This window comes from Streptomyces odontomachicola, from assembly GCF_039605595.1.
Lineage (GTDB): Bacteria > Actinomycetota > Actinomycetes > Streptomycetales > Streptomycetaceae > Streptomyces.
Window position 1 is genome coordinate 113,357 of record NZ_JBCFOK010000009.1, and the last position, 57,671, is coordinate 171,027.

Genomic DNA, 57,671 nt, shown 5'->3' on the forward strand with positions numbered 1-57,671 from the left:
GCGATGCTGATCTTCGCGGTACTCATCCCGGTGTTCGCCTACGCCAACGTCGGCCTCGCCAAGGACGACAAGATCCCCGCCGGCATGCTCGGCTACGGCCTCGGCCTCGGCCTGCTCGCGGGCGTCGCGCACCTCGTGGTGCGCCGCTGGGCCCCGTACGCGGATCCGCTGATGCTGCCCATCGCGACCCTGCTGAACGGCATGGGCCTGGTCTTCATCTGGCGGCTCGACCTGGAGCCGTCCATCACCACCCCGCAGACCGGCGACGCCGCTGCACCGACCCAGCTGATGTGGTCCGGGCTCGCGGTGGCGCTGTTCGTGGCGGTGCTGGTCTTCCTCAAGGACCACCGCGTGCTCCAGCGGTACACGTACATCTCGATGTTCGTGGCCCTGGTGCTGCTGGTCGCCCCCGTCTTCTTCCCGGCCAAGAACGGCGCCCGGATCTGGATCACCATCCCCGGCGTCGGCTCGCTGCAGCCCGGTGAGTTCGCGAAGATCATCCTCGCGGTCTTCTTCGCCGGATATCTCATGGTGAAGCGGGACGCGCTGGCGCTCGCCAGCCGCCGCTTCATGGGCATGTACCTCCCGCGCGGGCGCGACCTCGGGCCGATCCTCGCGATCTGGGCGCTCAGCCTGATGATCCTCGTCTTCGAGACCGACCTGGGCACCTCGCTGCTCTTCTTCGGCCTCTTCGTGGTGATGCTCTACGTCGCCACCGAGCGCACCAGCTGGATCGTCTTCGGCCTCACGCTCTCGGTCGCGGGAGCCGTCGCCGTCGCCACCTTCGAGCCGCACGTGCAGCAGCGCATCGACGCGTGGCTCGACCCGATGGCCACGTACATGAAGAGCAAGCAGGGCATGGTCGGCTACTCCGAGCAGGCCATGCAGGCGCTCTGGGCCTTCGGCTCGGGCGGCACCATGGGCTCGGGCCTCGGCCAGGGGTACTCCCGGCTGATCGGCTTCGCCGCGAAGAGCGACTACATCTTCGGCACCATCGGCGAGGAGCTCGGCCTGGCCGGCTCGATGGCGATCCTGCTGGTGTACGGACTGCTCGTCGAGCGCGGCATCCGTACCTCGCTGGCCGCCCGCGACCCCTTCGGCAAGCTCCTCGCCGTGGGTCTCGCCTCGGCGCTGGGCCTGCAGGTCTTCCTGGTCGCCGGCGGCGTGATGGGGCTCATCCCGCTCACCGGCATGACCCTCCCGTTCATGGCACAGGGCGGTTCGTCCGTGGTCGCCAACTGGGCGCTGGTCGCGATCCTGTTGAAGATCAGCGACACCGCGCGGCGTCCCGCACCGGCACCCGCGACCAATCCCGATGTCGAGATGACGCAGGTGGTCAGACCGTGACCACGCTGCCCGTGCTCGTTTCCACACGAGGTGCTGACCGATGAACAAGCCGCTCCGACGGATCGCCATCTTCTGCGGGCTGCTTGTGCTGGCCCTGCTCGTCCGCGACAACTGGATCCAGTTCGTGCGCGCCGACGAGCTCAAGACCGACGAGAACAACCGCAGGGTCGCCATCACCCGGTACTCGCAGCCGCGCGGCAACATCATCGTGGACGGCAAGGCGATCACCGGGTCCAAGGAGACCGAGAGCAGCGACTTCAAGTACAAGCGCACCTACAAGGACGGCCCGATGTGGGCGCCGGTCACCGGCTACGCGTCCCAGGCCTTCGGTGCGACCCAGCTCGAAGCCCTGAACGACGGCATCCTCACCGGCGACGACGACCGGCTGTTCTTCAACCGCACCATCGACATGCTGACCGGCAAGCCGCAGAAGGGCGGCAACGTCGTCACCACCCTCAACGCCAAGGCGCAGAAGGCGGCGTACGAGGGCCTGGGCGACAAGAAGGGCGCGGTCGCCGCGATCAACCCGAAGACCGGGGCCATCCTGGCGCTGGCCAACTCCCCCTCGTACGACCCCTCGGACTTCGCGGGGAACGGCGAGGAGGACACCAAGGGCTGGAGCAAGTACCAGAAGAAGCAGGACCCCGAGGACCCGATGCTCAACCGGGCCCTGCGGCAGACCTACCCGCCCGGCTCCACCTTCAAGATCGTGACCGCGGCCGCGGGGCTGGAGAGCGGCAAGTACGACCTGGACTCCAAGACCGATTCGCCGGACCCGTTCAAGCTGCCCGACTCCACCCAGCCGCTCGGCAACGAGGGCAACCACCCCTGTCAGAACGCCTCGATCCGGGTGGCCATGCAGTGGTCGTGCAACACCGTGTTCGCGAAGATGAGCGACGAGCTCGGCGCCTCCGAGATGCAGAAGATGGCCGAGAAGTTCGGCTACGGCAACAAGAAGCTGGACACCCCGGTCCGCGCCGCGGAGAGCGTCTACCCCAAGGACAACCGCCCGCAGAACGCGATGGCCGGCATCGGCCAGGCCAGCAACAGGGCCACCCCGCTCCAGATCGCGATGCTCCCCGCCGCGGTGGCCAACGACGGCAAGCTGATGAAGCCGTACATGGTCGACAAGCTGGTCGCGCCGAACCTCAACGTCATCGAGCAGACCAAGCCGCAGACGCTCAGCGAGCCGGTCTCGTCCGAGAACGCCCAGAAGCTGCAAGAGGCCATGGAGACCGTGGTCAAGCAGGGCACAGGAACCACGGCCCAGATTCCCGGCGTCACCGTCGGGGGCAAGACGGGTACCGCGCAGCACGGTGAGAACAACAGCGAGAACCCCTACGCGTGGTTCGTGTCGTACGCCAAGGGCGAGGACGGCTCCTCTCCCGTAGCCGTCGCCGTCGTCATCGAGAGCTCGGACACGGCCCGCGGCGAGATCGCGGGCAGCAAGCTGGCCGCGCCGATCGCGAAGGACGTGATGGAGGCCGTTCTCGACCGACAGCAGTGACGGTGCTCGGCGCGGCGGCCGCTCTCCCGCCCATGGCGGGGTGACACCGGTCACCGCTGAGCCGCGTGAGCGGACGGGTACCGTATGCCGAGCAGCACACCGCCGTGCCGTACACCGGATACGGACCGGACGAACGGAGAGGCTGGAGACTATGGAAGAGCCGCGTCGCCTCGGCGGCCGGTACGAGCTGGGCTCTGTGCTCGGCCGCGGTGGCATGGCGGAGGTCTACCTCGCCCATGACACCCGCCTGGGGCGGACCGTCGCGGTCAAGACGCTCCGCGTCGACCTGGCCCGCGACCCCTCGTTCCAGGCCCGCTTCCGCCGTGAGGCCCAGTCGGCCGCCTCGCTGAACCACCCGGCGATCGTCGCGGTGTACGACACCGGCGAGGACATGGTCCAGGACGCCCAGTCCGGTGGCGCCGGGGTGTCCATCCCGTACATCGTCATGGAGTACGTGGACGGCTCGACCCTCCGTGAGCTGCTGCACTCCGGCCGCAAGCTGCTGCCCGAGCGCGCGATGGAGATGTCGGTCGGCATCCTCCAGGCGCTGGAGTACAGCCACCGGAACGGCATCGTGCACCGGGACATCAAGCCCGCGAACGTGATGCTGACCCACCAGGGCCAGGTCAAGGTCATGGACTTCGGCATCGCCCGCGCCATGGGCGACTCCGGCATGACGATGACGCAGACGGCCGCGGTGATCGGCACGGCCCAGTACCTCTCTCCCGAGCAGGCCAAGGGCGAGCAGGTCGACTCGCGTTCCGACCTGTACTCGACCGGCTGCCTGATCTACGAACTCCTCACCAACAGGCCCCCGTTCGTCGGCGACTCGCCCGTGGCGGTGGCCTACCAGCACGTGCGCGAGGAGCCCCAGCCGCCGAGCGCCTTCGATCCCGAGATCACGCCCGAGATGGACGCGATCGTGATGAAGGCGCTGACCAAGGACCCGGACTACCGGTACCAGACCGCCGATGAGATGCGCGCCGACATCGACGCGTGCCTCGACGGCCGGCACGTGGCCGCGACCGCCGCGCTCGGCGCCGTGGGCTACGGCGGCGACCAGCCCACCACCGCGCTGCGCGCGCAGGAGGGCCAGACGTCGATGCTGCCGCCGGTCGACGGCGACGACGGCTCGTACGACGACGGGCGCGGCCGCCGCAGGCCGCCGAAGAAGAGCAACACCTCGACGATCCTGCTGGTCATCGCCGCGATCCTGGTGCTGGTCGGCGCGATCTTCATGGGCAAGGCGCTGTTCGGCAACGGCAAGTCGGACAGCGTCGAAGTGCCCCCGCTGGCCGGGCAGTCCTACTCCGCCGCCAAGTCGCTCGGCGAGAACGGCGGCTTCAAGGTCTCCAAGGGCGGCAGCAAGTACTGCGACCAGCCCAAGAACACGGTCTGCGAGACCGACCCGGCCAAGGGCTCCAAGATCCAGCGGGATCAGACGGTCACGCTGACCATGTCCAAGGGCGACGCGCCGGTGGCCGTCGACGACGTGACCGGGCAGCAGTTCGCGTCGGCCCGGCAGACGCTGGAGGCCAAGGGCTTCACGGTGCAGCGCAAGACCACCGAGTCCGACGCCGAACCGGGCACGGTGATGCACCAAGACCCGGTTGGCGGCAGCAAGGTCAAGAAGAGTGCGACGATCACCCTCACCGTGGCCACCGAGGCGAGGATCAACGTCCCGGACGTGTCCGGCAAGAGCTTCGACGACGCCAAGTCCGAGCTGGAGGACGCCGGCTTCTCGGTCGCCAGGAAGGACGTCGACGCCCCGGACAAGGCCGCCGACGAGGTCATCACCCAGAACCCGAAGGCCAACACCCGGCACACGAAGGACACCCAGATCACCCTCACCGTCGCCAAGGCGCCGGACGAGGAGGCCGCCTCGGTGCCCGACGTCACCAACCAGAAGCTCGAGGACGCCAAGAGCGCGCTGGAGGACGCGGGCTTCTCGGTGGGCGACATCACCGGGCCCGACGACGACAAGGCCCGCGTGGTGAGCACCACGCCGCCGGCCAACACCCAGGGCAAGAAGGGCGACGAGGTGGGCATCACCACCCGGCCCGCGGGCCCGGGCGAGGACGAGGGCAACGACGACGGCGGAGGATTCTTCGGCGGCGCCTTCGGCAACTGAGCCGGCGGCCCCGGGCCACGGGAGCCCCCGCACACCGCAAAGGGCGGTTCGGAGTGAGATGCCTCACCCGAACCGCCCTTGGTGTTCCGGCAGTTGCCCCGGCCGCTGCTCCTGGCCGTCGCTCCGGCGGCCGTGCGGCCCCCGCGCCGCCTCAGCTCTGGTGCGCCTCGTAGTGCCGCACCGCGTCCGAGGTGCGGCCGGCCCCGTACACCCGCAGGAACTCGGCGAGTTCGGGGTGCGTGCCGGCGAGCGAGGAGGAGGCGTCCAGGATGTCCGCGGCGTCCGAGACCGAGCGCAGCAGCGCCTGGATCTCCCGCACGACCCGCTTCACCGGGGTCTGCGAGGCGCCGGAACCCGCCGCCTGCTGCGAGTTGTTCAGCACACTGCCGCCCGCGGTGCGCCGTACCTCGTCCATCCGCTGCGTCGCGTCGGCCGCGCTGATCTCGCCGCGCGCGACCTCGCCGGACAGCTCCTGGAGCGCCTGGACCCGCTGGACGACGGCGGGGTTGCCGATCTTTGCACGCTGGCCGCTCATGAGCTGCGACAGCATGGGGGCCGACAGTCCCAGCACGCTCGCGAGCCGGGCCTGGTTGAGTCCCAGATCGTCGATCAGCCTGCGGAAAAGAGTGCCCAGCGGCTCCCCGTACCACTGGCTCTGGAGCTCTCTCGCCTTCGCCGTGGCTTCCTGCTGCGCTGCGTCCATCACGTCTCCCCTGGACTCCCCTTGTCACTTCGCTGACGCGAACTTGCCGTGCATCCTACGGAGCGGCATACGGGCAGGGCGATACCCGGTCGGAATTCCCCGCACGGACCCGGTACTCTTGTGCACAGCGGGGCCTTAGCTCAGTTGGTAGAGCGCTGTCTTTGCATGGCAGATGTCAGGGGTTCGACTCCCCTAGGCTCCACACACGAAAAGCGGCTCCCCCTCGGGGGAGCCGCTTTTCGTTCTCCAAGCGCCATACGCGGTACGGCAATCAGCGCTCCTTGCGCTGGTCGGCCTCCGCCTGCTTGGCCTCGACCTCGGGGTCGAGCACGGAGCGCTCGCCCGCGCCCTCCTGGGCCGAGCCGTCCACCGACGTCAGCGGCGCGCGGTCCACCTCGGTCGCGGCCGGCGGCTCCACGAGCCAGTCCGGGTTGGCCTGCTTGTCCCACCAGCGCCAGGCCGCGTACGCGCCGCCGGCCAGCAGGCCCAGCAGGCCGAGTCGCTTGGCCACACGGCCCGTTCGGGCACGCCGGGCGCGCCGCTTGGAGAGCTTCTCGATCTCCTGCGGGCTGACCTGGCCGCGCAGCGCCGCCAGCGCCGCCGTGCCACGCTGGGTCGCCTCCTCCTTCGCCGGACCCGCGGCCGCGCGGGCGTCGGCCACCGCGTGCTCGATGCGCGGCGCCGCGTAGTCCCGTCCGCGCTCCGCCGCCTCGCGGCCCCGCTCCGCAGCCTTGCGCGCGCGCTTCGCCGCCTTCTTCGCGCGGCGGTCCCACTCCGGCGGCACCTGCTTGCGCGCCTGCGCGATGCGCGGCACCACGTGCTGGTCGTACCCCTCGCGGGCCGAGCTGCGGGCCTGCGAGACCTTCGGCCCGAGCCGGGCGCCCGCCTCCTGCGCGTAGTGCGTGGCGGTGTCCCTGGCGGTCTCCGCGTAGGGCGCCACCACCTCCGCCGCGTGCCGCACGCTCTCCTTGGCACTCCCGGACGCGGCGCGCACGCTGTCGATGCGGGTCACGGGTTTCCTCCTCTTGGTGGCGTGTTCAGTCGTGGTTCGGAGGCTCGCCTCCGAGAAGTCTCTGTGTCGCTTTCCACCAGATTTGCAGATCATGCCTGGTTGCCCCCTTCTCCAGCATGCCGAGCACGGGCATCCGGGGCATCGGGCGCGCCGTCCCTCCCCAGCGTCCGTGGGAGGATCGGGGGAGTCAACGCAGACGGACGGAAGGTAGATCGTGGCTGAGCAGCTTTACGCCACCCTGAAGACCAATCACGGCGACATCGAGCTCCGGCTGTTCCCGGACCACGCGCCGACGACGGTCAAGAACTTCGTCGAGCTCGCCGAGGGCACCCGCGAGTGGGTCAACCCGTCGACGGGCCAGAAGTCCACGGACAGGCTCTACGACGGCACGGTCTTCCACCGGGTGATCAGCGGCTTCATGATCCAGGGCGGCGACCCGCTGGGCAACGGCACCGGCGGCCCCGGCTACGAGTTCAAGGACGAGATCCACCCCGAGCTCGCCTTCACCAAGCCGTACCTGCTGGCCATGGCCAACGCGGGCCCCGGCACCAACGGTTCGCAGTTCTTCATCACCCTGGGCGCGACCTCCTGGCTGACCGGCAAGCACACCATCTTCGGCGAGGTCACCGACGAGAACAGCAAGAAGGTCGTGGACAGGATCGGCGCGACCGAGACCAACCCGCGCACCGACCGTCCCGTGCAGGACGTCGTCATCGAGTCGGTCGCCATCGAGCGCCGCTGACCCCCGCACCGGGGGACGGGAACCGAACCGCCCCGCCCATCCGTACGTCACGTAGGGATGAGCGGGGCGGACCTCGCAGCACGCACGGCGGGTCGGCGGCACGCGGACCTCGCAGGACAGCGGATCCGCGGAGCACGGCCCGCGGCACCACGGAGGGGACGCAGCCATGGAGGAGGAGCAGCAGAGCAGGCCGCAGGAGCCGCAGCGGCCCGCGATGACCTGCTACCGGCATCCTGAGCGGGAGACCGGCATCGCCTGCACGCGCTGCGACCGCCCGATCTGCACCGACTGCATGACCACGGCGTCCGTCGGATTCCACTGCCCCGACTGCGTCAGGGGCGGCCCCGGCGCCGGACACCAGGGGCAGCCCGCGCCCGACAACAGGCCGCGCTCCCTCGCGGGCGGGCTGCTCTCCTCCGACCCGCGGCTGATCACCAAGATCCTGCTCGGGCTCAACCTGGCCGTGTTCGTCGGCGTGCTCGCGCTCGGCGACCCCTTCGTCGCCGACCTGCTGATGTTCGGCTACGGCGTGCAGGACGGCCAGTGGTGGCGACTGCTCACCTCGGCCTTCCTGCACCAGCAGTTCCTGCACATCGCGATGAACATGCTGGGCCTGTGGTTCCTCGGCCCGCCCCTGGAGAGCGCGCTCGGCCGGCTGCGCTTCAGCCTGCTGTACGTACTCTCCGCGCTCGGCGGCAGCGCGCTGACCTACCTCGTCGCCTCGCCCTTCCAGGGTTCGCTGGGCGCCTCGGGCGCGATCTTCGGCCTGTTCGGCGCGACGGCCGTGCTGATGCGCCGCCTGCAGTACGACATGCGCCCGATCCTGATCCTGCTGGCGCTCAACCTGGTCTTCACCTTCACCTGGTCCGGCATCGCCTGGGAGGCCCACATCGGCGGCCTGGTCACCGGCGCCGCGATCGCGTACGGGATGGTGCACGCACCACGGGAGCGGCGGTCGCTGGTGCAGTTCGGCACGTGCGCCGTGATGCTGCTGGTGATCGTGGTGGTGTGCGCGGTGCGGACCGTCCAGCTCACGGGCTGAGCGGCGCGGGCTGAGCCGGCGCGGACGAGCGGCGCGGGCTGAGCCGGCACCGGCTGAGCGCACCGTCCGCGGCGCCCCGGAAGCCGCGCGCAGCCCCCGTACAGCGGAGTTGTCCACAGAGCACGGAGCGTGCTGTGCATGAGCGCGGGAACGTGTGTCCGAGCGGACTCGGACACACGTTTTGCCTGCAAGATCAGGGGAAGCCGGGCGCGGGGCCGTCGGCCCGGCTATCGGACCGGCGTCAACCTCCGCGAAGTTATCCACAGATCTTGTGAAGTTTTCCAGCCCTGTGGATCAGGCTGTGGATAACTCGGTATCGCGATGCCGCGTACCGGGCTACTTCCACTGTGTGGAGACCACGAACCCCGCGGCGATGAAGCCGAAGCCGACCACGATGTTCCAGTTGCCGAAGGCCCCGACCGGCAGCGTCCCGTGCGTCACGTAGAACACCACGATCCAGGCCAGTCCGAGCCCGAACAGCGTCAGCATGAGCGGCGCCACCCAGCGGCGCCCGCTCCCTCCGAGGTCGATCTCGGTCTTCTTCTCAGGCGGGGGCGTGAAGTCTTCCTTCTTGCGGATGCGTGACTTCGGCACGAGGGACTCTCCTGTCGATGCGCTTCGTGACCGCCCTGGCAGCCCTCCCCGAACCGTGCGGCGGCCAGGGAGGAGTGACGATGTGGTGGTCCGTTAGCGTAGTGCTTCGCCGTCGCGGAGGGAGACAAGGGTACGGTGACGAGATCGCTCATCCGTCCGGCGCGGCTCGCCTCGCTCGGGGTGTTCGCACTGGCGGGCCTGATCTTCTGGATCAGCTTCAACACCGCGCAGGGCACCAACATCCGCTCGGACGACTCCATGCTGCGGCTGTCCGACCTCATCCAGGAGCGCAGCCGCAAGAACGCCGAACTCGACTCCTCGGCCGCCGCCGTGCGCGCCCAGGTCGACACCCTCGCGCAGCGCGACAGCGGCGGAAGCCACCAGGACGAGCGGCGACTGACCGGCCTGGAGAAGGCCTCGGGCACCAAGCCGGTCTCCGGATCCGGCGTCTCCGTCACCCTCGACGACGCCCCGCCTGACGCCACCCCCAAGATCCCCGGCGTGCCCGACCCGCAGCCCAACGATCTGGTGATCCACCAGCAGGACCTGCAGGCCGTGGTCAACGCGCTGTGGCAGGGCGGCGCCAGGGGCATCAAGATCATGGACCAGCGGCTCATCTCCACCAGCGCGGTGCGCTGCGTCGGCAACACGCTGATCCTCCAGGGCCGGGTCTACTCGCCCCCGTACAAGATCACCGCGGTCGGCGACCAGGAGAAGCTCCAGCGGGCGCTGGACAATTCGAGCGCGATCCAGAACTACATGCAGTACGTGGACGCGTACGGCCTCGGCTGGAAAGTCGACGAGTCGCAGGCGGTGACTCTTCCCGGTTACTCCGGCACAGTGGATCTCCACTACGCGAAGCCCCTGGAGTGAGCGGCGGTGAGTGACGGCGGTGTCGGCACGTGCAGTGGTCAGGACCCTCAGCGAACTGTGCATCACCGCCGGACTGCTCACCGTCCTCTTCGTGGTGTACGTCCTGTACTGGACGGGCGTCCAGGCGCAGGACGCCGGGCAGGGTGAGATAGCCCACCTCCAGGACCGCTGGGCCGCCGGCGGCCAGGCCGCGGGCGGAGGCGGCGGCGGTACGGATGCGGGAACGGACTCCGGCACCGGCGCGGGCACCGACGGCGCGGGCTCCGGCGCGTCCAACTCCCCTTATCCCCAGGGCAAGTCGTTCGCCGTCATGTACATCCCCCGGCTCGGCGGCGACTGGGCCAAGCCCGTGCTGGAGAACACCCGCAAGCCCACGCTGGCCAAGGGGCTCGGCCACTACACCGGCACGGCCAGGCTCGGCGACAAGGGCAACTTCGCGGTCGCGGGGCACCGCCGCACCCACGGCGACCCCTTCAAGGACTTCCCCCGGCTGCGCCCCGGCGACGCGGTGGTGGTGCGGGACGGCGACACCTGGTTCACCTACCGCATCAACAACCGCCCCTACCGCACCCTCCCCAGCGACACCGGCGTGCTCGACAAGGTGCCGCGGCCCGTGGACCCGGGCGCGGCCCCGTTCGGCGGGCCCGGGCGCTATCTGACCCTCACGACCTGTGATCCGGAATGGGGGAGCAGCCACCGGCTCATCGCCTGGGCGCATCTGGACTCCACACGCCCGGTGTCGCAGGGTGAGCCCGAGGCGCTGAACGGCGACTGACCGGGCAACTGACCGGCTGCGGCCACGCGCTCCGGCGCCGACCCGTACTCTGGGGAACGCCCGCGCGGAGGGCGCGGCGGACGCGGCAGCCGGCGACGGCGGCGGACACGACGGACGGCGGACGGCGGACGGCGAAGGAAGCCGGCGGCAGAAGGGACGGCATCGCGGGATGTACGGCTGGATCTGGCGGCACCTGCCGGGCAGCACGCCCGTGCGGGCGCTGATCGCCCTGGTGCTGGTGCTCGGCATCGTCTTCCTGCTCTTCCAGTACGTCTTCCCCTGGGCCGAGCCGCTGCTGCCCTTCAACGACGTGACGGTCAACGAGGGTGCCGCGGGGGCCGGTTCATGAGCACGCGCATCCTGGTCGTCGACAACTACGACAGCTTCGTCTTCAACCTCGTCCAGTACCTCTACCAGCTCGGCGCCGAGTGCGAGGTCGTGCGCAACGACGAGACCGAGCTGCGGCACGCCGATGAGGGCTTCGACGGCGTGCTGCTCTCGCCGGGCCCCGGCGCGCCCGCGCAGGCCGGTGTGTGCGTGGACATGGTGCGGCACTGCGCCGACTCCGGTGTGCCGGTCTTCGGCGTGTGCCTCGGCATGCAGTCGATGGCCTCCGCTTACGGAGGTGTCGTGGACCGCGCCCCCGAGCTGCTGCACGGCAAGACCTCGCTGGTGGAGCACGACGGCACGGGCGTCTTCAGCGCGCTGCCCTCGCCCTTCACCGCCACGCGGTACCACTCCCTCGGTGTGCCCCGGGAGGGCGTGCCGGACGCGCTGCGGGTGACGGCCTGGACCGAGACCGGCGTGGTGATGGGGCTGCGGCACCGTGAACTCCCGGTCGAGGGCGTCCAGTTCCACCCCGAGTCGGTGCTCACCGAGTGGGGGCATCTGATGCTCGCCAACTGGCTCGCGGAATGCGGCGACCCGGACGCCGTGCGGCGGTCCGAAGGGCTGGCCGCCGTGGTGCACCATGCTTCCGGCCAGGGGACGGCCGGCACGTGACATCGGTGCGCCCGGAGCACGAGGAAGGTGCTCACGGGAGCCCGTACGGGGCCTCGGGGGACGCCCTGGGGGACGACCCGTACGGGCCGGGCGCGCACGGCGGGGCCCCGGGCGCCGAGGCCGAGTTCGCCGAGGCCCGGTTCCGCGCCGCGGTGGACGCACTCGCCGATCCGCTCAACGACCCGCTGCCGGGCGAGCGCGCGAGCCAGGGGCCACAGGCCGACCGGGCTCAGCAGCAACCACAGGCGCGGCCACAGCGGCCACAGCAGCCGCCGCAGCCCCAGCCACAACAGCACCAGCCGCGCCCGCAGCAGCCGACTGGGCCCCGTCAGGCGCGGGACGTCTCCCCGTGGTTCCGCACCCGCGAGAACCCCACGCCCGCGGCGGCGTCCGCGCCGGCGCCTGAGCCGCCGGTCACGCAGGCCCCCGCGCCCGCGCCGCCACCCGCACCGACACCCGCGCCCGCCCCTCCCCCCACGGAGCCCCGTACACAACCCCGTACGGACTCCCCCACGGCGTCCTGGCCCGCGGTCGCCGAGCCCATATCCGGGGGCGGTCCCGCCGTGCGGTGGGGCAGCGGCGCCCCGGAGACGGCCTCGGGGGAGGCCGCGGCCGACGACCGGCGCACGGTCGGTCTCCGCAGACCCGGCGGCCCCGGCGAGGGCGGCCCGGACGCCGACGGCGCCCGCTCCCGTACGGGGAGCCCCGGAGACGCCCCGGAGAGCGTGGGCCGCGCCGCGCGCCGCCGGGCGGCCAAGGCCCGTACGGGATGGCGCGGTTGGGCCGCCAAGCTCCAGGCGACCGCCGCGGGCAGCGGAAGCGGCAGCCGCCGCGCGGGCCCGCCCGCCACCGCCGCGCCGCCCGTCGCCGGCACCCGTCTGGAGGCGCGCCGCGCGGAGCGCGCCCGCAGGGAGGGGCCCGGCATCATCGCCAGCCGCTTCATCGGGGAAACCTTCATCACCCTCGGCGTGCTGATGCTGCTCTTCGTCGCGTACCAGCTCTGGTGGACGAACGTGCTGGCAGGACAGCAGGCGGGCGGCGCGGCCAGCGATCTCCACGACCAGTGGAAGGACAAGAAGCCGGCGCAGGTCGACCCCGAGCGCCGCGCCGGCCAGTTCGCGCCCGGCGAGGGCTTCGCGATCATCCACATCCCGAAGCTGGGCATCGACACCCCCATCGCGCAGGGCGTCTCCAAGGAGCAGGTGCTCGACCACGGCCTGGTCGGCCACTACGACCAGCAGCCGCTGAAGACCGCGATGCCCTGGGACAAGCAGGGCAACTTCGCGCTGGCCGGCCACCGCAACACGCACGGCGAACCGTTCCGGTACATCAACCGCCTGGTCGCGGGCGACGAGATCGTGGTCGAGACGGCGAGCAAGTTCTACACGTACCGGATGACCAACCGGCTGGCCTCCACCTCTCCCTCCAACACCAGCGTCATCGACCCCGTACCGCGGCAGTCCGGCTTCCGGAAGCCGGGCCGCTACATCACGCTGACCACCTGCACTCCGGAATTCACTTCCAAGTACCGTCTGATCGTCTGGGGCAATATGGTCGACGAGCGTCCGCGCAGCCAGGGCAAGCCGGACGCGCTCGTCGGAGGGAAGACGAGCTGAGACGGGCACGGGGCGTCCCCGCAGGCAGGACGCGGCCCGCGCGAGCATGACGAGTACGGCGGTACGGCGAGAAGCGGGCGGTTGAGACGCGGTGGCAGAGACCGGGCACGACGAGGAGACCACCGAGGACACCCGCGAGGACGCCACCGAAGCCCCCGAGGCCTCCGCGGCGCCCGCGCAGCGCGCCGGCCGCGTACGGGGCCGGGTGGCCACCGCCGTCGGCGTGCTCGGCGAACTCCTCATCACCGCGGGCGTGATCCTCGCCCTCTTCGTCGTCTACTCGCTGTGGTGGACCAACGTCCTCGCCGACCGCAACGCGCAGCGCGAGAGCGACCGCGTACGAGAGAACTGGTCGGCGAACAAGGACGAGGGCCCCGGCGCCCTGGACACCCAGGACGGCATCGGCTTCCTGCACGTGCCCTCGATGTCCAAGGGCGAGGTGCTGGTGAAGAAGGGCACCGGGCTCAAGGAGCTCAACGAGGGCGCGGCGGGCTACTACACCAAGCCGGTCAAGTCGGCGCTGCCGCAGGACCGTTCGGGCAACTTCTCGCTGGCGGCGCACCGCGACGGGCACGGGGCCAAGTTCCACAACATCGACAAGATCGAGAAGGGCGATCCGGTCGTCTTCGAGTCGAAGAAGAAGTGGTACGTCTACAAGGTCTACGCGACCCTCCAGCAGACCTCGAAGTACAACGTGAACGTCCTCGACCCGGTGCCCAAGGAGTCGGGCAAGAAGAAGCCGGGCCGCTACATCACGCTCACGACGTGCACGCCCGTCTACACCTCCACGTACCGCTATGTGGTGTGGGGCGAACTGGAGCGCACGGAGAAGGTCGACGCGGACCGCACGCCCCCCAAGGAGCTCCGCTAGCCCACGGGCCCCTGGAGACCCTGAGAGACCCTGAGAGAGGCGCTCAAGCCCCTGAGAGGGGCCCTGAGAGGCCCCGGAGGGGCACACACGCGACGAGGCCCCGGCGCCGTATCGGCGTCGGGGCCTCGTCGGATGTGTGTCGGGTGCTCACACGCCAGAGGAACCTGCGGGCACGGAGTCGGTCGCCTCCGTCCACAGATCCTGCTCGGCGCGATCCGCCTGGATCTGGCGGTACACGAGGAGCCCGCCGACGGCGGCCAGTGCGACCAGGAGGAGCTTCTTCACCGCGCTACCTCGTCCTTCTGAGAGACGTTGGGACCTTCTGGCGCCCGATAATACCCAACCGCCCTGTAACGCAAAGAAGTCGGCCCGACCGGTTTTCGATCTCCGGTCGGGCCGACTTTCGCTGTGCGGCTACCTGGACTTGAACCAGGGGCCTCATCCTTATCAGGGATGCGCTCTAACCATCTGAGCTATAGCCGCCCGCGCTGCACAAGAAGATTAGCGCACCTCAGCCCGTACGCCAAAATCCGTTCCCGGCAGCGGGGAAGAGCCCTCGCGGGCTCCCCTCCCAGGGCTCACTCGTCCTCGGCGAGGGTGAGCTCGACGCCGCCGACGAAGCCGGCGGACAGGTTGTAGATGAAGGCGCCGAGGGTGGCCAGCGCCGTCGCCAGCACCACGTCGATCACGGCGATGACGGTGGTGAACAGCAGCACTCGCGGCAGCGAGAGGAACGACTCCAGATCGAAGCCGCCGCCCTCGGCCGAGCCCGTCGCGTCGCTGATGGTGCCGCCCAGCGCGGTGAAGACGCCCATCGCGTCCATCACCATCCACAGCACGGACACCGCGACGATCGTGCACACACCGAGCGCGAGGGACAGCAGGAAGCTGACCTTCATGACCGACCACGGGTCGGCCTTGGCCACCCGCAGCCGGGCCTTGCGGACCCGCGGGACCGTACGGGCGCCGGTACGGGGCTTGCGCACCCCGCCGGGCGGCTCCGACGGCGGGGCCGGATACGCCTGCGGCGGGTGGTGCGGAGCCTGCCCCTGCTGCCCCGACTCCGCCTGCTGCGGCTGGGGTTGGGGCTGCGGCTGGGGCTGGGGCCGCGAGGACGACCGCGGCTCCGGCTGAGCCTGAGCCTGGGTCTGCGTCTGGCCCTGGACCTGGGTGTCGGCCTGGGTCTGTGCCTGTGCGGACTTCCGCCCCTGCCGGGACTGCTTGCCCTTCTTCGGCTGCCGCTCCTGCTTCTCCTGCTGCTGCGGCGGCTGGTTCTGCGGTTGCGGCTGAGGCTGGGGCTGCGGCTGGGGTTGTGCCCCCGGCCGCTGCCCCTCCGTCTCCTGACGTGAAGCGGACGGCTGCCCGCCCTTCGCTTCCGCCTGCGGGCGCGGCTGCGCACCACTCACGCCGTATCTCCTCGTCGTTCTGGACGGCCAGTCAGTGCTGGGTCAGTCCTGCTCGGTCGACGTGGCGGGAGGCTGCTCCTGCTCGGAGTCCGGCTCGGGGTCCGCCCCCTCGCCTGCCCCGGCCTCCACAGCCGCCTCCACTTCCTCGGCCTCCCGGCCGGCCTCGGCGTTCCGTGCGATGCCGACGACCGCGTCCTTCTTGCCCAGGTTGATCAGCTGAACGCCCATCGTGTCACGGCCCGTCTCCCTGACCTCGCTGACCCGCGTACGGATGACCCCGCCGCCGAGCGTGATGGCGAGGATCTCGTCGCTCTCCTCGACCACCAGCGCGCCGACGAGCGAGCCGCGGTCCTCCACGATCTTGGCGGCCTTGATGCCGAGGCCGCCGCGACCCTGGACGCGGTAGTCGTCCACGTTGGTCCGCTTGGCATAGCCGCCGTCGGTGGCGGTGAAGACGAACGTACCGGCCCGCACCACATTCATCGAGAGAAGCTCGTCTCCTTCGCGGAAACTCATCCCCTTGACCCCGGAGGTGGCACGTCCCATCGGGCGCAGCACGTCGTCGGTCGCGGTGAACCTGATCGACTGCGCCTTCCTGCTCACCAGCAGCAGGTCGTCCTCGGGGGAGACCAGCTCGGCGCCGATGAGCTCGTCGTCGCGGCCGTCCTCCATCTGCCGGAGGTTGATGGCGATCACACCGCCGGACCGCGGCGAGTCGTAGTCCTTGAGCGGAGTCTTCTTCACCAGGCCCGACTTGGTGGCGAGCACCAGGTACGGCATCTCCTCGTAGTCCCGGATGGCGCGGATCTGGGCGATCTGCTCGTCCGGCTGGAAGGCGAGGAGGTTGGCCACGTGCTGGCCGCGCGAGTCCCGTCCGACGTCGGGGAGTTCGTACGCCTTGGCCCGGTACACCCGGCCCTTGTTGGTGAAGAACAGCAGCCAGTGGTGCGTGGTGGAGATGAAGAAGTGGTTGACGATGTCGTCTTCCTTCAGCTTCGTCCCGCGCACGCCCTTGCCGCCGCGCTTCTGCGCCCGGTAGTCGTCGGTCTTGGTGCGCTTCACATAGCCGCCGCGGGTGACCGTGACGACGATGTCCTCCTCGGCGATCAGGTCCTCCATGGACATGTCGCCCTCGAAGGGGATGAGCTGGGTGCGGCGGTCGTCGCCGAACTTCGCGACCAGCGCGGTCAGTTCCTCGCTGATGATCGAGCGCTGCTTCTCGGGAGAGGCCAGGATCGCGTTGTACTCGTCGATCTTCGCCTGGAGCTCGTCGTGCTCCTGCGTGATCTTCTGCCGCTCCAGGGCCGCCAGGCGGCGGAGCTGCATCTCCAGGATCGCGTTCGCCTGGATCTCGTCGATCTGGAGCAGGTCCATCAGGCCCGTGCGCGCGACGTCCACCGTCTCGCTGCGCCGGATCAGCGCGATGACCTCGTCGATCGCGTCCAGCGCCTTGAGCAGGCCGCGCAGGATGTGCGCCCGCTCCTCGGCCTTCCGCAGCCTGTAGCGGGTACGGCGGACGATCACGTCGATCTGGTGGTTCACCCAGTGCCGGATGAAGGCGTCCAGCGAGAGGGTGCGGGGCACGCCCTCGACCAGGGCCAGCATGTTGGCGCCGAAGTTCGTCTGCAGATCGGTGTGCTTGTAGAGGTTGTTGAGCACGACCTTGGCGACGGCGTCCCGCTTGAGGACGATCACCAGCCGCTGGCCCGTACGCGAGGAGGTCTCGTCCCGCACGTCGGCGATGCCGCCGACCCGGCCGTCCTTGACCAGCTCGGCGATCTTCAGCGCCAGGTTGTCGGGGTTGACCTGGTACGGCAGCTCGGTGACCACCAGGCACTGGCGGCCCTGGATCTCCTCGACCTCCACCACGGCGCGCATGGTGATCGAGCCGCGCCCGGTGCGGTACGCCTCCTCGATGCCCTTGCGGCCCACGACCAGCGCGCCGGTCGGGAAGTCCGGGCCCTTGATGCGCTCCATCAGGGCCTCGAGCAGCTCCTCGCTGCTCGCCTCCGGGTGGTCCAGGTACCACTGGGCGCCGGCCGCGACCTCGCGCAGGTTGTGCGGCGGGATGTTGGTCGCCATGCCGACCGCGATGCCCGCGCTGCCGTTGACCAGCAGGTTCGGGAAGCGCGACGGCAGGACCGTGGGCTCAAGGTTCCGGCCGTCGTAGTTGTCCTGGAAGTCGACGGTCTCCTCGTCGATGTCCCGGAGCATCTCCATGGCCAGCGGCGCCATCTTGCACTCGGTGTACCGCATGGCGGCGGCCGGGTCGTTGCCCGGAGAGCCGAAGTTGCCGTTGGAGTCCACCAGCGGCATCCGCATCGACCAGTGCTGCGCGAGGCGTACCAGCGCGTCGTAGATCGAGGAGTCGCCGTGCGGGTGGTAGGTGCCCATGACGTCACCGACGACGCGGGCGCACTTGTAGAAGCCCTTCTCGGGGCGGTAGCCGCCGTCGTACATCGCGTACAGGACGCGGCGGTGCACCGGCTTCAGGCCGTCCCTGATGTCCGGCAGCGCACGCGAGACGATCACGCTCATCGCGTAGTCGAGATACGAGCGCTGCATCTCGGTTTCCAGGCTCACCGGCTCCAGGCGCGCGGCGGCGCCCTCCAGGGTCGGCGGCGCCGGGTCGTCCTCCGGCGGAGTGGGGACTGCGGGGGTCTCGGCGCCCTCGGGGACGGGGGAGTTCTCGTCGGCCATTGGTTAGCTCAAGTCCTTCTCTGTGTGCTGCGGCACGTGCGTCGGGCCGACGTGCTCAGATGTCGAGGAAACGGACGTCCTTGGCGTTGCGCTGGATGAACGAGCGCCGCGCCTCCACGTCCTCACCCATCAGGATCGAGAACAGGTCGTCCGCGGCCGCCGCGTCGTCCAGCGTCACCTGCTTCAGGACCCGGCTGCCCTGGTCCATGGTGGTGACCCGCAGCTCCTCGGCGTTCATCTCGCCCAGACCCTTGAAGCGCTGGATCGAGTCGTCCTTGATCCGCTTGCCCTGCTCGCGGCCGAGCTGGATGAGGGAGTCGCGCTCGCGGTCGGAGTACGCGTACTGGTGCTCGTCGCGGCCCCACTTGACCTTGTACAGCGGAGGCTGCGAGAGGAACACGTGCCCCGCCTCCACCAGCGGCCGCATGAAGCGGAACAGCAGGGTGAGCAGCAGGGTGTTGATGTGCTGGCCGTCGACGTCGGCGTCCGCCATCAGAATGATCTTCTGGTAGCGGAGCTTCGAGATGTCGAAGTCCTCGTGGATGCCGGTGCCGAAGGCCGAGATCAGGGCCTGGACCTCGGCGTTCTGCAGGACCTTGTCGATCCGCGCCTTCTCCACGTTCAGGATCTTGCCGCGGATCGGGAGGATCGCCTGGAACTCCGGGTCGCGGCCCGACTTCGCGGAGCCGCCCGCGGAGTCGCCCTCCACGATGAAGATCTCGCACTTGGTCGGGTCGTTGGACTGGCAGTCCGAGAGCTTGCCCGGCAGCGAGGCCGTCTCCAGCAGGCCCTTGCGGCGCGTCAGGTCGCGGGCCTTGCGGGCGGCGACGCGCGCGGTCGCGGCCTGCACGCCCTTGCGGATGATGTCCGCGGCCTCGTTCGGATTCCGGTCCAGCCAGTCGGCGAAGAACTCGTGCGTGATCTTCTGCACGAAGGTCTTCGCCTCGGTGTTGCCCAGCTTGGTCTTGGTCTGGCCCTCGAACTGCGGCTCGCCGAGCTTGACCGAGATGATCGCCGTCAGACCCTCGCGGATGTCCTCGCCCGTGAGGTTGTCGTCCTTCTCGCGGAGCAGCTTCTTGTCCCGCGCATACCGGTTGATCAGCCCGGTCAGCGCCGCGCGGAAGCCCTCCTCGTGGGTGCCGCCCTCGTGCGTGTGGATCGTGTTGGCGAAGGAGTAGACCCCCTCGCTGTACTGGTTGTTCCACTGCATGGCGATCTCGACCGAGAGCATCCGCTCCTTGTCCTCGGCCTCGAAGTCGATCACCGTCGGGTGGACCAGCTCGCCCTTGCGCGAGTTGAGGTACTTCACGAAGTCGGCGATGCCGCCCTCGTAGTGGTACGTGACGGAGAGCTGCTTGCCCTCCTCGTCCACGTGCTCGGGGCGCTCGTCGGTCAGCGAGATGGTCAGTCCCTTGTTCAGGAACGCCATCTCCTGGAAGCGGCGGGCCAGCGTCTCGAAGGAGTAGTCCGTCGTCTCGAAGATCTCGCCGTCGGCCCAGAAGGTGACCGAGGTGCCGGTCTCCTCCGTCGCCTCGTTCTTCTGCAGCGGCGCCGTCGGCGTGCCCAGCTTGTAGTCCTGGGTCCAGCGGAAGCCGTCGGTCTTCACCTCGACCGCGAGCTTCTGCGACAGCGCGTTCACCACGGAGACGCCGACGCCGTGCAGGCCGCCGGAGACCGCGTAGCCGCCGCCTCCGAACTTGCCGCCCGCGTGCAGCACGGTGAGCACGACCTCGACCGCCGGCTTCTTCTCCGACGGGATGATGCCCACCGGGATGCCGCGCCCGTTGTCCGTGACCCGCACGCCGCCGTCCTCCAGCAGCGTCACGTGGATGGCGTCGGCGTGGCCCGCCATGGCCTCGTCGACGGAGTTGTCCACGACCTCCTGCACGAGGTGGTGAAGGCCACGCTCGCCGGTCGAGCCGATGTACATGCCCGGGCGCTTGCGTACCGCCTCGAGACCCTCGAGGACAGTGATCGCGCTCGCGTCGTACGACGGCTCGTCCGGCCCGGCCACGGGGCCGGACACGTCGGCATCGACGGCTGCGGCATCGACGGCTGCAACGTCAACGGCTTCGGACTGGTTGGTCTCGTTCTCTTGGGGATTGCCGGAATCGGCCACGAAGCGCCCTTTCTGGCACAGCACAGGCCGTCTCCAGGGCATGGCGGAGCGGCTGCGTCGTTCGACATGTTCCGCAACGAGGCGGGTTGCTCTCCAGTGTACCGGGAGCGGCAATGTGAATGGGGGTTTGCCGGTACCTGAGCTCGCATGTGCCGCCCTGAACTGCCGTGTGCCGACTCCCCATATGCGACCAGGGGGGCTGAGCGGCTCACACGGGCGCTCAGCGCTTTGGCTGTCAACGCCGCCGGACCGTGACCGAGGTCACGGCACTGCACCCCGGTCCCAGCGGTCCACACGCCTCACCGGCGGGCGCCGCCGGGGCCTCGCCACGGGCGCCACGACGGCCTCGACTCGGGCGTCTCCGGAGCCTCACGGCAGGTGCCCGGCGCCCTACCCGTAGGTGTCGCCAGGCCCCTTGCTGCCCGGCGCGCGCAGGGGTCCGAAGCGGTTGCCCGGCGCCTCGGGGCCCCGCACCTTGATCATCTTCACGGTGCCCTGGCCCAGGTCCTCGTTCAGCCGGGCCACCAGCCGCGGCGCCAGCAGCCGGAGCTGCGTCGCCCACGCCGTCGAGTCGCAGCGCACCGTCAGCGTGCGCTCCTCCTCGTCGTACTTCTGCGGCTCGCAGTGCTGCGCCACCTCGGGCCCCACAAGCTGCGGCCAGCGCCCCATCACGCCGCCCACGGCCGCCGGCGCCTCCCAACCCCGGTCCGTGATCAGCCTGTTGACCGCCGAGCCCAGCGACACCGGATCGCGCCCGTCCCGCCCCGAACCGGAGCGCAGGCCACCGCCGCGCCGCGCCTGCTTCTTCTGCTGCGCCGCCGCGCCCCGCGCCCGCGCCTGCTCCTTGGCGGCGCGCAGCGCCACCCGCGCCATGTCCACGCCCGAAGGCTCCGGTACGGGGCGCTCCTCGGGACCCGGCGCGCCCTCGCCCTCGGGCGCCGCGCCCCCGGACTCCTCGGGCAGCTCGCCGCTCACGCGCGCACGACCTCGCCCTCGGACACCGCATACCGCGCGCCCGCCAGCACCTGGGGCACGTCCTCCTCGACGGCCGCGGTCACCAGCACCTGCTCGCCGTGCGCCACCAGCTCGGCGAGCCGCGCGCGGCGCTTCGCGTCCAGCTCCGCGAACACGTCGTCCAGCACCAGCACCGGCTCGTGCCCCTCACCGCGCAGCAGGTCGTACGAGGCGAGGCGCAGCGCCAGTGCGTACGACCAGGACTCGCCGTGGCTCGCGTAGCCCTTCGCGGGCAACTCGCCCAGTTTCAGCAGCAGATCGTCCCGGTGCGGCCCGGCGAGCGTGACACCGCGCTCGACCTCCTGCTTCCGCGCCTCGGACAGCTCGGCCAGCAGCCCTTCGTACAGCTCCTCGCGCGAGCCGCCCGCCGGGCCCTTGTACTCCAGCGCCACAGGACCGCCGCCGGGCGCCAGCCGCTCGTACGCCTTGTCCGCCAGCGGCCGCAGTACGCCGATCAACTCCAGCCGCGCGGCGAGCAGTTCGGCGCCCGCCCTGGCCAGATGCTGGTCCCACACGTCCAGAGTCGACAGATCCGCGCCCTTGCCGCCGTGCCGGCGCGCCATCGCGGCCGACTTCAGCAGCGAGTTGCGCTGCTTCAGCACGCGCTCGTAGTCGGCGCGGACACCGGCCATGCGCGGCGAGCGCGACATGATCAGGTCGTCGAGGAACTTCCGCCGCTCCCCGGGGTCCCCCTTCACCAGTGCCAGATCCTCGGGGGCGAACAGCACGGTGCGCACGATCCCCAGCACGTCCCGCGGCTTGACCTGCGAGGAGCGGTTGATGCGCGCGCGGTTCGCCTTGCCCGGGTTCAGCTCCAGCTCGACGAGCTGCTGGCGGTCGCCCTGGCGCACGGCCGCCCGTACGACGGCACGCTCGGCCCCCGCGCGCACCAGCGGCGAGTCGGACGAGACCCGGTGGCTGCCCAGCGTCGCCAGATAGCCGACCGCCTCCACCAGATTCGTCTTCCCCTGGCCGTTCGGGCCGATGAACGCCGTGACGCCCGGGTCGAGGGTCACCTCGGCCCGGGCGTACGAGCGGAAGTCGGCCAGCGAAAGATGAGTGACGTGCACGTCCTGTGCCGACCTCCCCCTACTGACTGGACAGGTGGTTACTTCTTGTCGGCGCCCTCGACGGCGTGGCCGCCGAACTGGTTGCGCAGCGCCGCGATCATCTTCATCTGCGGCGAGTCCTCCTGGCGCGAGGAGAAGCGCGCGAACAGCGAGGCCGTGATCGCGGGCAGCGGCACCGCGTTGTCGATCGCCGCCTCGACGGTCCAGCGGCCCTCGCCGGAGTCGGCCGCGTAACCCCGCAGCTTGTCCAGGTGCTCGTCCGAGTCCAGCGCGTTGACCGCCAGGTCCAGCAGCCAGGAGCGGATGACCGTCCCCTCCTGCCAGGAGCGGAACACCTCGCGCACGTCGGTGACCGAGTCCGCCGCCTCCAGCAGCTCCCAGCCCTCCGCGTACGCCTGCATCATGGCGTACTCGATGCCGTTGTGGACCATCTTCGCGAAGTGGCCAGCGCCCACCTTGCCGGCATGCACCGAGCCGAACTCGCCCTCGGGCTTCAGCGCGTCGAAGACCGGCTGCACCTTGGCGACGTCGGCCGTGGAGCCGCCGTACATCAGCGCGTAGCCGTTCTCCAGGCCCCAGACGCCGCCGGAGACGCCGCAGTCGACGAAGCCGATGCCCTTCTCCGCGAGCTCCTCGGCGTGCTTCTCGTCGTCGGTCCAGCGGGAGTTCCCGCCGTCCACGACGACGTCGCCGGGGGAGAGCAGCTCGGCCAGCTCGTCGATGGTGGCCTGGGTCGCGCCGCCGGCGGGCACCATGACCCACACCACGCGCGGACCCTTGAGCTTGTCCACCAGCTCACCGAGGCCGTGGACATCGGCGATGTCCGGGTTCCTGTCGTACCCGATGACGGTGTGGCCTGCGCGGCGGATGCGCTCACGCATGTTGCCGCCCATCTTGCCGAGACCGATGAGACCGAGCTCCATCAGTGCCCCTTCGTAGCGTTTCGTACCTGAGCCCGAGCGTACGCCCACACCCCTGCGCACACCTGTGGGCTCCACCTGCTCAGACGAGGCCCGATGCACAGGGTGTGGGCAGTCGTTCCGCAGGGGCGGAACGGGTGGGCACGCCCGGAACCGCACCCGCGAAGGGAACGCACCCCCGCACCCAGCCCGGCAAGCGGCGTCAGCCGCTGAGCCGCACCGGCATGCTGCGACTCAGCGAGGGCCGACCCTCGCGCTCCCAGCCGCTCAGCCGCTCAGCCGCTCAGCCGCACCGGCATGATCAGGTACTTGTACGCGTCGTCCGCCTCGGCGTCCTTCGCGGGCTTGCCACTCAGCAGCGCCGGCTTCGTCGACGTCGTGAACGAGAGCTGCGCCACCGAGGAGTCGATCGCGCTCAGGCCCTCCAGCAGGAAGCCCGGGTTGAACGCGATGGAGATGTCGTCGCCGTCCAGGTCGGCGTCCACCCGCTCCACAGCCTGTGCATCGTCGCTGGACCCGGCCTCCAGGGTCAGCACGCCCTGCTCGAAGCTCAGCCGCACCGGGGTGTTCCGCTCGGCCACCAGCGCCACGCGCTTCACGGCCTCCACGAAGGGCGCCGTCTCGATCACCGCGACCGAGTTGAACTCGGTGGGGAACAGCGTGCGGTACTTCGGGAGGTCGCCCTCCAGCAGCCGGGTCGTCGTGCGCCGTCCCGCGCCCTCGAAGCCGATCAGGCCCTCGCCCGAGCCGGAGCCCGAGAGCGCCAGCGTCACGCTGTCGCCGCTGCTCAGCGACTTCGCCGTGTCCAGCAGCGTCTTCGCCGGAACGAGGGCGACCGAGGAGGCGTCGGGGGTCTCCGGCTTCCACAGGAACTCGCGGACCGCGAAGCGGTACCGGTCGGTGGAGGCCAGGGTGACCGTGTCGCCCTCGATCTCGATCCGCACACCGGTCAGCACCGGCAGCGTGTCGTCCCGGCCCGCCGCGATGGCCACCTGCGAGACGGCCTCGGCGAAGACCTGCCCCGGCACCGTGCCGGTGGCGGTGGGCATCTCCGGCAGGGCCGGGTACTCCTCCACAGGCAGTGTGTGGAGTGTGAACTTCGAGGAGCCGCACACCACGCTGACCCGCACGCCGTCGGTGGAGATCTCCACCGGCCGATTCGGCAGGGCGCGGCAGATGTCGGCGAGCAGCCGCCCGGACACCAGCACCGTGCCGTCCTCGTCGACCTCCGCGTCCACCGAGACCCGCGCCGAGACCTCGTAGTCGAAGCCGGAGAGGCTCAGCGTGCCCTCCTCCGCCTTCAGCAGCAGGCCCGCGAGGACCGGCACCGGCGGACGTGCGGGGAGGCTCTTGGCCGCCCAGGCCACGGCCTCCGCGAGTACATCGCGCTCTACCCGGATCTTCACCTTCAGCCGCCTCCTGCTGTTGCCGGCAACTCGCCCTGCTGTCGTTCTGGGCGCCGGGCCGGGAGGCCCGATGCCGAAGACCAGTCTGACGCACGCCACCGACAGCCGTTGCCGCCGTGGGTCAAGTCGAGCCGAGGCGGGCCGGAGGCGAGCAGACCGAGTTGTGCACAGCACCCACTTCGATCCGAACTCCCCGGTCTATATCTGTCGTCGTAGTAATAGGGCTTGTGGAAACCGTGGATAAGCCCGTTTCCCCAGGTCAGAGCCCAAATTTTGTCCACCGGGCCTGTGGGCGCAGCGGTGGATGAACCGGGGTCAGCTGTGGACGCCGGAAAGTTACGCACACCCTGCCCACAGCAGGGCGGTACTTCCCCACAGCTCTGCACACAGGAATCCCCAGCTTTCCCACAGCCCAAACCACCACCTTGATGTGACCGCTTTCACTCCGACCGGTGAGAGGGCGCGTTGCGTTGCCGAACAGTGGACAGCGCTGTGGAGAAGCTGGGGACAAGGTGCCGTTCCCTGTGGGCGGGCGGTGGACAGTGCGGAACCCCCGGCTGTGGGCCGGAAGTTCATCCACACCCTGTGGAGATCGGTTACGCACAATTCCCCAGCCACCTGACCTCCGGGTATGCCGTCCCGACTGCCCTGCCTGTGGATGCCGTTGGGACAACTTACGGGTTCCCCAGGGTGTGGAGGGTGCGAATGCCCCGACGCTGTGGACTACCCGGCCTCTGACCTGTGGATTCGAACAACAAGAAGCCCCCCGGGAGTTGGGCCCGGGGGGCTTCGTCGTGCGCGGTCGTGCGTGCGGCCCTGAGCGGGCCGCGGATCAGCCGTTCTTGATGCGGTTCGTGAGCTCGGTGACCTGGTTGTAGATGGACCTGCGCTCGGCCATGAGCGCCCGGATCTTGCGGTCGGCGTGCATCACCGTCGTGTGGTCGCGCCCGCCGAACTGCCCGCCGATCTTGGGCAGCGAGAGGTCCGTGAGCTCGCGGCACAGGTACATCGCGATCTGCCGCGCCGTCACCAGCACCCTGCTGCGCGAGGAGCCGCACAGGTCCTCCACCGTGAGCCCGAAGTAGTCGGCGGTGGCGGACATGATGTCGCTCGCGGTGATCTCGGGCGTGGCCTCCTCGCCGCCCGGGATCAGGTCCTTCAGCACGATCTCGGTGAGCCCGAGGTCCACGGGCTGCCTGTTGAGCGAGGCGAACGCGGTCACCCTGATCAGCGCGCCCTCCAGCTCGCGGATGTTCCGCGAGATGCGCGAGGCGATGAACTCCAGCACCTCGGGCGGGGCGTTGAGCTGCTCCTGCACCGCCTTCTTGCGGAGAATCGCGATGCGCGTCTCCAGCTCGGGCGGCTGGACGTCGGTGATCAGGCCCCACTCGAAGCGGTTGCGCAGCCGGTCCTCCAGCGTGACCAGGGCCTTCGGCGGCCGGTCGCTGGAGAGCACGATCTGCTTGTTCGCGTTGTGCAGGGTGTTGAACGTGTGGAAGAACTCCTCCTGCGTCGACTCCTTGTCCGCGAGGAACTGGACGTCGTCGACGAGCAGGATGTCCATGTCCCGGTACCGCTTGCGGAAGGTGTCCGCCTTGCCGTCCCGGATGGAGTTGATGAACTCGTTGGTGAACTCCTCCGAGCTCACGTACCGCACCCGCGTCCCCGGATAGAGGCTGCGCGCGTAGTGCCCGATCGCGTGCAGCAGGTGCGTCTTGCCGAGTCCGGACTCCCCGTAGATGAAGAGGGGGTTGTACGCCTTGGCCGGCGCCTCGGCGACCGCGACGGCTGCCGCGTGCGCGAACCGGTTGGACGCCCCGATCACGAAGGTGTCGAAGAGGTACTTGGGATTCAGCCGCGCCGTCGGCTCGCCCGGCCCGGTCGCCGGCGCGGGCTGCGCCGCCAGCGGTCCCGGCGCCCCGCTCGGCGCGGGGAGCTGCGAGGGCCCGTCGTACCGCGGCGCCGGCGGCTGCCCCTGCGGCGGCACCTGATGCTGCTGCCCGTGCTGCTCGTACGCCTGCTGCTCGTACGGCTGAGGCTGCTGGTGCTGCTGAGGCTGCTGAGGCTGCTGCTGTCCGTGCTGGCTGTGCTGCCCGTGTTGGGCGTGCTGCCCGTGCTGCCCGTGCTGTTCGTAGCCGTGCTGCGGGCGCTGCTCGTACGGCTCGTACTGCTGCTGCCCGTGCGGCTGTTGGTCGTACGGGGCCTCGTACTGCTGCGGTGGGCGGTGCTGCTGCGGCTGCTGGTAATAGGTCTCGCGCGGAGCCTGCTGCCACCCGCCGCCCTGCTCGTACTGGGGCGGCTGCTCGTACTGCGGCTGGTGCTGCTGCGGCTGCTGCTCGTACGGCTCGTACGGGGCCGGTGGCGCCTGGGTCTGCGGCGCCTGCGGGTAGTCCGGGTACGCGGGGCGCGCGGTCGGCAGGTCGCGGTTCTCATAGCCCTCGTACCTGTCGGGCCCCTGGCCGCCGCCCTGACCTGCGCCCTGACCTGCGCCCTGACCTGCGCCCTGACCTGCGCCGCCCTGGCCCTGGCCGCCGCTGCTCTGGCCGCCCTGGCCGCCGCCCTGCTGCGCGGGGATGGTGGGCGCCGCCGGTGCGGCGGGCTGCTCGGGCGCGGGCGCGGCGGGAGCCGGCGCGGCCGGCGTGGGGGGCTCCGGTGTGGGGCCCGTCACAGTGATCGCGAGCCGGATGGGCTGCTGGCACTCGCGGCTGAGCGCCTCGCCGACCTTCTGCGAGAGCCGCTTCTCCAGGACGTCCTTGGCGTACTCGTTCGGCACCCCGAGCAGTGCGGTGCCCGACACCAGGACGAGCGGCTGGCACTCGCGGAGCCAGCGCTGGTCCTTGGCTTCGACGCCCTGTCCCTCGGAGAGGAGCTGTTCCAGTACGCGTGGCCACACTGCGGCAAGATCAGCAGGTAGGTCAGCCACGGGGCACGCTCTCTCACTCGCTGGGTGGGGGGTTCACTCGCCGCAGGGCCCGCATCCCACGAATGTGTGGTTCTCGGGACGCTCGGGAAGGAAGGGAAGTTCGGCCACGGTAGTCACGCGGACGTGCGCCATTCAAGTCGTTGTCCACAGGCTGTGCACGAGTGCAGTAGTGGGTGACCCCCGGTGGACGTGGTTTGACCGAATGGCGTAGCCGCGCGTACCGTGACCAGGTCGAGTTGTCGACGGCTATTGCCGCCTGCCTCCGATGGGCAAAGATCCCCGAAGTCACCGACGTCCTCGCGGGATTTCAGAAGCGGTGCACACTCGGGCGTTGCGAGCTACTCGTGGGCGCACGGTGACAGCTGTTCGACACCCCACAAGTCTGTCTCGTGGAGACGCGGGACACGAAGCATTCCTGGAGCCCCCGAGTGAGCAAGCGCACCTTCCAGCCGAACAACCGCCGCCGCGCGAAGACCCACGGCTTCCGGCTGCGCATGCGTACCCGCGCCGGCCGCGCCATCGTCGCGAACCGCCGGAGCAAGGGTCGCGCCAAGCTGTCGGCCTGAGCAGCCTGACCACAGGTCCATGACGTGCTGCCTACCGAGAACCGGCTGAGGCGGCGCGAGGACTTCGCGGCCGCGGTACGGCGGGGACGCAGGGCGGGCCGCCCGCTTCTCGTCGTCCATCTACGCAGCCACACAGGCGACAAGGACCCGCACGTGACGGGGGGAGACGACTCCTCCCCGGCACGTGCGGGTTTCGTCGTGAGCAAGGCCGTCGGCAACGCCGTCATACGCAACCGCGTGAAGCGCCGGCTCAGGCATCTGATGCGCGACCGCTTGAGCCGGTTGCCCGCAGGTAGCCTGGTGGTCGTACGCGCGCTTCCCGGTGCCGGGGAGGCGGACCACGACGATCTGGTCCGCGATCTCGACACCGCGTTGCGGCGGCTGCTTGGAGGGCCTTCGACATGAAGTACCCGCTGCTGTGGTTGATCAAGCTGTACCAGTGGACCATCAGTCCGATGCTCGGGCCGGTGTGCCGGTACTACCCGTCGTGCTCGCACTATGGCTACACCGCCATTCACCGGCACGGCGCTGTGAAGGGCACCGCCCTGACCGCCTGGCGCATCCTGCGCTGCAATCCGTGGTCGCCGGGTGGCGTCGACCACGTACCCGCCCGGAAGCACCCGGTATGGCACCAGCGGATCCGCAGCCGTTGGCAGCAGCACCGGACCCAGTCCAACGCCCAAGGAGCCTGATTCGTGGACACGATCCTGAGTCCTCTCTATACCGCTGTCTCCTGGATCATTGTCCAGTTCCACACGCTGTTCAGTCTGGTCTTCGACGCGAACAGCGGCTGGGCCTGGGGTCTGTCCATCTTCTTCCTGGTCGTGCTGATCCGGATCTGCCTGATCCCGCTCTTCGTGAAGCAGATCAAGTCGACCCGGAACATGCAGGCGCTCCAGCCGAAGATGAAGGCGATCCAGGAGCGCTACAAGAGCGACAAGCAGCGCCAGTCCGAAGAGATGATGAAGCTGTACAAGGAGACGGGTACGAACCCGCTCTCCAGCTGCCTGCCGATCCTGGCGCAGTCGCCCTTCTTCATCGCCCTCTTCCGGGTGCTCAGCCACATCGCCGAGCAGAAGCCGGTCGGCGTGCTCACCCAGGACCAGGTGAACAGCGCGCGTGAGGCCAAGATCTTCGGGGCGCCGATCGCCGCGAAGTTCATGGACAACGCGTCCACGCTGCACGAGCTCGGCGCCACGCTGACCGACGTCCGCGTCGTCACGGTCATCATGATCATCATCATGTCGGCCTCGCAGTTCATCACGCAGCGCCAGCTGATGACGAAGAACACCGACATGACGGTGAAGACGCCGTTCATGCAGCAGCAGAAGATGCTGATGTACGTCTTCCCGGTCATGTTCGCCGTCTTCGGCATCAACTTCCCGGTGGGTGTCCTCGTCTACTGGCTGACCACCAACGTCTGGACCTTCGGCCAGCAGATGTACGTGATCAAGCGCAACCCCACCCCGGGTTCGCTCGCCTTCAAGGAGCGCCAGGAGAAGCTGCGCGCCAAGGGCAAGCTGAAGGAGGACCCGGAGGAGGTCGAGGCGCGGGAGGCCGCCGAGGCCGCGCGCACCCGCCGCCAGCAGCCCAAGCGCCAGACCAAGTCGCAGCGCCAGTCGGGCTCCGCCGGTGAGGCGCAGGCCAGGAAGACGGCTGAGCAGTCCCCCGAGGACGGCGATTCCGCGGCCGTCTCGGACGCGCCCAAGAAGGCGGGCCAGGCGTCGCAGTCCGGCCAGAAGTCCGGCCAGAAGCCTGCGCAGAAGTCCGGCCAGTCCGGCCAGCAGGGCAAGAAGTCCGGGCAGAAGAAGTCCGGTCAGCAGGGCAAGGGCGGCTCGCAGCGTCCCAAGCACCCGTCGAAGAAGTAGCAGAAGGAGTCCACGCCGTGACGGACACGACCGTTCCCTCGCCGTCGGCAGAGGCCGCCCCTGAGGGCACCGACACTCTGACCCGCCTGGAACAGGAGGGGGAGATCGCGGCCGACTACCTCGAGGGTCTGCTCGACATCGCCGACCTGGACGGCGACATCGACATGGACGTCGAGGCGGACCGCGCCGCCGTCTCGATCATCAGCGACGGTTCAGGACGCGACCTGCAGAAGCTGGTGGGCCGTGACGGCGAGGTGCTGGAGGCCCTTCAGGAGCTGACCCGGCTCGCCGTCCACCGCGAGACCGGCGACCGCAGCCGCCTGATGCTGGACGTCGCCGGCTTCCGCGCCCGCAAGCGCGAGGAGCTCACCGAGCTCGGCACCAAGGCCGTCGAGGAGGCCAAGGGCTCCGGCGAGCGCGTGAAGCTCAAGCCCATGACGCCCTTCGAGCGCAAGGTCGTGCACGACGCGGTCAAGGCCGCGGGCCTGCGGAGCGAGTCCGAGGGTGAGGAGCCGCAACGTTGTGTGGTTGTGCTCCCGTGAATGAGCCGGCCGAATCAGCGGAGCAGGCGGAAGAGCAGCCTGCGGAGCTTCCCCCCGCGCCCGACGCGGCGCTGAAGGTCTTCGGCGACCGACTTCCCGAGGCGGTGCGCTTCGGCGAGGTGCTCGCCGACGCGGGCGTGCGCCGCGGCCTGATCGGTCCCCGTGAGGTGCCGCGCCTGTGGGAGCGGCACCTGCTGAACTGCGCGGTGCTCTCGGAGGTCGTGCCGGAGGGCGTGACGGTCTGCGACGTGGGCTCGGGCGCGGGACTGCCCGGCATTCCGCTGGCGCTGGTCCGCCCCGACCTCAAGATCACGCTCCTGGAGCCGCTGCTGCGGCGTACGACCTTCCTCCAGGAGGTCGTGGAGCTGCTGGGCCTCGACCATGTGACGGTCGTGCGCGGCCGCGCCGAAGAGGTGCTGGGCACGCTGCCCCCGGTGCATGTGGTGACCGCGCGCGCGGTGGCCCCGCTGGACCGGCTGGCCGGCTGGGGCGTCCCGCTGCTGCGCCCGTACGGGGAGATGCTGGCGATCAAGGGGGACACCGCCGAGGAGGAGCTGAAGGGCGCGCGTGCCGCGTTGCACAAGCTCGGCGTGGTGGAGTCCTCGGTGGAGCAGGTCGGCGAGGGCGTCGTGGACCCGCTGTCCACCGTCGTACGGGTCGAGGTCGGCGAGAGCCCGGGCGGCGTGCGCTTCGCGGCGAAGCGGGCCAAGGCGCAGAAGGCGGCCCGTTCGGGGCGGAACGCCAAGCGCGGGGGCAGGCGCCGCCGCTGAGGGAGAGCGAGCGGGGCGATTCCGGCGATCAGGGGACGCCCCCTACTCCATAAAACCCCTTAAAACTACGCATACCGGAGTGTCGCGCGGGCCACAACGGCCCGCGCGTGCATCGTGTTTCACGTGAAACGCCGCTCACTCCTGCAAGGAATCATCAGTCGTGGTCGCGCGGCGGCTGGGCCGCGCACCCCCAAGTCTCCGCGCACGTCCCGTTCTGAGGTGGAATCGGCCTCAACTAAGCGGGGTTCGCTGGTTCATGACGCCGAAGACATGGCAGGCTCTGTGCATAGCGAGCCTGATGTCGAGGAGAGTGAACCGTTGCGGTCCGACGCCAACATCGCGGGACCGATGGCCGAACCGGTCCCCGGCCCCCGTTCCGAATCGGTGGAAGTTTCACGTGAAACGCCGCCCCCGATGGACGACACGCCGATCGGCCGCGCCGCCCAGCAGGCAGTGGAGGCGATGAACCGTGCCGGCGAAGGGCTCCCCAGGCCGGAGGAGACCCGGGTCATGGTCATCGCCAATCAGAAGGGCGGAGTCGGCAAGACGACCACTACGGTCAACCTCGCCGCATCGCTCGCCTTGCACGGCGCACGTGTCCTGGTGATCGACCTCGATCCCCAGGGCAATGCGTCCACGGCACTGGGGATCGACCACCACTCCGAGGTGCCCTCGATCTACGACGTGCTGGTGGAGAGCAAGCCGCTCTCCGACTGCGTCCAGCCGGTGCCGGATGTGGAGGGTCTCTTCTGCGCCCCCGCCACCATCGATCTCGCCGGTGCGGAGATCGAGCTGGTGTCCCTGGTGGCGCGGGAGAGCCGTCTCCAGCGCGCGCTCGCAGCGTACGAGCAGCCGCTGGACTACATCCTGATCGACTGCCCGCCGTCGCTGGGCCTGCTGACGGTGAACGCGCTGGTGGCCGGCGCCGAGGTGGTCATCCCGATCCAGTGCGAGTACTACGCGCTGGAGGGCCTGGGCCAGCTTCTGCGCAACGTCGATCTGGTGAAGGGGCATCTGAACCCCGACCTCCACATCTCGACGATCATCCTGACCATGTACGACGGCCGCACCCGGCTGGCGTCGCAGGTCGCCGAGGAGGTGCGGGGACACTTCGGCAAGGAGGTCCTGCGCACCAACATCCCCCGGTCGGTGCGCATTTCCGAGGCTCCCAGCTACGGGCAGACCGTGCTGACCTATGATCCCAACTCCAGCGGTTCGCTCTCGTACCTGGAGGCGGCCAAGGAGATCGCCCTGCGCGACCCGTCCGTGAGCAACGCACAGGCGCAGCAGGCACAGGCACAGGAGCAGAGCACCATGGCGGAGGGGAATCGGTGAGTGATCGACGCAGGGGGCTGGGCCGAGGGCTCGGCGCACTGATTCCCGCAGCACCCAAGTCGGGCGAGGAGGGCGAGGCCGCGACCCCGGTCGGGGAGAACGGCGCCACCTCGCCCAGCGCCGTGCCCGTTCTGGCGCCCGAGCGCGGGGTGGCCGCCGCCAAGGTGGCGGCCCTCGCCGAGGGCGACGCGGAGCGGGAGGAGGCCGCCGCGTCCGACGGGGTTTCCCGTGAAACATCGCGCGCGGACGACTCCAAGGCGGCGAGCGAGGCCGAGGCCGCGGAGCTGGCGGCCGAGGAGAAGGCCACGGGGGCGCACTTCGCCGAGGTGCCCATCGACGGCATCACCCCCAACCCGCGGCAGCCCCGCGAGGTGTTCGACGAGGACGCCCTCGCGGAGCTGGTGACCTCCATCAAGGAGGTCGGGCTCCTCCAGCCCGTCGTCGTGCGGCAGCTGGAGAAGGACCGCTACGAGCTCATCATGGGCGAGCGGCGCTGGCGTGCCTGCCGTGAGGCCGGTCTGGAGCGCATCCCGGCGATCGTCCGCTCCACCGACGACCAGAAGCTGCTCCTGGACGCGCTCCTGGAGAACCTGCACCGTGCGCAGCTCAACCCGCTCGAAGAGGCGGCGGCGTACGACCAGTTGCTCAAGGACTTCGACTGCACGCACGACCAGCTCGCCGACCGGATCGGCCGCTCCCGCCCCCAGGTGTCCAACACCCTGCGGCTGCTGCGGCTCTCCCCCTCGGTGCAGCGGCGGGTGGCGGCCGGGGTGCTCTCCGCCGGTCACGCGCGGGCCCTGCTGTCCGTGGAGGACGGCGAGGAGCAGGACAGGCTGGCGCACCGCATCGTCGCCGAGGGGCTGTCCGTACGGGCCGTCGAAGAGATCGTCACCATGATGAACTCCGAGACGAAGAGCACCCCCAAGCCGAAGGGGCCGCGGGCCGGCAAGCGGGTCTCCCCCGCGCTGGACCACCTCGCGGGGCGGCTGTCGGACCGCTTCGAGACCCGGGTGAAGGTCGACCTGGGGCAGAAGAAGGGCAAGATCGTCGTCGAGTTCGCCTCCATGGAGGACCTGGAGCGCATCGTGGGCGAGCTGGCCCCCGGTGAGGGCGGAGTGCTGAAACAGCAGCTCGCCGACGAGCCCACTGAGGACAAGGAGTCCTGAGGGGTTCGAGGTCCCGCAGAATTCACCGAACGAGCTGTCGCCCCGTGGATACGATGGATCCATGGGGCGACAGCTCGTTCCGCTCACGCTGGACAACCTTCCCGACCTTCCCAAGCGCTGCCGTAGCTGCGTGTTCTGGGAGCTGGACCCGGTCAACGGCGAGGCCGCCGCGCGCACCGGGCGCCCGGACATGGAGAAGGAGGCCTGGATCTCCGCGGTGCTGCTGGAGTGGGGCTCCTGCGGCCGGGTCGTGTACGTCGACGAGGTGCCAGTGGGCTTCGTGCTCTATGCGCCGCCCGCGTATGTGCCGCGCTCCTTCGCCTTCCCCACCAGCCCGGTGTCGCCGGACGCCGTGCAGTTGATGACGGCCTGGCTGATGCCGGGGTTCCAGGGCCAGGGCCTGGGGCGGGTGATCGTGCAGACGGTCGCGAAGGATCTGCTGCGCAGGGGCTTCAAGGCCATCGAGGCCTTCGGCGACGCGCACTGGAAGGAGCCCGCCTGCATTCTCCCGGCGGATCACCTGCTGGCGGTGGGCTTCAAGACCGTACGGCCGCACCCCAGTTATCCGCGGCTGCGGCTGGAGCTGCGCTCGACCGTGTCCTGGAAGGAGGACATGGAGCGGGCGCTGGACCAGTTGCTCGGCGCCGTGCAGAAGGACCCCGTGCTGCGTCCGCTGTGAAGAGTGCCGAGGGGCGTCGCGAGGGGCGGTCTGGGGCGTCGTGGCGTACGGAGCGGTCGCCGTTTCACGTGAAACGGCGCGTGCTCGCGATGTCGGCGCAGGGGTTCGCCTCTCCCCTGACGTGACTGCCACGCTGTTGGACACGGGGCGTGCGGCCGGGGGAATATCGCCCCGGTGCAGGCTGTTGCGGGTACATGTGCGCAGCGGTTCCATGCCCCGCGCAGCGCGAATGACGAGCAGAGGAGAAGCTGTGGCTGGCGCCCTGAAGGAAGTAACGGACGACACCTTCGAAGCGGACGTCCTGAAGAACGACAAGCCCGTGCTGGTGGACTTCTGGGCGACCTGGTGCGGCCCGTGCCGGCAGATCGCCCCGTCGCTGGAGAAGATCGCCGAGGAGCAGTCGGACAAGATCGATGTCGTGAAGCTGGACGCCGACAAGAACCCCGTCACGATGGCCAGCTACGGCATCATGTCGATGCCGACCCTCGCGGTCTTCCACAAGGGCGAGATGGTCAACCAGATCGTCGGCGCCCGTCCGAAGGCCGGGATCGAGAAGTTCCTCGGGGAGTACATCGGTCAGTGACCGACGGGCGGCTCCGGGCCTTCGCACCGGCGCGTACGGCTGCCTCCCCAGCACTGCCCCGCGGCACAGGCCGCGGGGCAGTCGCATGTCGGGGGCCGGTCACGCCGGAAGGGCAACCGGTCACGCGGAAGGGCACCCGGTCACGCCGGAAGGGCACCGGGACCCGGGCAACGGCTGAGCCCCCTCGCCGTGTGGCGAGGGGGCTCAGTGCGTTCGGTGCCGTCGGCGGCCGGTGCCTCAGACCGCGGCGGCGGCCTCCGCTGCCTTCTCCGGCTCCTCGGCCTTCGCGGCGTCCACGAGGGAGGAGAGGAAGCGCTCGGCGTCGAGGGCGGCGGAGCAGCCGGTGCCCGCGGCGGTGATCGCCTGCCGGTAGGTGTGGTCGACGACGTCGCCCGCGGCGAAGACGCCCGGGATGTTCGTACGGGTCGAGGGGGAGTCGACCTGGACGTAGCCCTCCTCGTCGAAGTCGAGCACGCCCTTGAACAGCTCGACCCGCGGGTCGTGGCCGATCGCCACGAACAGGCCGGTGACCGGCAGCTCGCGGGTCTCGCCGTTCGTCGTGTCGCGGAGGGTCAGGCCGGAGAGCTTGCCCTCCTTCTCGTGGATCTCGGCGACCTCGCTGTTCCAGGCGAACTTGATCTTCGGGTCGGCGAAGGCGCGCTCCTGCATGGCCTTGGAGGCGCGCAGGGTGTCGCGGCGGTGCACGATCGTGACCGACTTGGCGAAGCGCGAGAGGAAGGTGGCGTCCTCCATCGCGGTGTCGCCGCCGCCCACCACGGCGATGTCCTGCTCGCGGAAGAAGAAGCCGTCGCAGGTGGCGCAGTAGGAGACGCCGCGGCCGGACAGCTCGTCCTCACCCGGGAGGTTCAGCTTGCGGTGCTGGGAGCCGGTGGAGACGATCACGGTGCGGGCGCGGTGCACGGTGCCCTCGGAGTCCGTGACGGTCTTGATCTCGCCGGACAGGTCGACGGAGGCCACGTCGTCCGGAATCAGCTCGGCGCCGAAGCGCTCGGCCTGGGCGCGCATCTGGTCCATCAGCTCGGGGCCCATGATGCCGTCCTGGAAACCGGGGTAGTTCTCCACCTCGGTGGTGTTCATGAGTGCGCCGCCCGCGGTGACGGAGCCCTCGAAGACCAGCGGCTTCAGCGACGCTCGGGCGGTGTAGAGCGCGGCGGTGTAGCCTGCCGGCCCGGAGCCGATGATGATCACGTTTCGGACGTCGCTCACGGGAGCCTTCCTTGTCTGCCGACTGTGTTCCGGGCGTTCCGGGGGCTCCGGAGAACCGGGGCCTCCGCGGGGCGTTCACCCCACCCAACGGATACTAAAGGGCAGACATTCCCACACCGTCCCTGCCGGGCGACAGCGCCCCGAACGGGGACGGGCGCGTCCGCCGGCTCAGTTCTTCGGGTAGGTGCGCTCCAGCAGCAGCTTGCCGGGATCGGCGGATTCGGCGCCGACGCAGGACTTGTCGACCACGTACACGTCGACCTTGTGCTGGTCCCCGCCGCGGTTCGGGAGCACCACCAGGTAGCCGGAGCCCTTCCCGTAGCGCGCCTTCTCGTCGGTGGCGAGCGGCGACTCCGGGGAGCCCGGTGTGCCGCCGCGCGCCTTGTCGATGCTCTCGCGCACACAGGACGGCACCGTGTCCGCGCCGCCGCGCAGCGGTTTCTCGCCCGCGCTCGGGGTGGCGGGGCTCTGCTTGGTGTCGAGCCGCGGCGTGCGGGACGCCTCGGCGCCGGGGGAGTCCAGGAGCGAGTGCACCTGCTTCTTGAGCGCGGTCTCGTTCGGGCCGCTCGCGGTGGGCTGGCCGCCGCCCATGTTCTGCAGGAGTACGCCGCCGATGCCGAGGACGCCGACGAGACCGGCGGCCGCGAGCAGCATCCGACGCGAGCGCCGGGGCCTGCGGGGGGAGCCGTCGCGGCTCGGGCCGGTGTGGCCGCGCGGGCGGCCGGGGGGCCGTTCCGCCGCCGCCGCGGTGCGGGGGCGGCGCTCGGTTTCACGTGAAACGAGGCGCGCCGCGTGGTCCCCGGAGCGGTCCCCGGCGTCCGTACCGGCGCGGTCAGCGGTGCCCTCACCACTGCCCTCGTACGCCGTGCCGTCCGCGCTCGCGGCCTGCTCCTCGTCGCGTACCGCCGTGCCGCCGGCGCGGATGCGGGCCGCCGCCTCCGCCGCGCTCTCCGCGCCGTCCTCGGGGGCCGTCGAGTCGAGCAGCGCCTCGGCCGCCAGGGCCGCGTCGATGCGCCCCGCGAGCTCGGCCGGCATGGCGGGCGGTCCCGGCAGTGTGCCGAGGACGTCGCGGATCTCGTCCAGCGAGGTCCGTACGTCGGCGCACAGTGCACAGTCGGCGAGGTGGGCGCGCACGTCGGAGGAGCGTTCCGGCGACAGCAGCCCCTCGGCGAGAGCGGAGATCTCGGCGACCTCGGGGTGCTCGTCGGTATCGGAGGCACCGGACGTGAAGGGGGTGGATGTCATGTGGTTCCTCCTCCCTTCACGGCTCCGGATGGTCCTCTGGTGTCCCTTGCCTCTGGGACGGATGTCCCCTGGGTCCGGTTCCTTCCCTTCCCCGGAGGCTGCGTACCCCCTTCTTCTGGGGCATTCGGGCGCAGGTGGGTGAGGAGTGGCAGCAGTCTGGCCCGGCCGCGCGCGCAGCGGCTCTTGACGGTGCCGACGGCGACGTCCAGCACCTCGGCGGCCTCGGCGACCGGATAGCCCTGCATGTCGACGAGGACCAGCGCGGCGCGCTGCTCCTCCGGGAGTTCGCCGAGCGCGGCGATCAACTGCCGGTGCAGATCCTGGCGTTCCGCGGGGACCGCGGCCGACTCGTGTGGGTCCAGGAGCGCGTCGAGGCGCTCGGTGTCGTCGGTCAGGGCCGTACGCCGCGAGGCCGCCTTGCGCGCGCGGTCCAGGCAGGCGTTGACGGTGATGCGGTGCAGCCAGGTGGTGACCGCCGACTGCCCGCGGAAGGTGTGGGCCGCGCGGTAGGCGGAGACGAGGGCGTCCTGCACCGCGTCGGCCGCCTCCTCGCGGTCCCCCAGGGTGCGCAGGGCGACGGCCCAGAGGCGGTCGCGGTGGCGGCGCACGATCTCGCCGAACGCGTCGGGGTCGCCCTCGACGTGGCGGGCGAGGAGCTCTCTGTCGTCGGCCGACGCCGTGTCCGCAGGGTCTGCGGACCGCTCGCCGCGGCGTGCCGTGCCGTCGCCGCGGTCACCGCTCACCGTCTGCCCCTCCCTCTCGTCCTGCGCCGCCTCTCGGGCCGGACGCCTCCCCGCCTTCTTCCCGGCTCACCGGTCAGCTGCGTACCTCGACCTCCGAAAGGCGGCCGCGGTACGCGCCGCCGCCCGTGTCGGACTGCGGCAGCTTGGTCAGCCACAGCAGCACGTACTGCGTCTTGATCGGCTTCTTGGCCTTGAGCGTCAGCGTCTCGGCCGAACCGCTGCTGACCTTGGTGAACGCATTGAGCTGCGTGGGCATCTCGGTGGTGCTCTGCGGCGCCGCGAGGAAGCTCGCCGAGGTCTTGCCCATGAAGTTGGCCTTGATCTGGCTGACCTGCCGCGGCTTGCCGAGGTCGAGGATCAGGCCGACGCCGTCCTTGAGATTCCCGAAGTTGGGCTGGCCGTAGTAGTTGTTGGTCAGCCAGTACGTCGACGGGTCCTTGTCGTGGGCGTCGCCGGTGCTGTCCGGGTTCTCCGCGCCGTCGCCCTGCGGGTCGAAGTCCTTGGCGCCCTCGATCGGCACGATCTTGCCGCCGGGCTTCGCGCCCTGGCCCTGCGCCGTGCTGGTGCCCTCGCCCGGGTTGTCGCCCTTGAGCAGGGTGTCGGCGACCTGCCAGCTCCCCAGGCCCAGCGCGGCGATCAGCAGCGCCGAGACGCTCCACTTGAGGACCTTGCCGGTGCGCCCGGGGAGGGCCGGCGGCGCCTGGGTGTCGGCGGGGCCGCGGCGGCCGTTGCCGGAGGACGCGGTGGCGGCCGCGCCGTCGGCGCCGTACGCGCCCTGCTGGTAGGTGGTGCGCTGGTACGGAGCGGGCGCGGTGTACGCGGGCTCGGGCGGGGGGATGCGGGGCATCGCGGCGACGGCCGCCGCCAGCTCCTCCGGGGTGGTGCAGGGCGGCTGCTCGCTGGAGGCGGTGGCGCCGTCGTTGACGAGGGCGCGCATCGTGAGCGCGGAGAGGCCGCGGTGGACACCGGCGCGCACCTGGTCGGGGGCGACCAGCGAGTCCTTGGCCAGCGAGCCGATGCCGGGCAGCCCGTACGCGTCGTTCTCGTACGGCCAGCGCTGGGTGAGCGAGGCGTACAGCAGCGCGCCGATGGCCTCGGTGTCGGCCTGCTGCGGGGTGTCGCTGGTGATCCCGCGCAGCGCGGCGTTCACGGCGAGCCCCCGCACCCGGTACTGCCCGCTCCCGGTGCGCAGCACGGCCGCGGGGTCGAGGCGCAGATGCGCCAGGCCCTCGCGGTGTGCGGAGGTCAGCGCCTGGGCGAGCTGGCCCGCGAGCTGGTACGCCTCGTGCGGCTCCAGCGGTGCGACGGCGAGCAGCTCGCTCAGCGGGGTGGCGTCGGGCAGCCACTCGTGGACGACGTAGACGAGGTCGCTCTCCTCGACGGCGTCCAGCACCTGCACGAAGCGGGGGTCGCCGAGGAGCGCCGTGGAGCGCGCGGCGGCGAGCACGTGCCGGGCTCTGGGGTGGCCAGCCGGCAGCAGGTGGACGCCGACGGCGCGGCGCAGCTTCTCGTCGACGGCACGCCAGCTACTGAATCCGTCCAGACGGGTGAGGCACTCCTCCAGGCGGTAGCGCCGGGCGAGCTTGTGGCCGCTGTGCAGTTCGGTAGGGCCTTCCGTCGCGGAAGGCGGCATGCCGGAGTCATCGGTGCCGCCTTCGCCTCTGGTGGTGCCGGTGTGGGCCGGGTCCGCAGGGGACCCGGTGCGGCCGTTCGCGTCCGTCGCTCCGTCGGCCGTGGCCCCGTTCTCGCGGGCGGGCAGCGGCGTCTGCTCGCCGCCCGTCTCGGCCACGTCGACGGCAGCCGTACTCCGTTCCGCCACCGTCGTTCCTGCCTCCCCATTCGTTGCGGCCACTCTTCGAAACAGCCGGAAACAATTGTGCCCACAGTCCGCGGCTCTGCACGACACACTGTGGCGGACGAGAGCGGTGCCCGGTCGGCCGCCCCCGGAGTGGGCGAGGCCAGACCGGGCATTCCGGTCACCGGCCGAGGCGGGCGCGGACCATGCCGACCATCGCCGTCATTTCCTCGATCCGCATCCGCTTCGCCGCTAGGACGAAAACCGCGCCCAATACGATCCCTCCCGCGAGCACCGAAAGCACCGAACCGAGCAGGCCGCTGCCGAGCCCCTGGGTGATTCCGTAGACGACGGCCCCGGCGGCCGCGGTCGCCGGGACGCTCGCGCCGGCCAGCCGGATGTACGTACGCAGGACCCGTGAGCCGTCCAGGTCGCCGCCCAGCCGCTTGCTGAGGCGGCGCCAGGCGACGCCGACGCCGATGATGTACGCGAGACCGTAGGAGGCGGCCATGCCGACGACGGCCCAGCGGGCGGGCAGCAGCAGGAAGCAGGCCGCGGAGGCGACCGCGTTCACCGCGGCGACGATCACCGTGTTGAAGAACGGCGTGCGGGTGTCCTCGTACGCATAGAAGGCGCGCAGCACCACGTACTGCACCGAGAAGGGGATCAGGCCCAGGCCGAAGGCCATCAGCGCGTACCCCATGGCCTGCGCGGACTCGGTGCCGGACGAGCCGTAGATGAAGGTGCACAGCGGGACGCCGATGGCGAGGAAGCCGAAGGCGATCGGGACGATGGCGACCGCGGAGTTGCGCAGGCCCTGCGAGATGTCCTCGCGGACGGCCCCGGTGTCCCCGTCGTTGGCGGCGCGGGAGAGGCGCGGCAGCAGGGCCGCCATGACGGAGACGGTGATGATCGCCTGCGGCATGTTCCAGATGAGCTGGGCCTGCGAGTAGGTGGTGTAGCCGGCGCCCGCGAAGCCCTCCTTGATCGCGCTGGAGTTTGCCCAGGTGGAGAGCTGGATGACGACCAGGTTGCCGGCCTGGTTGGCGAGCACGAAGAGGATCGTCCACTTGGCGAGCCTGGCGGCCTTGCCGAGTCCGTGGCCCTTCCAGTCGAAGCGGGGGCGGATGCGGAAGTCGGCGGCCCGGAGGTACGGGATCATCGCGAGGGACTGCACGACCAGGCCGAGCAGGGTGCCGACGCCCAGCAGCCGCACCGCCTCGGGCGGGATGTTGTCCACCGTCAGGTGCGAGTTGGCGTTGGTGCCGTACACCCACAGGAACATGCCGACGGTGCCGAGGATGACGATGTTGTTGAGGACCGGGGTCCACATCATCGCGCCGAACCGGCCGCGTGCGTTGAGGATCTGGCCCATCACCACATGGATGCCCATGAAGAAGATGGACGGCAGGCAGTACCTGACGAAGGTCACGGTGATCTCGTTGGCCTGCGGGTCGCTGGCCAGCTTGACCGACATCATGCGCACGACCAGCGGCGCGGCGAAGACCGCGACGACCACCAGCGCGCCGAGGATCACGGCGACCAGGGTGAGCAGCCTGTTCGCATACGCCTCGCCGCCGTCCTCGTCCTCCTTCATCGCGCGCACGAGCTGCGGCACGAAGACGGAGTTGAGGCCGCCGCCGACGGTGAGCATGTAGAGCATCGTCGGGACGGTGATCGCGGTCTGGTACGAGTCGCCGAGCAGGGCGGTGCCGACCGCGGCGACGATCGCGGCGGAGCGGATGAAGCCGGTGAGCCGGGAGACCATGGTGCCCGCCGCCATCACGGCGCTGGACTTGAGCAGCCCGCCGCCGCCCGGCTTGGCCGGAGCCGCGGCCTCCTCGGCCTCCACCTGCGGGGTCTGCGCCGTGCGCTCCGACTCGGCGAACGCCTCGAGGCCGCTCACGGGCGCCGGGCCGAACTGGCCCTCGCCGTACTGGCCGCCGCCGTACTGCCCGCTGCCGGGGTGGCCGCCGCCGGGCTGGCCGGAGCCGGGGTGCGCGCCGAACTGGCCTTGCCGCGAGCCCTGTTGAGCGCCGTGCCGGTCCGCCGCCTGGGGCGCGCCGTGCTGCGCTTGCTGTGTGCCCTGCTGTGCGCCCTGCGCGGCTCCGTACGGGCCTGCCTGGGGTCCGGGCTGGCCTGGCTGGCCGGCGCGGCCCTGGTCGCGGTAGAGGTGCGCGAAGGCGTCCTGCTGGCGCCCGCGGGCGCGCGGGTCCTCGTGCTCCTCGCCGGGCGCGCGGCTGATCAGCTCGTCGACGCCGGTGAAGCGGACGGTGGAGGGGTCGTCGCCGTACGGCAGATTGCGCGAGGGCCCCGCGTCCGGCTCGGGGGCCGGGGTGGGGGCCCAGCGCTGCGGGTCGGGGGCGTGCGCGCCGGGCTGCGGCTGCTGGTAGAGCGCATGGGGGTCGGGCACGGCGCCGGGGGGCGGCGGGGGGTGCGCCGCGCGGTCGTACAGCGCGTCGTGCACCGGGTCCTGGGAGGAGGGGTCGCGGTCTTCGTACGGGTCGCGGGCGTACGCGTCGTCCACATACGGGTTCTCCGGCGGCTGCTGGCCGCCGGGGTGCCCGCCGCGCGGATCCTGCGGGGGCCCTGCTCCCTCGCCGGGATTCCGGCCCTGGTCACCGTCGTACGGTGCGTTCATCGCTGCCTCTACCCCTGCCCCTGTTCGCCCGGCTGACTCAACGCTCCACTTTCTCACCCGGGGACGACGGGCCGGTGCTTTCCCCGCCGGTGTCGTCCTGGTGTGCGGAGCCGCCGGCGTCCGGGTCCTTCGTGTCCTTGCCCCCGTTGTCCCAGCCTGTGCCGTCCCGGTCCGTACCGTCCTGCCCGCCGCCGGTCTCGCTGCCGCCGTCGCCCTTGTCGTCCACGCCCTCGTCGGACGTGCCCCCGCCCGCGGGCTCCAGCGGAGCGTCCGGGTCGGGCGCCGGGTTTCCGCGGCGCTTGCGCTGGGTGTACATCCGCACGCCGGCGAGCACCACGAGCAGGATGCCGCCCGCGATCACGAGCAGCACCGTGCCGGTGATCGAGGTGACGTTGACCTGGAAGCGCATCGGCTTCCCGTACGGCCTGCCGTCCTTGGTGTAGAGCTGCGCGGTCACGTACGAGCGGCCGTTGGCGTTGGCCGTGGTGTCGAACTTGACCGACTGGCTGTGCCCGCCGTCCACCCGTACCTGCTTCGCCTCGCCCACGTCGAGGCCGATGCGGCGGCTCGACTGGAGCCGGAGCTCGAGGCCGTCCACGCCCTGCACGAGGTTGTTCTGCACGGTGACCGGGATGGTCGCGCTGCGTCCCGAGAGCGTGATCGGCGACTTCTGGATCAGGTGCACCTTCTTGGTGAGCCCGGTCAGATAGCTCTGCACCGACTGCCGGAACTGCTCGGCGCTGCGCGGGTGCCCGCGCCAGGAGTTGGAGACGGCGCGGTCCATCGCGGTGCCGAAGGGGGTGATGACGCGGTAGTCGAGCGTCAGGATGCCCTGGAAGTACTCCAGTGTGCCCTTGGTGTGCCGCAGCTCCTCGTACGCCGACCTGGGCAGCTCCTGCTTGCGCAGTGAGGAGGGGTACGAGGCGGGGCTGGGCACCTGGCGGCTGGCGTTGGGGTCGGGCTTGGCCTTGGCCGCGTCGCTGAGGTCGCTGCCCTCGGTCCAGTGCCCGTTCGTGTTCAGCGCGCTGAGCGCGGCGGCCATCGCCTGGGCCTGCGCCGCGGTGGGCATCCGCTGCGGGGCCACCACGATGTCGCGCTGCTTGGTGGGCACCTGGTCGGTGAGCGCCTGGGTGTCGGCGAGGAACTTCTGCACGGCCTTCGAGGACTGCCCCGGCTCCGAGAGGTCGCCCTCGAAGGCGCGGGAGAGCCCCGCGTCGGCGGCCAGCGCCGTGGTGCCGCCGCCGACGGGGCGGGCCGAGGTGGGCGAGTAGGAGAGCGCGGTGTCCCGGAGGCTGTCGCTGCGCGCGATCACGTTGTGCGCGCCGGCCGAGGTGGCCACGTCGACGATGGAGGAGTCGACCGCGCCCTCCTTGGGCCAGGCGAAGTCGGTGCGCGGCCTGGTGTGCAGGATCGTCTGCACGGTGTCGGAGGCCAGCGAGGTGGCGGGGCGCAGGTGGGAGAGGGCGCCGGGGACGGACTTGCCGTTGTGCGCGAGCGAGGCGAGGTCGGGGTCGGCGAACGGGAGCGCGACGACCTCCTCGCCCTTCACGGAGTCCTGGAGGTCCTCCAGGAACTTCCGCGCATACGCCTGGCCCTTGCCCTCCTTGGTGCCGCCGTCGCCGGTCTCGACCAGATAGCGCTTGGTCATCGCCTCGACCGTGGCGAGCAGATCGGGGTCGAGCACCCAGGTGACCGGGAGGTCCTTGCCGAGGGTCACCATCTGCTGGAGCCGCCCGCCGGGGGCGATCTCGCGGGCCAGCCTGTCGTCGCGGAAGATCGGTGTCTGCTGCTTGTCCGACTCGGTCTGCGCGGTCATGTGCGTCGAGGTGACCAGCGGCCACATGTAGCTGAGCTTGGTCTTGTTCTGCGCGTCGGCGGTCTTCCAGGGGAGGAAGGAGCGCTCGATGCCGAGCGGCTGCTCGTACGGCCGGGCGCGGGTCTTGCCGGTGAGCAGGACGCCGAGCTGATACACCCCGTCCTTGCCGAGGCCCAGCTTGTCGACCGGGATCTTCAGCGAGAAGGAGCGGCTGGCGCCGGGCGCGATCTGGCCGATCTTCTCGGTGTACTTGGCGCCGCCCGCCTGTCTGCCGTCGGCCGCCGGGATGTAGCCCTTGCGCTCGGCCGCCTGGTCGATGTCGCTGCGGCTGTCGAGGGTGGGCCCGACGTGCAGCCCCACCTTGCCGGTGGTGATGGGCGAGCTGCCCTTGTTGGTGAGGGTGCCCGTGACGCTGAGGGTGTCGTCATCGTCGGGGGCGTTGGGGGTGAGGGTGTTGATGGACACCTCAGCCGTGCGCGATCCGCTGCCCTCGCCGCCGGTGGACGGTGCCGTGTGCGCGGCGGCCGTCGCGGGTGCGGCGGGTGCGATGACCCCGCCGAGCACGGGCGCGGTGGCGAGCAGAGCGGTCGCGGTCCTCCGCAGCCACCGGCGGCGGGGAGCGGTCGGGGTGCCCTGGGTCTCAGCCGCCTCGGCCACGCGCTCGTCCGTCCCGTCGTGTCGTGGTGTACGTACAGGTCTCGATGGTCTCGATGGTGGGGTGCTCGTAGTTCTGGGCCCCTGATGGTAACGATGCCTCACCTGTGGAAGTGCCGCGGTGTGCGCCTGTTCGCGACTGTGGCTGGACAGCGGCCCCATGCTGCCGCCCCACCGGGAGCCTCCGGGCGGCGAACAGGTACAGAGCTGTTACGTGGGCGGGGTGCGGGCGCGGGGTGCGGGGCCTTCGCGGGGGAGCCGGACACGTACCCTGTGCTGTCGTGCCGAACGCCAACGAATCCAGCCAGCAGACCCCCGCTCAGAGCCCCGCGCAACCGCAGCGGGTGCGCCCGGAGCAGCACACGAAGGAACAGCTCAGCGCCGCTCAGCGCCGCGCCGTAGCCGAGTTGCTGCGGGTCTCCCCCGTGGCGGACGACCTGGCGGAGCGCTTCCAGCGGGCCGGGCACACCCTGGCGCTGGTCGGCGGCTCGGTGCGGGACGCGCTGCTGGGGCGGCTCGGCAACGACCTGGACTTCACCACGGACGCCCGCCCCGAGGCCGTGCTGGAGATCGTGCGGCCGTGGGCCGACGCCGTGTGGGACGTGGGCATCGCCTTCGGGACGGTCGGCTGCGTGAAGGACAGCGTGCAGGACGGCGTGCGGCAGCGCATGCAGATCGAGATCACCACGTACCGCTCGGAGGCGTACGACCGCACCTCGCGCAAGCCCGAGGTGTCCTACGGCGACTCCATCGAAGAGGACCTGGTGCGCCGCGACTTCACGGTGAACGCCATGGCGGTGTCGCTGCCGGAGAAGACCTTCGTCGACCCGCACGGCGGCCTGGACGACCTGGCGCGGCGGGAGCTGCGCACGCCGGGCACGCCGCAGGAGTCCTTCTCCGACGACCCGCTGCGGATGATGCGCGCCGCGCGCTTCGCGGCCCAGCTCGACTTCGGGGTGGACGAGGACGTCGTCGCCGCGATGCGGGAGATGGCCGACCGGATCGGCATCGTCTCGGCCGAGCGGGTGCGCGACGAGCTCAACAAGCTGCTGCTCTCCGCGCATCCGCGCAAGGGCCTGCGGCTGCTGGTGGAGACAGGTCTGGCGGATCACGTCATTCCGGAGATTCCGGCTATGCGTCTGGAACGGGACGAACACCACCGGCACAAGGACGTGTACGAGCACTCGCTGACCGTCCTGGAGCAGGCCATCGACCTGGAGGAGGACGGGCCCGATCTGACGCTGCGGCTCGCGGCGCTGCTGCACGACATCGGCAAGCCGAGGACCCGGCGCTTCGAGGGCGACGGGAAGGTCTCCTTCCACCACCACGAGGTGGTCGGCGCGAAGATGACCAAGAAGCGGATGACCGCGCTGAAGTACAGCAACGAGATGATCAAGGACGTCTCGCGGCTGGTGGAGCTGCATCTGCGCTTCCACGGGTACGGCACGGGCGAGTGGACCGACTCCGCGGTGCGCCGCTATGTGCGGGACGCGGGACCGCTGCTGTCCCGGCTGCACAAGCTGACCCGCTCCGACTGCACGACCCGCAACAAGCGCAAGGCCCAGGCGCTGTCGCGCGCGTACGACGGGCTTGAGGAGCGGATCGCGCGGCTCCAGGAGCAGGAGGAGCTGGACGCGATCCGGCCCGACGTGGACGGCAACGAGATCATGCGGATCCTCGGCATCGCGCCGGGCCCCGAGGTCGGCGCCGCCTACCGGCACATGCTCGAACTGCGTCTGGAGCACGGCCCCATGGAGCACGACCAGGCGGTGGCCGCGCTCAAGGAGTGGTGGGCGGCACAGCAGGAGGGCTGAGCCCTTCGCGCGGAGCCCGCGCGCACCGAGCGCGACCGTGCCGCCCGCCGACCGCGTACCGGCCTCATCGACCGCTTCGGCTCACCGTTCCACGGCCCCTGTTTCACGTGAAACAGGGGCCGTTCCGCGATGCCGGAACATGGCGAGGGCGACCGCCGCATAGAGCACGGCGACCATCGCGACGAGCGCGGCCGACCGTCCGTCCGCCGGCAGTATCAGCGCGGCCATCCCGGCGGCGGCCACGAACGCGGCGTTGAAGAGCATGTCGTAGAGGGAGAAGATCCGCCCCCGGTACGCGTCCTCGACCGAGGACTGCACGGCGGCGTCCGCGGTGATCTTCGCCCCCTGGGTCACCAGGCCGAGGACGAACGCGGCGAGCAGCACCGGCACCGGCGCGAAGGAGAGCATCAGCGAGGGCTCCACCACGGCGGCCACCGCCGCGCAGCTCGCCAGCCACCCGAACCGGCCCAGCCTGCCGACCGCCCCCGGGGTGAGCAGCGCCGCGACGAAGAAGCCGAGCCCCGAGGCGGCGAGCGCGAGCCCGAGTAGCTGGAGCCCGTCCCGCGCGTCGGCGCCCTCCACTCCCTCGATGCCGCCGGTCCACGCGTACCGGCAGAGCATCAGCACCGTGACGGTCAGCGCGCCGAAGCAGAAGCGCATCACCGTGACCGCGGCCAGCGCGCGGGCGGCGGTGCGCCGCTCGGCGAGGTGGCGTACGCCGTCGAGGAGGCCGCGTGCCGTTCCGACGAGGGCGGTGGACAGCCGCAGGCGTACGGCGACCGGTCCAGGGCCCAGCAGGTCCCGGCCCATGCGCAGCGCGGTGAGCCCGGCGAGCAGGTAGAGGACCGCGGCGACGCCGACCACCGCGGCGTTCGAGCCGGCGCCCGCCGTGGGCAGCGCGAGGCGGACGGCGAAGGCGACGCCGCCGCCGGTGGTGGCGGCGAGCGTTCCGGCCGTCGGGGAGAGGGAGTTGGCGACCACGAGCCGCTCCTCGTCGACCACCCGGGGCAGTGCGGCGGAGAGCCCGGCGAGGATGAAGCGGTTCACCGCGGTGACCGAGAGCGCGGAGAGGTAGAAGAGCCACTGCGGCGGGGAGCCCAGTACGAGGGCGGCGGTGCCGGCGGCGAGCACGGCGCGCAGCAGGTTCCCGTAGAGCAGCACCTGGCGGCGGCGCCAGCGGTCCAGGAGGACGCCGGCGAAGGGGCCGAGCAGCGAGTAGGGGAGCAGCAGCACCGCCATGGCTGAGGCGACGGCCGCGGGGGACGACTCCTTCTCCGGGGAGAAGACGACGTAGGCGGCGAGCGCCACCTGGTAGACGCCGTCGGCGAGCTGGGAGAGGAGCCGGACGCCGAGCAGTCGCTGGAAGCCAGGGAACTGCAGGAGCGTACGGAGATCACCGGCGGCGGACATGGGGCCAGCGTCACATACCGGGGCCGGATTTCCCGCCGGGTGTGCGGCGCCGTTTCACGTGAAACGGCGCCGCACGCGGAGTCGGCCCGGCGTCGGGTCCGAGATCAACTGCCGTGTCCGGAGCGCCTGTTGAAGCCCCAGCGCACCGAACCGGTGCTCGCGGAGCCCTCGGTGTCCTCCGCCGAGGTCCCGCGCCGGCGGCCGCTGAGGAGGGCGAAGACGTCGGGGGCGCGGTCCAGCACGCCGCCTCCGGGGTCGTCCGAGCCGTCCCTGCGCACCGGGTCGCGCTCGGGGTAGAGGGCGTCGCGGACCACCAGGGCGCACAGGTAGAGGGTGCCGAGGACGTGGAGGAGGATCGCGAGCTGGTAGCCGTCGGTGGGCAGGCCCTGGTGCTTGTCGCCGCTGTTGGTGTAGGCGAGGTACATCCAGATCCCGAGGAAGTAGCCCACCTCGCAGGCCTGCCAGACGAGGAAGTCCCGCCAGCGGGGCCGGGCCAGCACCGCGAGGGGGGTCAGCCAGAGCACGTACTGCGGCGAGTAGACCTTGTTGGTGAGGACGAAGAGGGCCACCACCAGGAAGCAGAGCTGGGCCAGCCGCGGGCGGCGCGGCGCGCACAGCGTGAGCGCGAGGATGGCCACGCAGCCGAGCAGCATGAGCACGGTGCCCAGGGTGTTCGCCGCGCCGTTGAGGTCGGCCCCGGTGGACTGGCTGATCAGCAGCCAGATCGAGCCGAAGTCCACGGGGCGCTCCTGGCTGAAGGTGTAGAACTTCGACCAGCCCTCCGGCGCCAGCAGCATCACGGGCAGATTGACGCAGGCCCAGGCGAGCAGTGCGGCGCCCAGGGTGCGCGCGTACACCCGCAGCTTTCCGGCACGCCAGCACAGCGCCAGCAGCGGCCCGAGCAGCAGCACGGGGTAGAGCTTGGCCGCGGTCGCCAGGCCGATCAGCACCCCGGCGGCGACCGTGCGGCTGCGGGACCACATCAGCAGCGCGGCGGCGGTGAGCGCCACGGCGAGCAGGTCCCAGTTGATGGTCGCGGTGAGCGCGAAGGCCGGGGCGAGGGCGACCAGCAGGGCGTCCCAGGGGCGGTTCCTGTGGGTGCGGGCCGCGCACACGGCGACGACGGCGGCGCAGGCCATGAGCAGGCCGGCGTTGACCATCCAGTAGATCTGCTCGCGGTCCTGGATCGATCCGCTGCCCGGCGTCAGCCAGGCGGCGACCTCCATGAACAGGCCGGTCAGCACGGGGTATTCGAGATACGCCATGCCGCCGGAGACGGCGTCGGGGATGCGGTCGAAGTACGGGACGAGGCCGTCGGCGAAGCCGCGGCCCTGGAAGAGGTGCGGGATGTCGGAGTAGCAGGCGTGCACGTACTGGCTGTTCTGGCCGGTGAACCAGCCGCCGTTCCAGCAGGGCAGCTTCTGCACCATGCCGAGCGCGAACATGCCCAGCATCACCAGGGCGACCGTGCGTGCCGGAGACCACCAGTCGCGCCCCGGGGCCGCCTGCCGCCTGCCCGCCGGGCCTCCGATCAGCTCGCTGCCCGCCGCGGCGACTTCGTCCTCCTCGGTGGGCCGGGTCTGCGTGCTCGTCATGGGGCACATCCTGCCGTACGGGGTCCGCTCGCGCGGGAGCTCCCCCGGACGGCGCGGAGCCCCGCCGCGACGGTGCGCGACGGGGCTCCAACCTCCTTGCCCGTCAAGGGCGTTGACCGGTCAGCCGGGTCCGGGGATCACTCCTCGGGACGGTTCGGCGTGGCGCCCGGGTCCGGGCCGCCGAACAGGCCGCCGGGATCGCCGCCGCCGGGGTCGCCGCCGCCCGGGTCACCGGTATCGCCGGGCGAGGGCTGGTCGGTCGTACCGCCGTCGTTGCCCGCGTCCTGGCCCTGGTCCTGGCAGTCCCACGGGAACTTGCAGCTGTCGCTGGGCGACGGCGAGTCCGAGGGGGACGGGGAGTCCGAGGGGGATTCGGAGGGCGAGGGGGAGTCCGAGGGCGTCTCGGTCGGCGTGGGCGTCGGCTTCGGGCTGGCACCCGGGCCGTACGTCTTGTCGCCGATCGGCTCGGGCGTCCTGAACTGCTCCACGGGCTGGCCGCGCAGCGCCGCCTTCATGTAGTCGGTCCAGATCTCGGCGGGGTAGGACGCGCCGTGGATCTGGGCCTGGCCGCCGACCCCGTACATCTTCATGAACTTCTGGATCTTGGCCTGGTCGTTGACCCGCCACATGCCGATCGAGGTGGAGAGCTGCGGCGTGTAGCCGCTGAACCAGGCCGACTTGTTGTCGTCCGTGGTGCCGGTCTTGCCGGCCGCCGGGCGGCCCAGGCCCTTGGCCGTGGTGCCGGTGCCCTTCTGGACGACGGTCTCCAGCATGCTCGTGATGTTGTCGGCGACCGAGGGATCGAAGGCGGTCTTCCGCTGCATCTCGTCCTTGTGGTCGTACTTGGTCTCACCCTCCTTCTTCACGGTGGAGACCGAGTACGGGTCGACGCGGATGCCGCTCTTGGCGAAGGTGCCGTAGGCGTTGGCCATCCGGATCGCGCTGGGCGCCGAGGTGCCGAGCGAGAACGTGGGCGTGGTGCGCGCCAGGTTGTCCTTGGTCAGGCCCGCGTCGAGCGCCGCCTGCCGGACCTTGTCGGTGCCCACGTCCATGCCGAGCTGTATGAAGGGGGTGTTGACCGAGTACTGCATCGCAGTGCGGAGGTTCACCATCCCCTTGTCCTCGTTGCCGTCGTTGCGCTGGTGCCACTCGCGGCCCGTCTTGTTGTCGTGCCAGACGGAGCCGTCGTAGTTCCGCAGCGTCAGCTTGTTGTTGCCGTTGTAGACACTCGACGGGGAGACCGGCTTGCGCTGGTCCCTGGACTGCACCTCGGGCCCGTTGCGGTCGCGCACGCCGTCCCGCATGGCCGCCGCCATCACGAACGGCTTGAAGGTGGAACCAACTTGGACACCGGTGTAGTCGGCGTTGTTGGTGAAGTGTGTCGTCGCGTCGTCACCGCCGTAGATGGCGGTGATCGCTCCGTCGCCCGGCTTCACCGAGGCGCCGCCGAACTGCACGTACTTGTCGACGTTGCGCTGGTTCGGCTTGAGGTTCTCCTTGCGGACCTTCGCGACGGCCTTCTCCATCTGCTCCATGTGGTGCTTGTTGAAGGTCGTCTTGATCTTGTACCCGCCCTTCTTGAGGGCGCGGTCCGTGATGTCGCTGTGCTGGGTGATGTAGTTGTTGGCGAGGTCGACCATGTAGCCCTTCTGGCCCTTGAGCTCGGTCGACTTCTTGGGCGGCTTGGGCAGCGGGAACTTCGTCCACTTCGCCCGCTCCGCCTTGGTCATGTTGCCCGTCTGCACCTCGCGGTCCAGGGTCCACGACCAGCGCGCCTTGGCGCGCTTGAGGTTCTTGCCCGGGGTCGCGGCGGGACCGACGCCGCCCTGCGGGTCGTACATGTTCGGGCCGTTGAGCGTGGAGGAGAGGAACGCCGACTCGCTCGGGTTCAGATCCTTGGAGTCCTTGCGGTAGTACGCCTGCGCCGCCGCCTGGATGCCGTACGCGCCGCGGCCGTAGTAACCGGTGTTCAGGTACCCCTTGAGGATGTCCTCCTTCTTCTGGGTGGTGCCGACCTTTATCGAGATGAACAGCTCCTTGAACTTCCGCATGATCGTCTGCGACTGGTCAAGGTAGGTGTTCTTCACGTACTGCTGGGTGATCGTCGAGCCCGACTGGGTCTCGCCGCCCATGGCCATCCGGCCGACGGCCCGGATGATGCCCATCGGGTCGACGCCGCTGTCCTTCCAGAAGTTCTCGTTCTCCGCGGAGATCACGGCGTTCTGCATGGACTTGGGGATCTCGGACAGATCGACGTTCTGCCGGTTCTGGTCGCCGCCGCCGGCGACGACCATCTGGGTGTTGTCCGACCAGTAGTAGACGTTCTTCTGCTGCTGGGCCGCCTCGTTGGGGTCGGGGACCCCGACCATCGCGAAGGCGACGCCGGACAGCGCGATGATCAGGCCGAGGAAGGCTCCGAACCCGCCCAGCACCTGCTTCCAGGACGGCATCCAGCGCCATGCGCCCTCTTTGTCCGAGCGCGGGTAGTCGATGAACCGCTTCTTGGGCGGCGGTCCCGGCGGCCCTGCGCTGACCCGGCCGAGTTTCGTGGTGTCGTCGGGTGCGGCCCCCGCCCCGGCTGCCGCTCCCGCGGCGCCCGCGGCCGCACGCCTGCGGCCCCCGCCTCTGTTGCGCTGTGCGGCCTTGCGTGCCTCAGCGCGGCTGCCGTACGAGCTCGGGGAAGAGGCCCCGTTGGACGCCCTGTTGGGCGGCGGCGCGGCGCGGCGGCCGGACGATTGCGGCTGCTGCGCCGCGCGCCGGCCGCGCCCCTGCGGCGGCTTTCGACGGTGCTCGCTCATGTTGGAACAGCTACTCCTCGGGCAGGCGCTCTTCGCCTGAAGGTGGCAGTTGACGTCTGGTCCCCCCGAGTACGGCCGCCCACGTTCCGGGGTCCGGCCGCACTGCACCCAGGACGAGGACGCGCACTCGCGTCGCACGGTTCCCAGTGGTGGTCTGCACAGCCGACAGACTACGCAGCGCCAAAACCTTCCTTACGGCACTTTCACCTCAAATGACGCGAGTTGCCTCCCGCGATTCAGCGATGTGAGCCCCTTCACCGAGCCCGCTCTTGTTGCCGCCCGGGCGGCGTTCTATCGTCGAGATGTATCGAGCCGATACATCAGCACGGCACATGCGCGCCCATGCAGCGCGACGCAGAGACCGGCAGGCGTGCGAACGCCAGGCGCAGGAGGAGGTGACGGCGGATCATGAGCAGGCGCTCCGGCATCCTGGAATTCGCCGTACTCGGGCTGCTCCGTGAATCGCCGATGCACGGCTATGAGCTGCGCAAGAGGCTCAACACCTCGCTGGGCGTCTTCCGCGCCTTCAGCTACGGCTCGCTCTATCCCTGCCTGAAGGCGCTGGTCGCGCGCGGATGGCTGACCGAGGAGAGCGGCCCCGCACCGGACGACCCCCGCGCGGCACCGCTCGCGGGACGCCGGGCGAAGATCGTCTACCGGCTGACGGCCGAGGGGAAGGAGCACTTCGAGGAGCTCCTCTCGCAGAGCGGCCCCGAAGCCTGGGAGGACGAGCACTTCGGCGTCAGGTTCGCCTTCTTCGGCCAGACCTCGCGGGATGTGCGGATGCGCGTGCTGGAGGGGCGGCGCAGCCGGCTGGAGGAGCGGCTCGCGAAGATGCGCTCCTCACTGGCGCGCACCCGCGAGCGGCTCGACGACTACACCCTCGAACTTCAGCGCCACGGCATGGAGTCCGTGGAGCGCGAGGTCCGCTGGCTCAACGAGCTCATCGAGAGCGAGCGGGCGGGGCGCGACCGGCGCGAGGGGGCACCGGATCAGCGCCGGGATTCGTCCGAGGACACCACCTGAGGCCCCGTTCCAGGGGCCTCTTCGAGAACACACAGGGAGCAACCGGAATGGGTTCGGTTCGCGTAGCCATCGCAGGCGTGGGCAACTGCGCCGCCTCGCTGGTACAGGGCGTCGAGTACTACAAGGACGCCGACCCGGACAGCAAGGTCCCCGGGCTGATGCACGTCCAGTTCGGCGAATACCACGTGCGCGACATCGAGTTCGTGGCCGCCTTCGACGTCGACGGCAAGAAGGTCGGCCTGGACCTCGCCGACGCCATCGGCGCCAGCGAGAACAACACCATCAAGCTGTGCGACGTCCCGCCGACCGGGGTCACCGTGCAGCGCGGCCACACCTACGACGGCCTGGGTAAGTACTACCGCCAGATCATCGAGGAGTCGGACGCCCCGGCCGTTGACGTCGTGCAGGCGCTGCGGGACGCCGAGGCCGACGTCCTGGTCTGCTACCTGCCGGTGGGCTCCCAGGAGGCCGTCGAGTTCTACGCGCAGTGCGCCATCGACGCGGGCGTCGCCTTCGTGAACGCCCTGCCGGTCTTCATCGCCGGTACGAAGGAGTGGGCCGACAAGTTCACCGAGGCCGGTGTCCCGATCGTCGGCGACGACATCAAGTCCCAGGTGGGCGCGACCATCACGCACCGCGTGATGGCCAAGCTCTTCGAGGACCGCGGCGTGATCCTGGACCGCACCATGCAGCTCAACGTGGGCGGCAACATGGACTTCAAGAACATGCTCGAGCGCGAGCGCCTGGAGTCCAAGAAGATCTCCAAGACGCAGGCCGTCACCTCCCAGATCCGGGACCGCGACCTGGGCGAGGACAACGTCCACATCGGCCCCTCCGACTTCGTCGCCTGGCTCGATGACCGCAAGTGGGCCTATGTGCGCCTGGAGGGTCGCGCCTTCGGCGACGTACCGCTGAACCTGGAGTACAAGCTGGAGGTCTGGGACTCCCCGAACTCCGCCGGCGTCATCATCGACGCGCTCCGCGCCGCGAAGATCGCCAAGGACCGCGGCATCGGCGGCCCGGTGCTCTCGGCCTCCTCGTACTTCATGAAGTCCCCGCCCGTGCAGTACTACGACGACGAGGCGCACCGCCTCGTCCAGGACTTCATCGACGGCAAGGCGTAACACCCGCCTGCCGCAGGGCAGTTGAAGCACCGCCATGAAGCGGGCCCGCCACACCGCGCGTGTTGCGGGCCCGCTTCATGTTCCGGACGGCGGCCGCGTACGAGGTTCCGGACGGCGGTCTCGTACGAGGCGTGCGCGCGGACTCAGCGGTCCACTGTGCGGTCCGTCATCGTCGTGGTGTGCCGCAGGTACGCGGTGAGCTCCTCGCCCACCTGCGGAGGCGGCACGTCGCCCGGCACGAACAGGATCGAGAGCTGCATGTGCGGCGGCTCGGCGAACCAGCGCTGCTTGCCCGCCCACACGAAGGGCGACAGATTCCGGTTCACCGTGGCCAGGCCCGAGCGCGCCACGCTCTTGGCCCGCGAGGTCATCCCGTGCAGCGCCTTCGGGGACTCCAGGCCCACGCCGTGCGAGGTGCCGCCGGCGACGACCACCAGGTGGCCCTCGCCGGGCGCCTTCTGCTGCCGGTACCCGAAGTGGTCGCCCTTGGAGACCTTGGTGACGTCCAGCACCGCGCCGCGGTACTCCGTCGCGCCCTCGTCGCCCAGCCACAGCCGGGTGCCGATCCGCGCGCGGAACCGGGTCTGCGGGAACTGCCGCTGCAGTATGGCGAACTCGTCCGGCTTCAGGTGGCTGACGAACACCGTTTCCAGGGGCAGCCGCGCGGTGCGCAGTCTGTCCATCCAGCCGATGACCTCGTCCACGGCGCTGGAGCCGTCGGTGCGGTCCAGCGGCAGGTGGATCGCGAAGCCCTCCAGGCGCACCCGGTCGATCTCGGCGCTGAGCTTGGGCAGGTCGGCCTCGGTGATGCCGTGCCGCTTCATGCTGCTCATGACCTCGATGACCACCCGCGCGCCGTGGGTGAGGCCCACGTCCTCGGCGGAGGACACCGTGCGGATCGCGCGGTCGGGCAGCGGCACCGGCTCCTCGTCCTTGCGGAACGGGGTCAGCACCAGCAGGTCGCCGCCGAAGTAGTCCTTCGTGCGGGCGGCCTCGTACGTGGTGCCCACGGCGAGGATGTCCGAGCCGAAGCGGGTGGCCTCGTCGGCCAGCCGCTCGTGCCCGAACCCGTAGCCGTTGCCCTTGCAGACCGGGACGAGGCCCGGGAACTGCTGGAGCACCGACTGCTGGTGCCCCCGCCAGCGTTCGGTATCGACGTAGAGGGTCAGCGCCATGGCCGGTACGGCACCTTTCTGCTCGGTCTGCTCGCGGTCTGCTCGTGGTCTGTCGGGTCGTGCTCGGGAGTGCTCAGCCGGGTGCGCTCAGCGGCGGTTCATGTACATGTCCAGCGCCTTGTGCAGCAGCTTGTTGAGCGGGAAGTCCCACTCCCCCAGGTACTCGGCCGCCTGGCCGCCGGTGCCGACCTTGAACTGGATCAGCCCGAAGAGGTGGTCGCTCTCGTCCAGGGAGTCGCTGATGCCGCGCAGGTCGTAGATGCCGGCACCGAGCGCGTACGCGTCCTGGAGCATCCTCCACTGCATCGCGTTCGACGGCCGCACCTCGCGCTTGTGGTTCGCCGAGGCTCCGTACGAGTACCAGACGTGCTCCCCGACGACCAGCATCGTGGCCGCGGAGATGCGCTCGCCCTCGTGCTCGGCGAAGTACAGCCGCATCCTGTTCGGGTCCTCGGCGCGCAGGGCCTTCCACATGCGCGCGAAGTACGCCTTGGGGCGCGGGCGGAACTTGTCGCGCTCCGCGGTGATCTCGTACAGCCGCTGCCACTCGTCGAGGTCGTGCGGGTTGTCCATGTCGCCCTGCACGACCTGGACCCCGGCCTTGTCGGCCTTCTTGATGTTGCGGCGCCAGAGCTGGTTGAAGCCCTTGTGGACCTCGTCGAGCGAGCGCTCGGCGAGCGGCACCTGGAACACGTACCGCGGCTGCACGTCGCCGAAGCCGGCGCCGCCGTCCTCGCCCTGCTGCCAGCCCATCCGGCGCAGCTTGTCGGCGACCTCGAACGCGCGCGGCTCGATGTGCGTGGCCTCCACGTCACGCAGCCGCTTCACGTCCTCGTCCTGGATGCCCTTCTTGATCGCCGAGGCGTCCCAGCGCCGGATGATCACGGGCGGGCCCATCTTCACCGAGAAGGCGCCCTTCTCCTTGAGGTGCGCCAGCATCGGCTTGAGCCACTCCTCCAGGTTCGGGGAGTACCAGTTGATGACCGGGCCCTCGGGGAGGTACGCCAGGTAGCGCTTCACCTTGGGGAGCTGGCGGTACAACACGAGGCCCGCGCCCACGAGTTCGCCGCTGTCGTCGAACCAGCCGAGGCTCTCCGACAGCCACTCGTTCTTCACGTCTCCCCAGGCCGGGACCTGACAGTGGCTGGCCGATGGCAGGCTCTGGACGTACGCCAGATGCTGCTCTCGGCTGATGGTCCTCAGGGTCAGGCTCATTGCGGGACGCTCCTCCGGCGAACTTTTCGGGCCGATCCCCCGGTACAAGGAAGGGGGAAGCTCGCCGGGAAGCCTACTTCGCCCGGAGCCCCGCCCCCGGGCTGGCCCGGA

47 protein-coding genes and 2 tRNA genes (1 of these 49 cut by a window edge) are annotated in these 57,671 nt (G+C 70.4%); 25 read left to right on the forward strand and 24 right to left on the reverse strand.

The window, feature by feature from the left end; genetic code table 11:
* The 3 genes from ABEE00_RS18285 to pknB form a co-directional block, all read left to right on the forward strand.
* On the forward strand, nucleotides 1–1,347 hold the 3' portion of the coding sequence (locus ABEE00_RS18285; RefSeq protein WP_345746595.1) for an FtsW/RodA/SpoVE family cell cycle protein. It extends 78 nt beyond the left edge of the window; the window shows 1,347 of its 1,425 coding nt (coding positions 79–1,425); its start codon lies off the left edge, out of view; the stop codon is at nucleotides 1,345–1,347.
* A gap of 40 nt (nucleotides 1,348–1,387) precedes the next feature.
* A complete protein-coding gene (locus ABEE00_RS18290; protein WP_345746596.1) occupies nucleotides 1,388–2,854 on the forward strand; it encodes a peptidoglycan D,D-transpeptidase FtsI family protein in 1,467 nt (488 codons plus the stop codon).
* Between the two features lie 151 nt (nucleotides 2,855–3,005).
* Nucleotides 3,006–4,985: a Stk1 family PASTA domain-containing Ser/Thr kinase gene (pknB, locus tag ABEE00_RS18295; protein ID WP_345746597.1), complete on the forward strand. Its 1,980-nt coding sequence runs from the start codon at nucleotides 3,006–3,008 to the stop codon at nucleotides 4,983–4,985.
* Between the two features lie 151 nt (nucleotides 4,986–5,136).
* On the opposite strand, the gene ABEE00_RS18300 is transcribed toward pknB, so the two are convergent.
* Nucleotides 5,137–5,688 carry a DNA-binding protein gene (locus tag ABEE00_RS18300; RefSeq protein ID WP_345746598.1) on the reverse strand — a complete coding sequence of 184 codons (552 nt, stop codon included), beginning with the start codon at nucleotides 5,686–5,688 and terminating at the stop codon, nucleotides 5,137–5,139.
* A 129-nt stretch (nucleotides 5,689–5,817) separates the two neighbouring features.
* Between ABEE00_RS18300 and ABEE00_RS18305 the strand changes: the two genes are divergently transcribed.
* Nucleotides 5,818–5,890 (forward strand) — tRNA-Ala (locus ABEE00_RS18305).
* A 69-nt stretch (nucleotides 5,891–5,959) separates the two neighbouring features.
* Here ABEE00_RS18305 and ABEE00_RS18310 read toward each other — a convergent pair.
* The gene (locus ABEE00_RS18310) at nucleotides 5,960–6,700 is read right to left on the reverse strand and encodes a DUF5324 family protein (protein WP_345746599.1); all 741 of its coding nucleotides are present in this window, start codon (nucleotides 6,698–6,700) and stop codon (nucleotides 5,960–5,962) included.
* Between the two features lie 214 nt (nucleotides 6,701–6,914).
* Between ABEE00_RS18310 and ABEE00_RS18315 the strand changes: the two genes are divergently transcribed.
* Together ABEE00_RS18315 and ABEE00_RS18320 are read left to right on the forward strand one after the other, a co-directional pair.
* Nucleotides 6,915–7,442: a peptidylprolyl isomerase gene (locus ABEE00_RS18315; protein WP_345746600.1), complete on the forward strand. Its 528-nt coding sequence runs from the start codon at nucleotides 6,915–6,917 to the stop codon at nucleotides 7,440–7,442.
* A gap of 166 nt (nucleotides 7,443–7,608) precedes the next feature.
* Nucleotides 7,609–8,484 carry a rhomboid family intramembrane serine protease gene (locus ABEE00_RS18320; protein ID WP_345746601.1) on the forward strand — a complete coding sequence of 292 codons (876 nt, stop codon included), beginning with the start codon at nucleotides 7,609–7,611 and terminating at the stop codon, nucleotides 8,482–8,484.
* Nucleotides 8,485–8,820: 336 nt separating this feature from the next.
* Here the strand turns inward: ABEE00_RS18320 and crgA are convergent, their stop codons facing one another.
* A complete protein-coding gene (gene crgA, locus ABEE00_RS18325) occupies nucleotides 8,821–9,078 on the reverse strand; it encodes a cell division protein CrgA (RefSeq protein WP_345746602.1) in 258 nt (85 codons plus the stop codon).
* Between the two features lie 135 nt (nucleotides 9,079–9,213).
* Here crgA and ABEE00_RS18330 point away from each other — a divergent pair, with 135 nt between their 5' ends.
* The 6 genes from ABEE00_RS18330 (at nucleotide 9,214) to ABEE00_RS18355 (ending at nucleotide 14,215) form a co-directional block, all read left to right on the forward strand.
* A complete protein-coding gene (locus ABEE00_RS18330) occupies nucleotides 9,214–9,951 on the forward strand; it encodes a DUF881 domain-containing protein (protein ID WP_345746603.1) in 738 nt (245 codons plus the stop codon).
* A gap of 19 nt (nucleotides 9,952–9,970) precedes the next feature.
* Nucleotides 9,971–10,726 (forward strand): class E sortase, encoded by a 756-nt coding sequence (locus tag ABEE00_RS18335; protein WP_345746604.1) that lies wholly within the window; start codon nucleotides 9,971–9,973, stop codon nucleotides 10,724–10,726.
* Nucleotides 10,727–10,895: 169 nt separating this feature from the next.
* On the forward strand, nucleotides 10,896–11,075 hold the full coding sequence (locus ABEE00_RS18340; RefSeq protein ID WP_345746605.1) for a hypothetical protein: 180 nt from the start codon (nucleotides 10,896–10,898) through the stop codon (nucleotides 11,073–11,075).
* The gene (locus ABEE00_RS18345) at nucleotides 11,072–11,728 is read left to right on the forward strand and encodes an aminodeoxychorismate/anthranilate synthase component II (RefSeq protein ID WP_345746606.1); all 657 of its coding nucleotides are present in this window, start codon (nucleotides 11,072–11,074) and stop codon (nucleotides 11,726–11,728) included. The genes ABEE00_RS18340 and ABEE00_RS18345 overlap by 4 nt, the downstream gene beginning before the upstream one ends.
* Nucleotides 11,725–13,344 carry a class E sortase gene (locus ABEE00_RS18350; RefSeq protein WP_345746607.1) on the forward strand — a complete coding sequence of 540 codons (1,620 nt, stop codon included), beginning with the start codon at nucleotides 11,725–11,727 and terminating at the stop codon, nucleotides 13,342–13,344. Before ABEE00_RS18345 ends, ABEE00_RS18350 begins: the two co-directional genes overlap by 4 nt.
* 91 nt (nucleotides 13,345–13,435) lie before the next feature.
* The gene (locus ABEE00_RS18355) at nucleotides 13,436–14,215 is read left to right on the forward strand and encodes a class E sortase (protein WP_345746608.1); all 780 of its coding nucleotides are present in this window, start codon (nucleotides 13,436–13,438) and stop codon (nucleotides 14,213–14,215) included.
* A gap of 147 nt (nucleotides 14,216–14,362) precedes the next feature.
* On the opposite strand, the gene ABEE00_RS18360 is transcribed toward ABEE00_RS18355, so the two are convergent.
* From ABEE00_RS18360 to dnaA, 10 genes are all read right to left on the reverse strand, one after another.
* On the reverse strand, nucleotides 14,363–14,500 hold the full coding sequence (locus tag ABEE00_RS18360; RefSeq protein WP_345746609.1) for a DLW-39 family protein: 138 nt from the start codon (nucleotides 14,498–14,500) through the stop codon (nucleotides 14,363–14,365).
* Nucleotides 14,501–14,624: 124 nt separating this feature from the next.
* A tRNA-Ile gene (locus tag ABEE00_RS18365) sits at nucleotides 14,625–14,698 on the reverse strand.
* Between the two features lie 95 nt (nucleotides 14,699–14,793).
* Entirely contained in the window at nucleotides 14,794–15,621 is an 828-nt protein-coding gene (locus tag ABEE00_RS18370) for a DUF3566 domain-containing protein (RefSeq protein WP_345746610.1), read from the reverse strand.
* Nucleotides 15,622–15,663: 42 nt separating this feature from the next.
* Nucleotides 15,664–18,321 (reverse strand): DNA gyrase subunit A, encoded by a 2,658-nt coding sequence (gyrA, locus tag ABEE00_RS18375; protein WP_345746611.1) that lies wholly within the window; start codon nucleotides 18,319–18,321, stop codon nucleotides 15,664–15,666.
* A gap of 55 nt (nucleotides 18,322–18,376) precedes the next feature.
* Nucleotides 18,377–20,464 carry a DNA topoisomerase (ATP-hydrolyzing) subunit B gene (gene gyrB, locus ABEE00_RS18380; protein WP_345746612.1) on the reverse strand — a complete coding sequence of 696 codons (2,088 nt, stop codon included), beginning with the start codon at nucleotides 20,462–20,464 and terminating at the stop codon, nucleotides 18,377–18,379.
* Between the two features lie 366 nt (nucleotides 20,465–20,830).
* Nucleotides 20,831–21,415, reverse strand: coding sequence for a DciA family protein (locus tag ABEE00_RS18385; RefSeq protein WP_451918613.1), 585 nt, complete (start codon nucleotides 21,413–21,415; stop codon nucleotides 20,831–20,833).
* Nucleotides 21,412–22,524: a DNA replication/repair protein RecF gene (recF, locus tag ABEE00_RS18390; RefSeq protein WP_345746613.1), complete on the reverse strand. Its 1,113-nt coding sequence runs from the start codon at nucleotides 22,522–22,524 to the stop codon at nucleotides 21,412–21,414. Before recF ends, ABEE00_RS18385 begins: the two co-directional genes overlap by 4 nt.
* A 38-nt stretch (nucleotides 22,525–22,562) precedes the next feature.
* Nucleotides 22,563–23,447: a phosphogluconate dehydrogenase (NAD(+)-dependent, decarboxylating) gene (gene gnd / locus ABEE00_RS18395; RefSeq protein ID WP_345746614.1), complete on the reverse strand. Its 885-nt coding sequence runs from the start codon at nucleotides 23,445–23,447 to the stop codon at nucleotides 22,563–22,565.
* 272 nt (nucleotides 23,448–23,719) lie between these two features.
* A complete protein-coding gene (dnaN, locus tag ABEE00_RS18400; protein WP_345746615.1) occupies nucleotides 23,720–24,850 on the reverse strand; it encodes a DNA polymerase III subunit beta in 1,131 nt (376 codons plus the stop codon).
* 832 nt (nucleotides 24,851–25,682) lie between these two features.
* On the reverse strand, nucleotides 25,683–27,773 hold the full coding sequence (dnaA, locus tag ABEE00_RS18405; RefSeq protein ID WP_345746616.1) for a chromosomal replication initiator protein DnaA: 2,091 nt from the start codon (nucleotides 27,771–27,773) through the stop codon (nucleotides 25,683–25,685).
* A 428-nt stretch (nucleotides 27,774–28,201) separates the two neighbouring features.
* Here dnaA and rpmH point away from each other — a divergent pair, with 428 nt between their 5' ends.
* The 10 genes from rpmH to trxA all read left to right on the forward strand — a co-directional run bounded on the left by rpmH (nucleotide 28,202) and on the right by trxA (nucleotide 35,282).
* A complete protein-coding gene (gene rpmH, locus ABEE00_RS18410) occupies nucleotides 28,202–28,339 on the forward strand; it encodes a 50S ribosomal protein L34 (RefSeq protein WP_345746617.1) in 138 nt (45 codons plus the stop codon).
* A gap of 24 nt (nucleotides 28,340–28,363) precedes the next feature.
* Nucleotides 28,364–28,744, forward strand: a complete 381-nt coding sequence (gene rnpA / locus ABEE00_RS18415) for a ribonuclease P protein component (protein ID WP_345746618.1) — start codon at nucleotides 28,364–28,366, stop codon at nucleotides 28,742–28,744.
* Nucleotides 28,741–29,031 carry a membrane protein insertion efficiency factor YidD gene (gene yidD, locus ABEE00_RS18420; protein WP_114016797.1) on the forward strand — a complete coding sequence of 97 codons (291 nt, stop codon included), beginning with the start codon at nucleotides 28,741–28,743 and terminating at the stop codon, nucleotides 29,029–29,031. The genes rnpA and yidD overlap by 4 nt, the downstream gene beginning before the upstream one ends.
* Nucleotides 29,032–29,034: 3 nt before the next feature.
* Complete coding sequence (gene yidC / locus ABEE00_RS18425) at nucleotides 29,035–30,207, forward strand: membrane protein insertase YidC (protein ID WP_345746619.1); 1,173 nt, start codon at nucleotides 29,035–29,037, stop codon at nucleotides 30,205–30,207.
* A 17-nt stretch (nucleotides 30,208–30,224) separates the two neighbouring features.
* Complete coding sequence (locus ABEE00_RS18430) at nucleotides 30,225–30,749, forward strand: Jag family protein (protein WP_345746620.1); 525 nt, start codon at nucleotides 30,225–30,227, stop codon at nucleotides 30,747–30,749.
* Nucleotides 30,746–31,519, forward strand: a complete 774-nt coding sequence (rsmG, locus tag ABEE00_RS18435) for a 16S rRNA (guanine(527)-N(7))-methyltransferase RsmG (protein WP_345746621.1) — start codon at nucleotides 30,746–30,748, stop codon at nucleotides 31,517–31,519. The genes ABEE00_RS18430 and rsmG overlap by 4 nt, the downstream gene beginning before the upstream one ends.
* A 270-nt stretch (nucleotides 31,520–31,789) precedes the next feature.
* The gene (locus ABEE00_RS18440) at nucleotides 31,790–32,854 is read left to right on the forward strand and encodes a ParA family protein (RefSeq protein ID WP_345746622.1); all 1,065 of its coding nucleotides are present in this window, start codon (nucleotides 31,790–31,792) and stop codon (nucleotides 32,852–32,854) included.
* Nucleotides 32,851–34,020: a ParB/RepB/Spo0J family partition protein gene (locus ABEE00_RS18445; RefSeq protein WP_345746623.1), complete on the forward strand. Its 1,170-nt coding sequence runs from the start codon at nucleotides 32,851–32,853 to the stop codon at nucleotides 34,018–34,020. The genes ABEE00_RS18440 and ABEE00_RS18445 overlap by 4 nt, the downstream gene beginning before the upstream one ends.
* 61 nt (nucleotides 34,021–34,081) lie before the next feature.
* On the forward strand, nucleotides 34,082–34,699 hold the full coding sequence (locus tag ABEE00_RS18450; protein WP_345746624.1) for a GNAT family N-acetyltransferase: 618 nt from the start codon (nucleotides 34,082–34,084) through the stop codon (nucleotides 34,697–34,699).
* Nucleotides 34,700–34,949: 250 nt separating this feature from the next.
* Nucleotides 34,950–35,282 carry a thioredoxin gene (trxA, locus tag ABEE00_RS18455; RefSeq protein ID WP_345746625.1) on the forward strand — a complete coding sequence of 111 codons (333 nt, stop codon included), beginning with the start codon at nucleotides 34,950–34,952 and terminating at the stop codon, nucleotides 35,280–35,282.
* A 237-nt stretch (nucleotides 35,283–35,519) separates the two neighbouring features.
* Here trxA and trxB read toward each other — a convergent pair whose 3' ends face one another.
* The 6 genes from trxB to ABEE00_RS18485 all read right to left on the reverse strand — a co-directional run bounded on the left by trxB (nucleotide 35,520) and on the right by ABEE00_RS18485 (nucleotide 45,406).
* Nucleotides 35,520–36,509 carry a thioredoxin-disulfide reductase gene (trxB, locus tag ABEE00_RS18460; protein WP_345746626.1) on the reverse strand — a complete coding sequence of 330 codons (990 nt, stop codon included), beginning with the start codon at nucleotides 36,507–36,509 and terminating at the stop codon, nucleotides 35,520–35,522.
* Nucleotides 36,510–36,677: 168 nt separating this feature from the next.
* Nucleotides 36,678–37,754 (reverse strand): anti-sigma factor family protein, encoded by a 1,077-nt coding sequence (locus tag ABEE00_RS18465; protein ID WP_345746627.1) that lies wholly within the window; start codon nucleotides 37,752–37,754, stop codon nucleotides 36,678–36,680.
* Nucleotides 37,751–38,497, reverse strand: a complete 747-nt coding sequence (gene sigM / locus ABEE00_RS18470) for an RNA polymerase sigma factor SigM (RefSeq protein WP_345746628.1) — start codon at nucleotides 38,495–38,497, stop codon at nucleotides 37,751–37,753. The genes ABEE00_RS18465 and sigM overlap by 4 nt, the downstream gene beginning before the upstream one ends.
* A gap of 73 nt (nucleotides 38,498–38,570) precedes the next feature.
* Nucleotides 38,571–40,316, reverse strand: coding sequence for a protein kinase family protein (locus ABEE00_RS18475; RefSeq protein ID WP_345746629.1), 1,746 nt, complete (start codon nucleotides 40,314–40,316; stop codon nucleotides 38,571–38,573).
* 157 nt (nucleotides 40,317–40,473) lie between these two features.
* Nucleotides 40,474–42,933: a murein biosynthesis integral membrane protein MurJ gene (gene murJ / locus ABEE00_RS18480; RefSeq protein ID WP_345746630.1), complete on the reverse strand. Its 2,460-nt coding sequence runs from the start codon at nucleotides 42,931–42,933 to the stop codon at nucleotides 40,474–40,476.
* Nucleotides 42,934–42,970: 37 nt separating this feature from the next.
* Nucleotides 42,971–45,406, reverse strand: a complete 2,436-nt coding sequence (locus ABEE00_RS18485; protein ID WP_345746631.1) for a DUF6049 family protein — start codon at nucleotides 45,404–45,406, stop codon at nucleotides 42,971–42,973.
* 278 nt (nucleotides 45,407–45,684) lie between these two features.
* Here ABEE00_RS18485 and ABEE00_RS18490 point away from each other — a divergent pair, with 278 nt between their 5' ends.
* Nucleotides 45,685–47,217 carry a CCA tRNA nucleotidyltransferase gene (locus ABEE00_RS18490; protein WP_451918614.1) on the forward strand — a complete coding sequence of 511 codons (1,533 nt, stop codon included), beginning with the start codon at nucleotides 45,685–45,687 and terminating at the stop codon, nucleotides 47,215–47,217.
* Between the two features lie 81 nt (nucleotides 47,218–47,298).
* Here the strand turns inward: ABEE00_RS18490 and ABEE00_RS18495 are convergent, their stop codons facing one another.
* The 3 genes from ABEE00_RS18495 to ABEE00_RS18505 form a co-directional block, all read right to left on the reverse strand.
* A complete protein-coding gene (locus ABEE00_RS18495) occupies nucleotides 47,299–48,627 on the reverse strand; it encodes an MFS transporter (RefSeq protein WP_345746632.1) in 1,329 nt (442 codons plus the stop codon).
* A 104-nt stretch (nucleotides 48,628–48,731) separates the two neighbouring features.
* Entirely contained in the window at nucleotides 48,732–50,222 is a 1,491-nt protein-coding gene (locus ABEE00_RS18500; protein ID WP_345746633.1) for a glycosyltransferase family 87 protein, read from the reverse strand.
* Nucleotides 50,223–50,359: 137 nt separating this feature from the next.
* Nucleotides 50,360–53,020 carry a transglycosylase domain-containing protein gene (locus ABEE00_RS18505; RefSeq protein WP_345746634.1) on the reverse strand — a complete coding sequence of 887 codons (2,661 nt, stop codon included), beginning with the start codon at nucleotides 53,018–53,020 and terminating at the stop codon, nucleotides 50,360–50,362.
* Between the two features lie 408 nt (nucleotides 53,021–53,428).
* Here ABEE00_RS18505 and ABEE00_RS18510 point away from each other — a divergent pair, with 408 nt between their 5' ends.
* Together ABEE00_RS18510 and ABEE00_RS18515 are read left to right on the forward strand one after the other, a co-directional pair.
* Nucleotides 53,429–54,046, forward strand: coding sequence for a PadR family transcriptional regulator (locus tag ABEE00_RS18510; protein ID WP_345746635.1), 618 nt, complete (start codon nucleotides 53,429–53,431; stop codon nucleotides 54,044–54,046).
* A gap of 47 nt (nucleotides 54,047–54,093) precedes the next feature.
* A complete protein-coding gene (locus tag ABEE00_RS18515) occupies nucleotides 54,094–55,170 on the forward strand; it encodes an inositol-3-phosphate synthase (protein WP_345746636.1) in 1,077 nt (358 codons plus the stop codon).
* A 143-nt stretch (nucleotides 55,171–55,313) separates the two neighbouring features.
* Here the strand turns inward: ABEE00_RS18515 and ABEE00_RS18520 are convergent, their stop codons facing one another.
* Both ABEE00_RS18520 and ABEE00_RS18525 read right to left on the reverse strand, forming a co-directional pair.
* Entirely contained in the window at nucleotides 55,314–56,345 is a 1,032-nt protein-coding gene (locus tag ABEE00_RS18520; RefSeq protein ID WP_345746637.1) for an alanine racemase, read from the reverse strand.
* A gap of 87 nt (nucleotides 56,346–56,432) precedes the next feature.
* Nucleotides 56,433–57,560, reverse strand: coding sequence for a lipid II:glycine glycyltransferase FemX (locus ABEE00_RS18525; RefSeq protein ID WP_345746638.1), 1,128 nt, complete (start codon nucleotides 57,558–57,560; stop codon nucleotides 56,433–56,435).
* Between the last annotated feature and the right edge of the window lie 111 nt (nucleotides 57,561–57,671).

What these genes read in the sequence shown, in the direction of transcription:
- ABEE00_RS18290 (WP_345746596.1), top strand. Translation starts at nt 1,388, where the DNA reads ATGAACAAGCCGCTCCGACGGATCGCCATCTTCTGCGGGCTGCTTGTG.
- pknB (WP_345746597.1), top strand. Translation starts at nt 3,006, where the DNA reads ATGGAAGAGCCGCGTCGCCTCGGCGGCCGGTACGAGCTGGGCTCTGTG.
- ABEE00_RS18300 (WP_345746598.1), bottom strand. Translation starts at nt 5,688, where the DNA reads ATGGACGCAGCGCAGCAGGAAGCCACGGCGAAGGCGAGAGAGCTCCAG.
- ABEE00_RS18320 (WP_345746601.1), top strand. Translation starts at nt 7,609, where the DNA reads ATGGAGGAGGAGCAGCAGAGCAGGCCGCAGGAGCCGCAGCGGCCCGCG.
- ABEE00_RS18340 (WP_345746605.1), top strand. Translation starts at nt 10,896, where the DNA reads ATGTACGGCTGGATCTGGCGGCACCTGCCGGGCAGCACGCCCGTGCGG.
- ABEE00_RS18345 (WP_345746606.1), top strand. Translation starts at nt 11,072, where the DNA reads ATGAGCACGCGCATCCTGGTCGTCGACAACTACGACAGCTTCGTCTTC.
- gyrA (WP_345746611.1), bottom strand. Translation starts at nt 18,321, where the DNA reads ATGGCCGACGAGAACTCCCCCGTCCCCGAGGGCGCCGAGACCCCCGCA.
- gnd (WP_345746614.1), bottom strand. Translation starts at nt 23,447, where the DNA reads ATGGAGCTCGGTCTCATCGGTCTCGGCAAGATGGGCGGCAACATGCGT.
- yidD (WP_114016797.1), top strand. Translation starts at nt 28,741, where the DNA reads ATGAAGTACCCGCTGCTGTGGTTGATCAAGCTGTACCAGTGGACCATC.
- ABEE00_RS18440 (WP_345746622.1), top strand. Translation starts at nt 31,790, where the DNA reads ATGGCAGGCTCTGTGCATAGCGAGCCTGATGTCGAGGAGAGTGAACCG.
- ABEE00_RS18450 (WP_345746624.1), top strand. Translation starts at nt 34,082, where the DNA reads ATGGGGCGACAGCTCGTTCCGCTCACGCTGGACAACCTTCCCGACCTT.
- ABEE00_RS18465 (WP_345746627.1), bottom strand. Translation starts at nt 37,754, where the DNA reads ATGACATCCACCCCCTTCACGTCCGGTGCCTCCGATACCGACGAGCAC.
- murJ (WP_345746630.1), bottom strand. Translation starts at nt 42,933, where the DNA reads ATGAACGCACCGTACGACGGTGACCAGGGCCGGAATCCCGGCGAGGGA.
- ABEE00_RS18495 (WP_345746632.1), bottom strand. Translation starts at nt 48,627, where the DNA reads ATGTCCGCCGCCGGTGATCTCCGTACGCTCCTGCAGTTCCCTGGCTTC.
- ABEE00_RS18500 (WP_345746633.1), bottom strand. Translation starts at nt 50,222, where the DNA reads ATGACGAGCACGCAGACCCGGCCCACCGAGGAGGACGAAGTCGCCGCG.
- ABEE00_RS18505 (WP_345746634.1), bottom strand. Translation starts at nt 53,020, where the DNA reads ATGAGCGAGCACCGTCGAAAGCCGCCGCAGGGGCGCGGCCGGCGCGCG.
- ABEE00_RS18510 (WP_345746635.1), top strand. Translation starts at nt 53,429, where the DNA reads ATGAGCAGGCGCTCCGGCATCCTGGAATTCGCCGTACTCGGGCTGCTC.
- ABEE00_RS18515 (WP_345746636.1), top strand. Translation starts at nt 54,094, where the DNA reads ATGGGTTCGGTTCGCGTAGCCATCGCAGGCGTGGGCAACTGCGCCGCC.
- ABEE00_RS18520 (WP_345746637.1), bottom strand. Translation starts at nt 56,345, where the DNA reads ATGGCGCTGACCCTCTACGTCGATACCGAACGCTGGCGGGGGCACCAG.
- ABEE00_RS18525 (WP_345746638.1), bottom strand. Translation starts at nt 57,560, where the DNA reads ATGAGCCTGACCCTGAGGACCATCAGCCGAGAGCAGCATCTGGCGTAC.